This is a genomic window from Cupriavidus mimosae, assembly GCF_023952485.1.
Lineage (GTDB): Bacteria > Pseudomonadota > Gammaproteobacteria > Burkholderiales > Burkholderiaceae > Cupriavidus > Cupriavidus taiwanensis_C.
In genome coordinates, this window is record NZ_JALHRY010000009.1 from 1 (window position 1) to 54,667 (window position 54,667).

Consider the following 54,667-nt stretch of genomic DNA (forward strand, 5'->3'; position numbering starts at 1 on the left):
TTTTTTCAGGCCGTCATCGCGCGCGACGGCCAGCATCGCGTCGATGTCCTTGGTGCGGAACAAGCTCATTCAGACTCCTGCAACGGTAGCCGGGCCCGTGGCGGTAACGTGCGGGTCCGGAAAAAAGGGCGCTAGTGTACGCCGCTGGCCGGGCGCATGCATCACTTGCATCCGGCCAGCGCATTGCAGGAATGATAGGAAAGCCTTGCCTGCCTGGCACTGACGGCAGGCAAGGCGCGCGCTCAGGCGTGCGCGAGGATGTTGACCAGTTGCCCGAACGGGTCGCGCACGAAGAAGCGGCGCACGCCCCACGGCTCGTCGGCCGGGCCGTATTCCACGGCAAAGCCGGCGGCCACCATGCGGCGGTGGGCCTCGTCGACATCGTCGACCTCGATCGACAGCGCCGGCACGGGCGTGCCGTTGCCGCCTTCCACGGCAAAGCTGACCTGGGTCCGCGCCGCGGCATCGCTGCCGTAGGTGCGGATCCAGCCGTGGTCCATCAGCAGTTCCAGGCCCAGCACCTCCTGGTAGAAGGCGCGCGCCTGGCCGGGATCGGCGGTGCCGATGTTGGCGACGATGCGGTTGACCTTCATGCTCGCGCTCCGCTGGTTACTTCGCCACCGGCATGGTGAACTCGGCGCCCTTGGCGATCGAGTCCGGCCAGCGCTGCATCACGCTCTTGTAGCGCGTGTAGAAGCGCACGCCCTCTGCGCCATAGGCATGGTGGTCGCCGAACAGCGAGCGCTTCCAGCCGCCGAACGAATGCCACGCCATCGGCACCGGGATCGGCACGTTGATGCCGACCATGCCGACCTGGATCTGCCGCGCGAACGCGCGCGCGATGCCGCCGTCGCTGGTGTAGCAGGACACGCCGTTGCCGTATTCGTGCGCGTTGATCAGCGCCACCGCCTCGGCAAAGTCATGCACCCGCACCACCGACAGCACCGGGCCGAAGATCTCTTCCTTGTAGATCGTCATCTCCGGCGTGACATGGTCGAACAGCGTGCCGCCGACATAGAAGCCGTTCTCGTGCCCGTCGACCCGGTGGCCGCGGCCATCGGTCACCAGCGTCGCGCCTTCGGCCACGCCCGTGGCGATATAGCCTTCGACCTTGGCCTTGTGCGCGCCGGTCACCAGCGGCCCCATCTCGGCATCGGCCTCCATGCCGTTGCGGATCTTCAGCGCACGGGCGCGTTCGGCCAGGCGCGGCACCAGCTGGTCGGCCACCTCGCCGACCGCCACCGCCACCGAGATCGCCATGCAGCGCTCGCCGGCCGAGCCATAGGCCGCGCCGATCAGCGCATCCACGGCCTGGTCCAGGTCCGCATCGGGCATCACCACCAGGTGGTTCTTGGCCCCGCCCAGGGCCTGCACGCGCTTGCCGTGTTTCGTGCCTTCGGTGTAGATGTACTCGGCGATCGGGGTCGAGCCGACGAACGACAGCGCCTGCACGTCCGGATGCGCCAGCAGCGCGTCGACCGCCTCCTTGTCGCCCTGCACCACGTTGAACACGCCATCGGGCAGGCCGGCCTGGCGCAGCAGGTCGGCAATCAGCAGGCTGGGCGACGGGTCGCGCTCGGACGGCTTGAGCACGAAGGTATTGCCGCATGCCAGCGCCACCGGGAACATCCACATCGGCACCATCACCGGGAAGTTGAACGGCGTGATGCCGGCCACCACGCCCAGCGGCTGGCGCAGGTTCCAGTTGTCGATGCCGCCGCCGATGTTGTCGGTGAAATCGGTCTTGAGCAGGTTGGGGATGCCGCAGGCGAACTCCACCACCTCGATGCCGCGCGTGACCTCGCCCTTCGCATCCGAGAACACCTTGCCGTGCTCGCGCGTGATCAGCGCGGCGAGGTCGTCGTGGTGCTGGTCCAGCAGTTCCTTGAACTTGAACAGGATGCGCGCGCGGCGCAGCGGCGGAGTGTCGGCCCACGCCGGGAAGGCGGCCTTGGCGGCGGCGACGGCATCGGCCACGTCCTGCGCGGTGCCGAGCGCGACGCGCGCGGCAACTTCGCCGGTGGCGGGGTTGAATACATCCGCCTGGCGCTGGCCGCCGGCGCGGCGCACGGTGCCGCCGATGAAATGATGGACTTCGGCCAGTTGCCGGTTTTCTGCGATGCTCACTTGGGATTTCCTTCGAGGGCCGGGGCGCGCGCATGGCGTGCCCCGGCGTGCAATCAGGGAGGCCGGGCCCGCGGGCCCGGCGGCAATGGGAGGCGGCGCGGGCCGCTTGCTCGATGTCCCTTACTTGATGTCCTGCAGCGCCTTCTTCACGGTATCGAACATCTCGCCGATCTGCGCTTCGGAGATGATCAGCGGCGGCGAGAACGCCAGGATGTCGCCGGTGTAGCGCACCAGCACGCCCAGCTCCAGGCACTTGAGGAAGGCCTCGTAGGCGCGCGCGCCAGGCTGGCCCGGACGCGACTCCAGCTCGATGCCCGCCACCAGCCCGTAGTTGCGGATGTCCTTTACGTGCGGCGCGCCGCGTACGCCGTGCGCCGCGGCTTCGAATACCGGCGCCAGCTCGGCGGCGCGGCCGAACAGGTTCTCGCGCTGGTACAGGTCCAGCGTGGCGATGGTGGCCGCCGCGGCAACCGGGTGGCCCGAATAGGTATAGCCGTGCAGCAGCTCGATCGTGCCCGGCGCGGCCGAATTGACCACGGCGTCATGCACCTCGCGGCGCACCGCGACGGCGCCCATCGGCACCGCGGCGTTGTTGATCGCCTTGGCCATGGTGATCAGGTCCGGCGTCACCTTGAAGCGCTCGGCCGCGGTGGCCGCGCCGAGGCGGCCGAAGGCGGTGATGACTTCGTCGAAGATCAGCAGGATGCCGTGGCGGCTGGTGATTTCGCGCAGCTTTTCCAGGTAGCCGACCGGCGGCACCAGCACGCCGGCGGAGCCCGCCAGCGGTTCGACGATCACCGCGGCGACGTTGGCCGGGTCATGCAGGGCGAGGATGCGCTCGAGCTCGTCGGCCAGATGCGCGCCCCATTGCGGCTGGCCCTTGGAAAAGGCGGCCTCGGCCAGGTTGAACGTGGCCGGCAGGTGATCGGTGCCGGGCATCAGGTTGGCCGAGAAGGCCTTGCGGTTCGGCCCGATGCCGCCCACCGCCATGCCGCCGAAGCCGACGCCATGGTAGCCGCGCTCGCGGCCGATAAAGCGCGTGCGCTGGCCTTCGCCGCGCGCGCGGTGGTAGGCCAGCGCGATCTTCAGCGCGGTGTCGACCGACTCCGAACCCGAGTTGGTGAAGAAGATGCGGTCCAGCCCCTGCGGCATGATCGCCGCCACCTTGGTGGCGGCTTCGAACGACAGCGGATGGCCCATCTGGAACGGCGGCGCATAGTCCAGCGTGGCCGCCTGGCGTGCCACCGCCTCGGCGATTTCCTTGCGGCAATGGCCGGCCGCCACGCACCACAGGCCGGCGCAGCCGTCCAGGATCTGGCGGCCGTCGTGGGTGGTGTAGTACATGCCGCTGGCCGACGCCAGCAGGCGCGGCGCCGCCTTGTACTGGCGGTTGGCGGTGAAGGGCATCCACAGCGCATCGAGATCGGGAATCACGGTCTTGGCGGCGTCCATACGTCCTCCTAGGGGAAATCGGGTCGGTTGGGGGCGGCGCGCCGGCTGGCGGCGCGGCAATGAGGGCCACTCTACCGGCGGCGACTGGCCGACAAAATATACAGTCCGGACAACCACGCCTTACCGTACAGTTTGATCACGCCTGACCGTACAGGCAAGCGGCACACCGGCACCGCACCCCGGACGATCTCGCCGCGCGCCGCCCGTGCCGCGGCACGGCATTGCACGCTGCAGCGCGGCAATGTTCGCGTGACGTAATGCCTGGGTCCGCGCGTCGGCCGGCAGCCGCTAAACTGTACAGGTCCACGCCTGCCCGAGTGCCTGATGCTCACCCTGAACCTGACCCGCAGCCGCCGCGACGGCGACACCCTGACCGAGCAGATCGTCGCCGGCATCGCCGCGCTGGTGGAGCAGCGCGCGCTGCGTCCCGGCACGGCGCTGCCGTCGGTGCGGCGCTTTGCCCAGCACCACCACGTCAGCACCTTTACCGTGGCCGAGGCCTACGGACGGCTGACCGCGCTCGGTTACCTCGCCGCGCGCCCCGGCTCCGGCTACACCGTGGCGCACCGCCATGCGCCGGCCGGCCATGCGCGCGCGCCGCAATGGGAAGCGCCGGGGCTGAATGCCGCATGGCTGCTGTCGGACGTGTTTGCCGACCATTCGGTCCCGATCAAGGCCGGCGCGGGCTGGCTGCCAGGCGACTGGCTCAACGAGGAAGGCCTGCACCAGGCCATGCGCGCGTCGGCGCGCGTGCCGGCGGCGCAACTGTCGGGCTACGGTCATCCGTACGGCTTCGCGCCGCTGCGCGAGCACATTGCCGCGGGGCTGGGCCAGTACGGCATCCCCTTGCAGGCGCAGCAGGTGGTGCTGACCCAGGGCGCAACGCAGGCGCTGGACCTGGTGGTGCGCACGCTGCTGCGTGCCGGCGATACCGTGCTGGTGGAATCGCCCTGCTACTGCAACCTGCTGCAGATCCTGCGGCTGGCCGGGCTGCGCGTGGTCGGCGTGCCGCGCACGGCGGCGGGGCTGGACACCGACGCGCTCGAGGACGCGCTGCGCGCCCACGCCCCGCGCGCGCTGTTCATCAACACCGTGCTGCAGAACCCGACCGGCGCCAGCCTGACCAGCATGAACGCCTTCCGCGTGCTGCAACTGGCAGAGCAGCACCGGCTGCTGGTGGTGGAGGACGATATCTACCGCGAGCTGGCGCCGGCGGGCTCGCCGATGCTGGCGGCCATGGACGGGCTGTCGCAGGTGGTCTATGTCAACGGCTTTTCCAAGACCATCACACCGTCGCTGCGGGTCGGCTACCTGGCCGCCAGCCCGGACCTGGCCAAGGCCTTTGCGCGCACCAAGATGGCTGTCGGCCTGACCTCATCGGAGGTGACGGAGCGGCTGGTGTATTCGGTGCTGACCAGCGGCCACTATGGCCGCCATGTGGCGGCATTGTCCGAACGGCTGCGTGCGCAGCAGGACCGCGTCACGGAAAAGATGGAGGCCCACGGGCTGGAGGTGCTGCTGCGCCCGGAAGGCGGGATGTTCGCGTGGGCGCGCCTGAACGATGCGGTGCAGGCGCGGTGGCTGGCCAGTCGCCGCGGCGGTCCGCTGCTCGGCAACCGCCTTGCCACGCTGGCACTGGAGCATGGCATCTGGCTGGCGCCCGGATCGTATTTCGAGCCGGACGAAACCGACTCGCCGTGGATCCGCTTCAACGTGGCCACCGGCGACGCGCCGCAGTTGTGGCAGTTCTTTGACAGCCTGGCGCAGGCGCGGCAGGCGGCTTGAGGCCGAGGCAGGCGGCCTGGCCGGCGCTCAGCTCCAGAGACGCTCGACCAGCCAGCCGGCGGTGGCGCAAACGCCTACCCAGGCGGCAAGACAGGTGGCAATAAAGCGATAGCTCATCTCGATACGGTCAACAAAGATATGACGGGGACGTGAATTTTTCGCTGGATCATACATCCATTCATGAATGTATGTAAGCTTAGGAAAAGATTCTTTACGACTGGCGCGGGTATCCTGTTGCGCATAAGGCACACGCGCACCATACCGCCCCGCCGTTCCCTGATGCCACCCAAGCCCGCCCCCGACGGCGTCGGGGAATGCCGCGGCATGCGCGCGGGTCTCTGCTACCCTTGGGTCAGCCCGACCCGCCAGACGATTCACCAGCATTTCAAGCGCAACGCACGTATTCCCATGCATACCCAAGACCTGTCCGCCTGGACCCACAGCCACGCCTTCGACGCGGGCAACCGCGCCGCCGAACGCGGCACGCGCCTGGTGATGGTGATCACCGCCATCACCATGGTGGCGGAAATCGCCGCCGGGCTCTGGTTCAACTCGATGGCGCTGCTGGCCGATGGCTGGCATATGAGCTCGCACGCGCTGGCCATCGGCCTGTCAGCTTTTGCCTACGCGGCCGCGCGCCGCTACGCCGGCGACTGGCGCTTTGCCTTCGGCACCTGGAAGATAGAAGTGCTGGCGGGCTTCGCCAGCGCGGTGTTTTTGCTGGGCATTGCCGCGCTGATGGCGGCGGGCTCGGTCGAGCGCCTGTTCATGCCGCAGGCGATCCACTATCGCGAAGCGATGGCCGTGACCGCGCTCGGGCTGCTGGTCAACCTCGGCTGCGCGCTGATCCTCGGCGGCCATGCGCATGGGCATGACCACGGCCATGACCACGGTCACCATCACGGCCACGACCATCATCATCACCACCATGACCTCAACCTCCGCGCTGCCTATGTGCACGTGCTGGCCGATGCCGCGACTTCAGTGCTGGCGATCGTCGCGCTCGCCGGCGGCTGGTGGCTGGGCTGGAGCTGGCTCGATCCGGTGATGGGGCTGGTGGGCGCGGTACTGGTCGGTCGCTGGGCCATCGGCCTGATGCGCCAGAGCGGCACGGTGCTGCTGGACCGCGAGATGGACCACCCGGTGGTGGACGAGGTGCGCGAGGTGCTGGCCGGCCTCGATCACGGCGACGAAAGCACTCGCGTATCCGACCTGCATGTATGGCGCGTGGGCCGGCAGCACTTTGCCTGCATCGTCTGCCTGGTCACGCATGACGGCGCGCTGACGCCGCAGCGCGTGCGCGAGGCGCTGTCGGTGCACGAGGAACTGGTGCACGTAACGGTGGAGATCAGCCGCTGCGATGGCGATCACTGACGACCACTGAGACGATCACTGAGACGATCACTGAGGCGAGCGCAGCGGCTCGCCATCGGCTTGCGGAGGATCAGCTCAGCTCGCACCACATGCACAGCGGCGGCGTGTCCGCGGCGCGGTGGAATTCGCTCGATGCCATGACTTCGGACGGCAGCTTCGCGGCCGGCACCAGCGTAAAGCCGTAGCGCGCGAAATAGCTGGGACAGCTGGAAGCGAGCAGCACTGCGCGCCGTGCGCCGTTGGCGCGGGCCCGCATCAACGCGGCACGCACCACATGGGTGGCCACGCCCTGGTCACGGTGTTCGGGCAGCACGGCCACGGAACGGATCACCACGGTGTCGCCGCAGCGCTCACCGGCGGCGCAGCCGATGATCTGCGTGCCGAGGACGGCAACGTGGAAATGCTCGAGCAGCCGCGGCACGCCGTCCAGCGGCAGGCCACACCGTTCCAGCACCTCGCCCACGGCGGGAGCGTCGGTCGGCACGGCCGCGCGGATGCGCAGGTCTTTCATCATCTGGAGCCTCTGTTTTTCACACTGCCTCGCGAAGGGAAACGCCATGGAAGCCCGTACATGGCGGTGCCGCCAACTGGCGGCACGGATTGCACGCAGGCCGACGGGCCTGTCGGGCAACATTACCCGATTCGCTGTCGCTAATCCATTGGGGATAAACGGGTGTCCGGAACCGTTGCGGCATACCGGTCAGGGCGCGTGCGGCACAGCCCGCCGCCTTCATGGCGCAGGCCCATGACAGGCGCGTGAAAAAAGGAAAGCGGAGCGATCGCGCGCGACTGCGCAGGTGCGCCGGGCGCAATGCGCCCAGGCAGGAAGATGGAGGCGGGGATCCGGAATCGAACCGTCGTACACGGCTTTGCAGGCCGTTGCATAACCACTCTGCCACCCCGCCGCTGACCTCGCGCCGGAGCGGCGCGACGTGCTGCGGGCCGCAGTGTAGCGGGAAATGGAAATCTTTGCAGGAGCGCGCGCGGCGCGCCGCGCCGGCTCAGTCCTCTACCCCGCCCATGGCGGACTGGATGTAGTTCTGCAAGCCGACCTTGCGCACCAGCTCCAGCTGCGCCTCGAGCCAGTCGATATGTTCCTCGGTGTCCTCGAGGATATCGACCACCAGCTGGCGCGAGACATAATCGCCGACCGATTCGAAATACTTGATCGCATCCTTGCAGCTGGCCTGCGACACCAGCTCCAGCTTCAGGTCGCAGCCGAGCATTTCTTCGGTGTTCTCGCCGACCAGCAGCTTGTCGAGGTCCTGCAGGTTGGGCAAGCCATCGAGCAGCAGGATGCGCTCGATCAGCTTGTCGGCGTGCTTCATTTCCTCGATCGATTCGTCATACTCGTGCTTGCCCAGCGCGCGCAGCCCCCAGTGCCGATACATGCGGGCATGCAGGAAATACTGGTTGATGGCAGTCAGCTCATGCCGCAGCTGCGCGTTCAGCAACTGGATCACCTTCTTGTCAGTCTTCATGGCAGCCCCCAATGCCCCTGTGACAGGCACATGCGATGTCGCCATGGCACGACCACAGCAACGCCACGGCGAATGCGCCGCGTGACTTCATGGTAGTCCCGCATAAGCGGACATCAAGCAATCCCGGCCCGCGCCGCGGCGTTCTTGCCGCATGGATTCTCTATTTCCTGACTTGCTTGCGGATGCGAATGCCAATGGTTTCTATTCGGTTTTCGTAAGCGCCCCGCACGGCATCAATAAAATAAAAAAATAAAAAAGCGGGCGCCGGGCTCTTTGCCGCGGCGCCCGCCATGGGGGTTGCCATCGTTTCAGTTCAGTCCAGCTTCGCGCCCGAATCCGCCACCAGCGTCTTCAGCACCGGCCAGTCGCGCGCATAGAGCGCCTGCGCCTCGCCCGGTGTACTGCCCACGGTGCGCAGCCCGAGCGTGACCATGCGCTCCTGCATCTCCGGGGTCTGCAGGATGGCACGCACCTCGCTCTCGAGCCGGACCAGGATCGGTGCGGGCACGCCCACCGGCGCCACCAGCCCGATCCAGCCGACGGTCTTGAAGGCGCTGTCCTGCATGCCGGCCTCGGCGAAGGTGGGCATCTCGGGCAACGCGCTGCTGCGCTGCGTGCCGGTCACCGCCAGCGCCTTGAGCTTGCCGCTCTGGATGTAGGGCTTGGCGGTGAGGATGCTGGCGAAGCCAAACTGCACCTGGCCGCCGAGCAGGTCCTGCAGCATCGGCGCCTCGCCCTTGTAGGGCACGTGCGTGGCCTGGCCGCGCACCAGCTTGCTGTAGTAGGCGCCGCTCAAATGCGACAGCGAGCCCACGCCCCACGAGGCATAGCTAAGCTTGCCCGGCCGGCTGCGCGCATATTCGCCCAGCTCGCGCACCGTGCGCGCCGGCACCGACGGATGGGTCACCAGCACCAGCTGCGCGTCGGCCAGCACGCTGATCATGCTCAGGTCCTTGCGCGGGTCGTAGGGCAGCTTCTGGAACAGGAACTGGTTGGTCAGCACCGACTGCGTCAGCGTCATCAGCAGCGTGTAGCCATCCGGCGCGGCCTTGGCCACGGCATCGGTGCCGATGATGCCGGAGGCGCCGGCCTTGTTGTCGACCACCACCGGCTGGCCCAGCCGCTTGCTCAGCTTTTCGCCCATGGCGCGGGCGATGGTGTCGGTGCCGCCGCCGGCCACATAGGGCACGACGATGCGGATGGGTTTGGCGGGGTAGGCCTGGGCCGCGGCCGGCAGGGCCGCGCCGAGCGAGAGCCCGGCGACCAGGCCGCCTGTGGCCAGCGTCAGCCATGCGCGTCGGTTCATGTTGTCTCCAGATCGGTTTTGATTTTGGAGGACAACCTTAGTGGGCTTGAGAACTTACGTCCAATGCAATATTTTTCAGTTTTTGATGCGCAAATGATTAATTCATGGGCTTGAGGCAGTTGCATCACTTCGTCACGCTGGTCGAACAAGGCAGCTTTGCGCGCGCCGCGGCCGCGCTGCACTTGTCGCAGCCGGCGCTGACGCGCAGCATCCAGGCGCTGGAAGCCGAGCTGGGCACGTTGATCGACCGCAGCTACGGCAAGGTGCGGCCCACCGCCGCCGGCATGCTGGCGCTGGCGCGCGCGCGTCGCATGCTGCGCGAGCAGCGCGAGCTGCGGCGCGACCTGCAACTGCTGGAAGACGTGGAGATCGGCACGATCCGCGCCGGCTTCGGGCCGTTCGCGGCCTCGTTCCTGCTGGACCCGGTGCTGGAGGCGCTGGTGCGCCGCTATCCGCGGCTGCGCATCGACCTCGAGACCGCCGACACGGCTGCCATGCGGCGCTCGCTCGAAGCCGAGCAGCTCGACATCTTTGTCGGCGAAAGCCGCAGCCTGGCGGAACTGGCGCACCTGCAGATCGACCGGCTGCCGGCACTGGAAACGGCATTCTTCGTGCGCAGCGGCCATCCGCTGACACGGCAGCGCCAGGTCACCCTGGCCGACCTGCGCGCCTACCCGGTGGCGGGAACCCGGCTGCCGCCGCATATCGTGCGCTTCTTCCGCCAGGCCCTGCACGAGGCCAGCGGCGGCAGCGGCCCGCTGCCCCAGGACGAGCCCGGGCTGATGACCGTCACCTGCAACGACATGCATGCGCTGCGCGCGCTGCTGCTCGCGGTCGATGCCGTGGCCCTGGTGCCGGTGGCGATGATGGCCGAGGCGTGCGCACAGCGCCTGGCCGTGGTCTTGCCGATGCACCCAACCACCGCGCTGAAGGCGCAGTACGGCATCGTCACGCTGGCCGGGCGCACGCCGTCGCCGGCCATGCGCGTGTTCGCGGCACTGGTGCATGAAGCGGTGGCGCAGACCAGCGCCGGCTCCGGGCCGGTGCGATAGGCGTGGCGCGTTGCGAGGCGTTCAGCCCGCAGCCACCGCGGCTTGTCCGGCCTCGCCGCCCGTTGGCAGCCGCGCGGCCATGCGCTGGCGCGAGCGCTCGGGGTTGACCACGCACAGCCCGGCCAGCGCCGCCGCCACCATCAGGGCGCCGCACAGCGCCAGCCCCAGTTCAAAGCCACGTGCGCCGGGCGCGTTCTGCACCAGCACGCCCGTCACCAGCGGCGCCAGCACGCCGGCGACCGACGACACCGAGGCATCGATCGCCAGCACCGCGCCGCGCTGCCCGGCCGGCACCACCTCGGCCAGCATCGCCGGGCCAAGCGAATAGATCGCCGGCGCGCACACGCAGCCCAGCACCAGCAGCCCCACGCGCATGGCAGGCGTGGTGCCTGGCCACAGCAGCAACAGGAAGAAGCCGCCCGCCAGCAGCAGCATGCCCGCCGAGACCCGGCCGCGCGCCAGCCGCGACGACACCCCGCGTGCCAGCAGCCGTTCCGAGCACCACGCGATCGCGATCGTCAGCGGCAGGTTGGTGCCGACGATCAGCGCGAACAGCTTGCCGCTGACGGCATGGTCGAAGCCCAGGCCGCTTTGCAGGTAGGCCGGGATCCAGGTCAGGCACAGCGCCAGGCCCCAGTACGCCGCCAGCCGCAAGGCAAAGCAGCCCAGCACGGTGGGATCGCTCAGCAGCACGCGATAGGGCAGCCGCTGCGGCGCGCCGGGGCCCGCGGCGCCTGCGGCACCATGGCCGGCCGGGCGTTCGTCGAGCGCGCCTTCGCGCCCGAGCGCGATCCACGCCACCGCCCACACCACGCCCAGCACCGCCAGCAGGTAGAAGTTGGTGCGCCAGCCCCAGTGCGCGGCCACCGCCGGGATCAGCAGCCCGGCCAGCACGATGCCGATGCCGGCGCCCTGCGTCAGCACCGCCACCGGCAGGTTGCGCCGGTTGTTCGGAAACCACTTGTAGCAGGCGTGGATCGCCACTGGCGCGGCCGGCCCTTCCATGAAACCGAGCAGCACGCGCGACACGATCAGCACCGCCAGGCTCGACGACAGCGCGATCGGGATCTGGCACAGCGACCACGCCAGCGCCATCACGATCAGCAGCCGCGAGGTGGGCGTGCGGTTGGCCAGGAAGCCGCCCAGTACGCCGGACACCGCGAACAGCCAGAAGAAGCTGCTGCCGACCAGGCCGAACTGCGCCGGCGTCAGCCCCAGCTCCGCCATCATCGGCGCGGCCAGCAGGCCCACCACCATCTTGTCCATGGCGTTGACCACCAGGAAAAAGAACAACAGCACTGCGGTCAGCCACGCGCGGCGCGGCTGGTAGGTTGGATTCATGCGTGCCTCCCGGAAGTATGGGGATGCCCGCCGCTGCAGGCATCGGGGTTCATTCATTGACGCGCCGTGCCGACGCCGTTGCGTCCGTCGCCGCCGATATAGCCGAACAGGTTGGCGGTGACATTGCACATCCAGACCTTGTCCGACAGGCGTTTCTCCACCTCGCGCTTGGGCATCTGGTTCGTTTGCCAGGCGGTCTGGCTGGCGCCGCCCGACAGGCGGCGCAGGCCGGCCAGCAGGCTGGCTTCCGCGTCGGGGGGCGTGGATGTGCGCATCGGTCTCCGGGCAGTTCCCGCATGGTGGCGGCACCGCTGAATTAATAATCTTGATTATGTTTTTGGCGAGTATGGTGGCCTGATACAGTTCATGACATCAGTAAAAACACGGACAAACAGGGGCACGCGGAATCACTGCCGCAACCGATCGGGGTCGTCATGAAAAAAAAGCTGAGCGCGCTGGAAGGCCACGCCGGCTATGCCGCGCCGCGTTATGCGAGCGGGCTGCGCACCACCCACCGGCTGTTCGAGGCCGGCCGGCGGCTGCTGCGCGAGCGCACGCTGGAACAGGTGTCCATCCAGGAGATCTGTGCCCGCGCCGGCGTCACCACCGGCGCGTTCTACAGCCGCTTCGACGGCAAGGACAGCTACTTCAAGGCGCTGCAGGCGCTGGCGCTGGCCACGCTGCGCGAAGCCATGGCGGCGCGCCTGGCACAGCTGGACAATGCGCCGACGACGCTGGAAGACGCGGTGCGCACCATGGCGCGCGACAGCCGAATCTGGGCCTGCCGCAATGAAGGCGTGCTGCGCGCCTCGCTGGTGGTGCGCGCCATCACCGGCGAAGACCCGATCCGGCAGCTCAACCGCCAGTACATGGTCGACCTGGCATCGCGCCTGGCGCGCTTGCATCCGGCCGGCCCGTCGCCCGAGCTGGAACTGCGCATCCGCTTCGCCCACCAGGCGCTGGCCGGCACGCTGCTGTATGCGCTGATCAACCGCGAAAGCATCTACGCGCTGTCGGACCGCCGGCTGGACCAGGAAATGGCGCGGGCGTTCCTGCGGTCGGTGGCGTAGCGTCAGTCAAGTCCAGGCCACAATGGAAAAGAGGCCCCGCAGGGCCTCTTCGCAACTGGCAGATGGCAGCCGGCATCGCGCCGGCTTCGCCCGCCTTACTCCACCGTCACCGACTTCGCCAGGTTGCGCGGCTTGTCCACGTCGGTGCCGCGCGCGCACGCCGTGTGGTACGCCAGCAGCTGCAGCGGCACCACGTGCAGGATCGGCGAGAGGTCGCCGTAGTGCTCGGGCATGCGGATCACCTGGATGCCGTCGGACGACTGGATCTGCGTATCGCTGTCGGCGAACACGTACAGGCGGCCGCCGCGGGCGCGCACTTCCTGGATGTTGGACTTGAGCTTCTCCAGCAGCGCGTCGTTGGGCGCAACGGTGACCACCGGCATGGCTTCGGTGACCAGCGCCAGCGGGCCGTGCTTGAGTTCGCCGGCCGGGTAGGCCTCGGCGTGGATATACGAGATTTCCTTGAGCTTGAGCGCCCCCTCCATCGCGATCGGGTAATGCAGGCCGCGGCCGAGGAACAGTGCGTTCTCGCGGCGGGCGAAGTCTTCGGACCAGGCAATGATCTGCGGCTCCAGCGCCAGCACGCCGTGCAGCGCGGCCGGCAGGTGGCGCAGGTTGGTCAGGGCCTGGGCCTCGGCCTCTTCGGTGAGCAGGCCGCGGGTCTTGGCCAGCGACAGCGTCAACATGTAGAGCGCCGCCAGCTGCGTGGTGAAGGCCTTGGTCGAGGCCACGCCGATCTCGGTGCCGGCGCGGGTCAGGAAGCGCAGTTCGGTCTCGCGCACCATCGCGCTGGTGGCGACGTTGCAGACCGCCAGCGTATGGACGTGGCCGAGCGCGCGCGCATGGCGCAGTGCCGCCATGGTGTCGGCGGTTTCGCCCGATTGCGAGATCACCACCACCAGCGCGCGCGGGTTGGGCACGGTGTCGCGGTAGCGGTATTCGCTGGCGACCTCGACCTGGGTCAGGATCCTGGCGATGCTTTCGAGCCAGTATTTGGCGGTGCAGCCGGAATAGTAGCTGGTGCCGCAGGCCAGGATCAGCACGCTGTCGATGCCGGCGAAGACCTCTGCCGCGTTGTCGCCGAACAGGTCCGGCGACAGGCCTTCGACACCTTCGAGCGTGTCGCCCAGCGCGCGCGGCTGCTCGAAGATTTCCTTCTGCATGAAGTGGCGGTACGGGCCCAGGTCCACCGAGGCGGCATGGGCTTCGACCACGCGCGCTTCGCGCTCGACCGCGTGATCGTTGACGTCATGGATGGTCACGCCGTCCAGCGTGATCTCGACCACATCGCCCTCTTCCAGGTAGATGATGCGGTTGGCGGTGCCGGCCACGGCCAGCGCGTCGGACGCCAGGAAGGACTCGTTCTCGCCCAGCGCCACCACCAGCGGCGAGCCAGCGCGCGCGCCGACCACGCGCCCGGGCTGGTCCTTGGCGAACACCGCGATGGCGTAGGCGCCGTGCAGGCGCTTGGTGACCGCGCGCACCGAGGCAAACAGGTCGCCGCGGGTGGCGCTGCTGGGATAGCTGTAGGCCTGGTGGATCAGGTGGGCGACCACCTCGGTATCGGTCTGCGACTCGAAGCCGTAGCCGACCGCGCGCAGTTCTTCGCGCAGCGGCTCGTAGTTCTCGATGATGCCGTTGTGCACCAGCGCGATGGTCTCGCCCGACAGGTGCGGGTGGGCGTTGACGGTGTCGGGCTTGCCGTGCGTGGCCCAGCGCGTATGCGCCACGCCGGTGAAGCCGGACAGGCCGGACGCCTGCGTCTGCGCGTCGAGGTCGGCGACGCGCGACACGGTGCGCGCGCGCTCGACCGCATCGTCGCGCACGACGGCGACGCCGCACGAGTCATAGCCGCGATACTCGAGGCGGCGCAGCCCTTCGATCAGGACCGGAACGATGTTGCGCGTGGAAACCGCGCCGACGATGCCACACATGCTGAACCCCCGTTTGCTGGCGCCTGCCCTCTGGCCACTGGCGCCGGTATGAATCCTGTGGCGCCGCCTGGTGCCGGCGGCGCTGGTGCTTACTGCTTCGGCTGCTTGACCGGACGCTGCCAGGCGTCGATGGTCAGTTGCTTGGCCCGCGACAGCGTCAGCTTGTCGGCCGGGGCTTCCTTGGTGAGCGTGGTGCCGGCGCCCAGCGTGGCGCCTCGGCGCACCGTCACCGGCGCCACCAGCTGCGTGTCGGAGCCGATGAAGACATCGTCCTCGATCACGGTGCGGTGCTTGTTCACCCCGTCATAGTTGCAGGTGATGGTACCCGCGCCAATATTGACGCGCGACCCCACCGTGGCGTCGCCCACATAAGCCAGGTGGTTGGCCTTGCTGTGTGCCGCCACCTGTGCATTCTTGACCTCGACGAAGTTGCCGATATGCACGTCCTCGCCCAGCTCGGTGCCGGGGCGCAGGCGTGCGTACGGCCCGATGCGGCCGGCGGGCCCGATCCTGGCCTCGTCGATATGGCAGAACGGGTGCACCTGCGCGCCCGCGCCGACGGTGCTGTTGCGGACCACGCAATGGGCGCCGATGCGCACGCCGTCCTCCAAATGCACACGGCCCTCGAACACGCAGCCGACGTCGATGGTGACATCGCGCCCGCAGGTAAGCTCGCCGCGCACATCGATGCGGGCCGGGTCCAGCAGCGTCACGCCGGCCTCGAGCAGGCGCCGGGCCTGGTTGCTTTGGTGGATGCGCTCGACCTCGGCCAGCTGCAGCTTGCTGTTGACACCCAGCGTCTCCCACACCGCGGCGGGCTGGGACGAGACCGTCTCGACGCCGTCGGCGACGGCACGCTCGACGGTGTCGGTCAGGTAGTACTCGCCCTGGGCATTGTCGTTGCGCAGCGTCGACAACCACTTGCGCAGGTGGCCGGTCGGGCACACGATGATGCCGGTGTTGATTTCGCGGATGGCCTTCTCGGCTTCGCTTGCGTCCTTTTGCTCGACGATGCGGACGATGCTGCCCGCCGCGTCGCGCACGATGCGGCCATAGCCGGTCGGGTCGGGCATCTCCACGGTGAGCACGCCAAAGCGCTGGGCGCCGGCCTCGGCCACCAGTGCCTGCAGCGTCGCCGTGCTGGTGAGCGGCACGTCACCGTAGAGAACCAACGTAGGCTGGTTGTCGTCCAACAAGGGAAGTGCCTGCATCACCGCATGGCCCGTGCCCAGTTGCTGGGCCTGCTCGGCGAAGGCGACATCGTCAGCGGCAACTGCCTCGCGCACGCGCGCGGCGCCGTGGCCGACCACGACCACCAGCCGCGACGGCGACAGTGCACGAGCCGTATCCAGGACGTGCGCGAGCATGGGCCGCCCGGCTACCGGGTGCAGCACCTTGGGCAAATCGGAATACATCCGCTTGCCCATGCCCGCGGCGAGAATGACGATATTCACAAGGAGACCCCTAAGTGAGTGTGTCCGAAAATATTCTGGAAAACGCCGGCCGGATATTGGGTCCGGTGTTTGGCAAAGGGCGCCGCCGGGGCTGGCAAAAGCTTGCCGCCAGGCCTGCGCATCTTCCCGCAAACCCTTGCCAGGACTTGGCTGGCGGGCAGCGAGCGGGCCCGGTTCCAATGCGCGGCGATTTTAACATGGCGCTTTCTGCCCAACCGACCGAGGTTTCCGAATTTCACAATTGCTGGGCCCGGCGCATTTTGGTGATTGTGGGCGCCGCGGCCCTGTGCGCGTGCAGCGCCATGAAGCTCGGTTACCAGCAGGGCGACCGCCTGGCGTATTGGTGGGTCGACAATTATGTCGACGTGACCGCGGCCCAGGAGCCGCTTACGCGCGAGGCCATCGCACGCTTCTTTGCCTGGCACCGCAAGGCGCAGCTGCCGGAAATCGCCAGCCTGCTGGAAGAGGCCAAGGCCGACGTGCGCCAGCCGGTCACGCCGGCGAAGGTCGCGCACTTCCAGGACGCCTCGCAGGAACTGGCGCGCCGATCGTTCGAGCAGGCCATGCCCGACATGGCCGACCTGCTGCTGACGCTGACGCCCGACCAGATCGCGCGCATGGAAAAGAAGTTCGCCGAGGGCAACGCCAAGTACCGCAAGAAATTCCTCAACGCGGACCCGGCCGAGCGCGAGGAAGCGCGCTTCGACAAGGTGATGGAGTACGCCCGCCTGGTCTACGGCGGCTTCTCCCCCGAGCAGGAGAAGGCGATCCGCGTCAAGGTCGGCCCGGTGGTGCAGAACGCCGAGGCGCGCTATGCCGAGCGCGTCGCGCGCCAGCAGGAATGGATCAAGATGGTGCGCTTCGTGCAGGCCACGCAGCCGCCCAAGGCACAGGTGATCGACCTGCTGCGCCGCTTCCGCGAATACTGGCAGAACCCGCCGGCCCGGCACGCCGCCAGCCACGAAGCCAGCAACAGCGCCGGCATCGCGCTCACGGTGGCGATCGCCAACCTGACCACGCCGCAGCAGAAGGCGCACGCGCAGGATCGCTTCCAGAAGTGGATCGACGACACGCATGCCCTGATGCGCGAGAAGTCGCACCCGCCCGTGCAGTCGGCGGCGGCAAACTGAACCCGCATGCCGCCGCGATGAAAAACGCCCGCGCGAGCGGGCGTTCTGTCATCCGGCCGCCGCAACGGCTTACTGCGTGCCGGCCGGCTCCCCCGCCGGGGTGCGCTCGAAGCGCACGAACTCCATGCGGTTTTCGTCGAGGCTGCCGGCAAAGGTCAGCGGCTGCTGCTGGAACGTGGTCTCGCCGAACAGCGAGGCCTCGTCCACCTTGGCCAGGCCCGTCGCCAGCCCGGTGAACGGGAACAGTTCGGTATCCGCCAGGTGCGACGGCACCACGTTGCGCAGCGCCGAGAAGATATTGTCGATACGGCCCGGGTTCTGCCGCTCCCACTCCTGCAGCATCTCGCTGACCTTCTTGCGCTGCAGGTTTTCCTGCGAGCCGCACAGGTTGCACGGGATGATCGGGAATTCCATCGCGCGTGCGTACGACGCGATGTCCTTCTCCGAGCAGTACGCCAGCGGGCGGATCACGATATGCGCGCCGTCGTCGGTGGCCAGCTTGGGCGGCATCGCCTTCATCTTGCCGCCGAAGAACATGTTCAGGAAGAAGGTGTTGACGATGTCGTCGCGGTGATGGCCCAGCGCGATCTTGTTGGCACCCAGCTCCTTGGCGGTGCGGTAGATCACGCCGCGGCGCAGGCGCGAGCACAGCGAGCAGGTGGTCTTGCCCTCGGGCACCTTCTCCTTGACGATCGAGTAGGTGTCCGCCTCGACGATCACATATTCCACGCCGACCGACTTCAGGTACTCGGGCAGGATGTGTTCCGGGAAACCGGGCTGCTTCTGGTCCAGGTTCATCGCGATCAGCTTGAACTTGATGGGCGCGCGCTTCTGCAGCGCCATCAGGACCGACAGCATGGTGTACGAGTCCTTGCCGCCACTCATGCAGACCAGCACGGTGTCGCCGTCCTCGATCATGCCGAAGTCGCCGATGGCTTTGCCGGTGTGCGATTGCAGCCTCGTCTCGAGGCGATAGAAGTTGTTCGAGTGGCTCATGGAGCATCCTGTTGCGTGGCGCCCGCCGGATGGAATGGCCGGCGCGGCGCGAAGGGGCAACATTCTACTTTAGGCGCCCGCGCGCTGCAGCGGGCACCGGCAGCGCCGCTCAGGCCTGCTTGATATGGAACACCTCGACCCCGACCGAATCGCAATCCGGATACACGTCTGGCTTTTCGGTCGACACGCGCACCGCGCGCACCTTGGGATGCTTCAGCATGGCGCGCGCGACGTCGTCGCACAGCGTTTCCTGCAGGTGCACATGGCCCTGCGCCATGCGCGCCGCGACGGTGTTGCGCATGAAGTCGTAGTCGACCACTTCGACGAGCTTGTCGGCCTGCGGCGTGCATTCCTCCAGCGGCACGAACAGGTCGATATTGATCAGCACGCGCTGCTCGCCCTTCTTCTCGAATTCGTGCACGCCGATATTGATCTGCACTTCGTAGTTGCGCAGGAACATGCGTCGGCAGTCCTGCAGGCTGGGGTGGGAAAGGGCGGCGAGCATGGTCATGGGCGGGAAACGAAAAGGGGAAGTGTAAGGCGGGGGTGCCACGCCGGTCAGGCGCGGCCGATGATGCAGGTCATTCGGTCAGGAACATCACGTCGCGCGCCAGCGGCATCAGGTGCTGGCCGCCGTCGACGTACAGCGTGGTGCCGGTTACGGCGCGCGCCTGCGCCAGGTAGGCCACCGCCTGGGCGATGTCCTCGGGCGTGGACGACTGGCCCAGCGGCGTCACGCGATGCGCGCGGCGGAAGCTCTGTTCCGACTGCTCGCCCGACACCAGCGTGATGCCGGGGGCCACGCCCACCACGCGCAGGCGCGGCGCCAGCGCCTGCGCCAACTGCACCGTGGCAGTCTGCAGCGCAGCCTTGGACAGCGTGTACGAGAGGAAGTCCGGGTTCAGGTTGTCGAGCTTCTGGTCGAGCAGGTTGATCACCACGCCGCGCGGCTCGGCGGCCTTGCCGGCGCCCTCCGGGCCCGCGGCGGCGGCCAGCGCCTTGTGCAGTTCGCGCGCCAGCAGCAGCGGCGCGGCCACGTTGGTGCGCATATGCGTATCGAGCGACGCATACGAAAAACTCGTTGCCACGTCGTACTGGAACAGCGAGGCATTGTTGACCAGGCAGGTCGGCACGCCCAGCGCGGCGGTGCAGTCGGCCACCAGCCGGCTGGTGGCGGCCTCGTCGGCCAGGTCGGCGCGCAGCACCGCGGCGCGGCGGCCGAGCGCGCGGATCTGCGTGGCGAGGGCTTCGGCCTCGTCGACCGAGCGATGGCAGTGCACGGCCACGTCCCAGCCCTGGGCCGCCAGTTCCAGCGCGATGGCGCGGCCCAGGCGGCGCGCGCCGCCGGTCACGAGGGCCACGCCGCGGGCGGCGGGCTGGCCAGCCTTGTCGCCAGCGTGGCTGGCGGAAGTATCGGTTGCGGGCATTGCTACAATCGCAGGATGCAGAAAGCCGCTAGTTTACCCCTTCCCCCCGCCGACGCGCAGGCCGCTTCCGATACCCTTACGGCCCGTATTGGCGAATCGATCGACGCCGCCGGCGGCTGGATCGGCTTTGACCGCTACATGGCGCTGGCGCTGTACGCGCCCGGCCTGGGCTATTACAGCGGCGGCTCGGCCAAGTTCGGCCGCGATGCCCGCGACGGCAGCGACTTCATCACCGCCCCCGAGCTCAGCCCGTTCTTTGCCCGCACGCTGGCACGCCAGTTCGCGCCGTTGCTGGCCCAGGGGCTGCCGCGCCTGCTGGAGTTCGGCGCCGGCACCGGCCGGCTGGCGGCGGACCTGCTGCTGGGGCTGGAACAGGAAGGCCAATTGCCCGACACCTACGCCATCGTCGAACTGTCGGGCGAGCTGCGCGCGCGCCAGGAGGACACGCTGGCCCGGCGCGCGCCGCACCTGGCGGAGCGCGTCACCTGGCTCGATACGCTGCCGGCCGCCTTCGAAGGCGTGATCGTCGGCAATGAAGTGCTGGATGCGATGCCGGTGCAGCTGTTTGCGCGCCGCGACGGCGGCTGGCATGAGCGTGGCGTGGCGCGCGCCGCGCCGCAGGCCGTTGGCGAAGCGCCCGCGTTCCGCTTCGAGGACCGGCCGCTGGCCGATGCCGACGTGCCGGCGGCGCTGCGCGCCATGCCCGGCGCCCACGACGTGGTCACCGAGACCCATGCCGAGGCCGAGGGCTTCACGCGCGCAGTCGGCGCCATGCTGGCGCGCGGCGCGGCCTTCTTCATCGACTACGGCTTCCCCGGCGGCGAGTACTACCACCCGCAGCGCGCCGGCGGCACGCTGATGTGCCACTACCGCCATCATGCGCACCCCGATCCGTTCCTGTACCCCGGCTTGCAGGACATCACCGCGCACGTCAACTTCAGCGGCATCGCGCACGCGGCGGTAGAGTCAGGGCTCACCGTGGCGGGCTTTGCCTCGCAGGCGCGCTTCCTGATGAACGCCGGCATCACCGACCTGCTGATGGCGCTGGACCCGTCCGACGCGCGCGCCTTCCTGCCGCAGGCCAATGCGGTGCAGAAGCTGCTGTCCGAAGCCGAGATGGGCGAACTGTTCAAGGTGATCGCGCTCACGCGCGGGCTCGACCGCGGACTGGAAGGCAGCGAGCCGCTGGCCGGCTTTGCCCGCGGCGACCGCTGCCACGCCCTGTAACGGCACCGGAGCCGCGATGCTGCGCTGGACCCTGACCATCTTCCTGAGCGTGATCATCCTGTCCGCGGCGCTGCCCTGGCTGCAGAAGGTCGGGCTGGGCCGGCTGCCCGGCGACGTGCGCTTGCGCGTGTTCGGGCGCGAATTCGTGCTGCCGTTCGCGTCGACGATCCTGATTTCGTTGATTGCGCTGGTGATCGGCAAGCTGCTGTAGGGCCTGCGGCCGCCTGCGGGCCGGCTCAGGCGCCGTCCGGCTGCACCCCGAGCCGCTGCGCCACCGCCTCCACCCGCGCGGCATGGACCCGGTCCTTGATCTGCGCCACATTGTCGGCGCAGGCACGCGCGATGGCGCCCGCATCGATGGACGCCGCGGCCTCGCGCGCCGCCAGCAGGCGTGCCGCCTGCGGGTATTCACTGTGCTCGAAGCCCTTGCGCCCACGCTTGTCGGCCTCGCAGGCTTGCAGCGCCTGGGCGAAGCGCGCGGGCTTGCGCAGCGCATCGCAGCGCTCCAGCAGCCGCACCACGGCGGCGGCGCCGAACTCCAGCGAGCGGTGGATGTTGCCGTGCTCGCGCGCCACCACCAGTGCCAGGTCGCGGCATTCGTTGGGCACGCGCAGGCGCGTGCAGACCTGTTCCAGCAGCCTGACGCTGCGCAGCTCGTGGCCGATATGGCGTGGCAGCACGTCTTCGGGCGTGGTGCCCTTGCCCAGGTCATGCACCAGCGCGGCAAAGCGCACCGGCAGCGGCGCATCCAGCGCCGCGGCGCAGTCGATCACCATCATCACGTGCACGCCGGTATCGACCTCGGGGTGAAAGTCGGCGCGCTGCGGCACGCCCCACAGCCGCTCCAGCTCGGGCAGCAGCCGCGCCAGCGCGCCGCATTCGCGCAGCACCTCGAACATGCGCGACGGCCGTGCCTCCATCAGCCCGCGCGCCAGTTCCTGCCACACGCGCTCGGGCACCAGCGCATCGACCTCGCCCGCGGCGACCATCTCGCGCATCAGCCGCATGGTCTCGGCGGCGACGTTGAAGTCGTGGAAGCGCGCGGCGAAGCGCGCCAGCCGCAGGATGCGCACCGGATCTTCGGCAAAGGCATCGGAGACATGGCGGAACAGGCGCGCGGCCAGGTCGCGCTGGCCGCCATGCGGATCGATCACGGGCCCGGTCAGGTTGCCGTCGGCATCCACCGCGCGCGCCATCGCGTTGATGGTCAGGTCGCGCCGGACCAGGTCGTCTTCCAGCGTGACATCGGGCTCGCAGTAGAAGGCAAAGCCCTTGTAGCCCATCGCAGTCTTGCGCTCGGTGCGGGCCAGCGCGTACTCCTCCTGCGTGCGCGGATGCAGGAACACCGGAAAATCCTTGCCCACCGGGCGATAGCCGGCGGCTTCCATCTCGGCCGGGGTCGCGCCGACGACCACGTAGTCGCGGTCCTGGCTGGGCTTGCCCAGCAGTTCATCGCGGATCGCGCCGCCCACGGCATACACCTGCATGGTTGTGGCCTTTTCATGCGCCGGCACGGGTCAACCGGTAGCGGCCCGGCGCCGGCGCTATTGCTAGTGGCTGACGATTATCGCATCGGCACGGTCCGGGGCCAGCCGGTACGGCTCGTCGTCGGCCAGGAAATCGCGTTCCTCGCGCGCGCCGGCAATCCATTGCTGCATCGCCGGCAGTGCCAGCATGAAGTCCGCATAGGCCTTGGCGTCTGCGCGGTCGTCCGGCAGGTGGATGCCGTAGGTGGCGAAGCGGCTCACCACCGGCGCATAGAACGCGTCGGCGACGGTGAAGGTGCCGAACAGGAACGGCCCGCGCGCCGCATGCTGCTTGCGCAGCCCGTCCCAGATCGCGGCGATGCGCTCCACCTCGCGCTGCACCGCCACGTTCCAGCCGCGCCCGGGCAGCACCGCGGTCACGTTCATCGGCAACTGGTTGCGCACGTTGGTGAAGCCGGAATGCATCTCGGCGCAGATCGCGCGCGCGACCGCGCGCTCGGCCGGGTCGGCCGGCCACAACTGCTGGTCGGGGAAGCGCTCGGCCAGGTATTCGGAGATCGCCAGCGAATCCCACACGGTGACATCGCCGTCGACCAGCACCGGCACCTTGCCCGCGGGCGAGTAGCGGGCGATCTCGGCAGCGAAGCTGCCGGTGAACAGGCGCACCTGCACTTCCTCGAAATCAATGCCGGCCTGGCGCAGCAGCAGCCAGGGACGTAGCGACCAGGAGGAATAGTTCTTGTTGCCGATGACGAGCTTCATCGTGAGGTCCTTGGGGGAGGAAACGGAGGGGAGAGACGGCACGGACGCGGGCCGCAAGCCACGCCCCGCAGCCCGCGGGACGGCGTGGCAGCCGCGCGCCGGACCAGTCATTTTGCCAGCGCGGCCGCCCGCGTCAAAGTGAATTGCGCTCGCAACCGATATGAAATCCGGTCACATGGGCCGCGGCCTCAGCGGTGCACGCTGGCGCGCATGTGGGTCAGCGCGGCATCGCGGTTGCGCCCGGACAGCGCGTCGGTCATCACCGCCTCGAGATGCACGGGATTCAGGTTCAGCTCCGGCGCCAGCGGGCGCTGCAGCACATTGTCGAGCTGCATCGAATCCAGGTTGTCGCGCGACAGCAGCGGCTCGCCCGGCATATGCTCCATGACCGCGGCCTGCACCCGCGCCAGCGCATCGGGCAGCGCGATCACCGGGCGCGGATGGCCCGAGGCGCGCCCGGCAAAGCGCACCAGTTCCTCCAGCGTATAGACCTGCGGCCCGCCCAGCTCATAACCATGGCCGATGGTGGCCGGATTCACCATGGCGTTCAGGTAGGCCTGCACCACGTCCTGCACGAACACCGGCTGGAAGCGCGCATGGGCGCACGCCAGCGGCACGACCGGCGCCAGCTGCTGCATATGGGCGAACAGGTTGAGGAAATGGTCGTCAGGGCCGAACACCACCGAGGGCCGGAAAATGGTCCAGTCGAGCCCGCTGGCGCGCACGATGCGCTCGCCGTCGCCCTTGCTGCGCAGGTACATCGACGGTCCATTGCTGTCGGCGCCGAGCGCGCTCATATGCAACAGCCGGCGCACGCCGGTGGACAGGCAAGATGCCACGATCTGCCGCACCAGTTCCACATGCGCGCTGGCAAAGGCCTCGCCGTAGGGATCGGCGCGCTCGCCGTGCAGCACGCCCACCAGGTTGACGACGATGCCGTCGACGCCGAGCGAGCCGATCGCATCGTCGAGCGCGGCATTGTCAGCCAGGCCCAGCTCCACCACCTCGACGCGCGGCAGCAGCAGCAGGTGCTGCGCATGCTCGACATTGCGCGTGCCGACCACGATGCGGTCCGGGGCAATGGGGGAATCGGGATTGGCGCCGGGCTCCAGCGGCGCGCCCGAGGCCGAGGCGGCGCCGGCCAGGCGCGAGACGAGATGGCTGCCGATGAAGCCGGCGCCACCGATGACGAGGACGTTGCTGGTCTGCATGTTGCCTCCGTGCCAGGAAAGAAGCACGCCGCGGCACCCGCGCCAGCCCGGGCCTGCGGCGCTACGCCGGCAGGCCCGTCGTGCCCGCCCCGTGCCGGGGCAGGCGGACCAGAACAGACGACTTCACGGCAGGCTGGTGGTGGTCACCGCCGACGGCGTGACCGTGCCCAGGCGCGACTTCAGCGACTGCGGCCGGCCACTCATCAATGCAGCATAGTACGTAGCGTTGGAAAGCACATTCTTCACATAGCCGCGCGTTTCATTGAACGGGATGGTCTCTGCAAAGATCGCGCCTTCCACCGGCCGCACCAGCGTGCTGCGCCAGGCCTTGGGCCGGCCCGGGCCAGCGTTGTAGGCGGCCGAAGCCAGCGTCCACGAGCTGTCCAGATCGGTCAGCACCATGTTCAGGTAGTTGGTGCCAAGCTGGATGTTGATGGTGGGATCGCCCATCATCGACGGCGAAAAGTCGTTCATGCCGATCTTGCGCGCCACGTATTTTGCCGTGGCCGGCATCACCTGCATCAGGCCATGCGCCCCCGCCGACGAGCGCGCATTCATGATGAAGCGCGATTCCTGGCGGATCAGGCCGTACACCCATGCCATGTCCAGGCCAACCTCGTCGGTGGCGCGCTGCATGATGTCGCGGTACGGCATCAGGAAGCGTAGCGCGAAGTCATGCTCGTTGCGGGTGCGGTCGGCCGAGTTGACGGTGCGGTCGAGCAGCTCCAGGCGGCGCGCATATTCGGCGGCGGCCAGCAGCTCGCGATCGCTCATGTTGCGCAGCTCCCAGTTCCACTCGCGGTTGCCCTCGAAGCGCAGGTTCATGGCGTAGAACTTCTGCGCGCGCTGAAAACCGGGGCGCGCGCGCATCGCCATGGCTTCGGCGTCGCTGACGGTGGTGCGCGGCGGCAGCGTGATGCGGTTGCCCAGTTCTTCGCTGGCAAGCTGGCCGTAGAAGTTGAACTGCCCGGCAATCTGCTGGAAGTTCTGCTGGGCCTCGGTGTCGCGGCCGTCGGCCTTGAGCGCGCGGCCGTACCAGTAGATCCAGGCGGGATCCTTGGCGCGCAGTTCCGGGCGCATCAGCTCGACCGCCTGGCGCACCTGCTTCCAGTCGCCCTGGCGCAGCGCGGCGCGCACGCGCCATTCCTGGGTGTCATCGGACAGCCACTGGTTGCCGCCCAGATCCATCTGGCGGCGGTAATAGCCGGCCGCCTCGGGCAGCAGCTTCTTGGCCGCGAACTGGCCGATCACTCCCCACGCCGCACCCTGCTCGTCGCGCGACAGCGTGCCCTGGGCCGTGGCCAGGTAGGCCGCCGCCTGCGACGGGTCGGATCGCGCCATCTTGACGATGGTGGCAAGGGTATCGCCATCCAGGCGCGCGTCGGGGATCAGCGCGGCAATCTTGCCGGCCAGCGTGACGTAGTTCTGCTCCAGCGCCAGCCGCGCCTGGAAGGCCACGTCGCTGCGCTGGATCTGCTGGCTCTGGACCAGATAGCCGATCAGGTCGACGCAGCCTTCGCCGTAGTACCTGGGGTCGCTCAGCACGTTGCGCGCATCGGCGGCGACGTTCTGGCCCTTGAGCGCACGCGACAGCAGCGCATAGCACTCGACCTGGGTATCGTCCTTGAGCGCGAACTGCGGGTATTCGACATCGAAATTGGCCCAGTCGCGCTTCTTGCCCAGCACCAGCAGCCAGTCATTGCGCATGCGGTCGGCAATCGCGTCGCCCTTGTAGCGCTGCAGGAACACGCGCACCTGGTCGTCCGGCGCATCGATGCGGGCCAGGCCGCTGGCGTCGAACAGCTGCGGCTTGATGCGGAAGTACTCGACATAGGACGGCACCGGGTAGTCCACCAGCGTGGCCGAGATCGCGTAGGCGCGTTCGACGTCGTTCTTGCGCGCGGCTTCGCGCAGCGCGGTGAAGGCCTCGTCGGGATCGCTGGGGATCACCGTCGAGGGTGCGCGCGTGACCGCCTGCGGGCGCTTCTGCGCGTGGACGGGCGTGACAAGCAATGCACATGCAAGCGCGATCCAGGCGGCCCGCCCTGCACGCTGCAGATATACTCCCTTCAGCATTCTTCTTCCTTGTCGATGACGGCGGCGCCTCGTGCCTGCACCGTGTGCCGAAAACCGCGGCGCCGCCATCCGTGTTGGTTCGGACGAGGGCATTATCCCACGCCATGTCTTCCACTCCTGAGACTACATCCACCCCCGCAGCCGACCGCCGCGCGCTGCGCGCGCAACTGCTGGCGCAGCGCGCCGCCCTGCCCGCACGCGCCGCAGCCGATGCCCGCATCGCCGCCGCGCTGTCCGAACTGCTGGCGGGCCTGGCGGTGCGCTGCCTGGGCTTCTACTGGCCGATCCAGCAAGAGTTTGACGCGCGCGCCGCGGTGGCGCAGTGGCTCGCCGCCGTGCCCGGCCGCCATGCCGCGCTGCCCTCGGTCAGCCGCCCCGGCACGCCGCTGGATTTTCATCTGTGGACGCCGGATACGCCCATGGCCACCGGCCACTACGGCATCCCGGTGCCCGACGGCACCGAGGCCGCGACGCCGGATGCGATGATCATTCCCTGTGTCGGTTTCAGCCCGGACAAGTTCCGCCTGGGCTACGGCGGTGGTTTCTATGACCGCACCCTGGCGGCCATGGCGCAGCGGCCGGTCGCCATCGGCATCGGCTACGACGCCTGCCGCATTGCGCTGCAGGCGCAGCCGCACGACATCGCCATGGACTGGATCGTGACGGAGTCGGGCGCGTTCTAGCCCGGATCGGCCCCGGAGCCCTGCACCAGCTCGTCGACCAGCGCGCGCATGCAGCGCCAGTGCGAGCCTTCCCAGAACACCCGCAGGCAGCGGTCGCAGGTGACGAAGCTGCGATGTCGCGCCAGCACGCCGTCCGGGACGCGTCCGGCCGCGCCGGACGGTTCCAGCGCGCGCAGCGGCGCATTGCAGTCCAGGCACAGCGAAAACGGCCGGGCGCTGCGCGCCAGGTCCAGCCGCGCGAAGATCTCGCGCACCTGCTGGCGCGACTTGAGCGCGCGCACATAGCAGCCGTGCGTGATGCCGCGGCGCTTGAGCAGTTCGCGGTCGCGCGTCAGCACGATGCGGCCTTCGGCGACCGCGATGCGCTCGATCTCGCAATCTTCGAAATGGTTGTCGTAGAGCGTGTCGAAGCCGGTCATGCGCAGCAGATGCGCCAGCCCGCCCAGGTGGGCATCTGCAACGAAGCGCATCACCCGCAGCGGCTGCTCGCGTACCCGCAGCAGCGGCGACACGTCGATCCGTTCGAACTTGGGATAGACCGAGACCCGGTCGCCATCACGCAGCTGCCGCTCGAACCCGCTCGATTCGCCGTTGACCAGGATCAGCTCGACCTCGGTATGCGGCACGCCCAGCGCCTCGATCATGTGCTTGACCGTGGCGGCGCGCGCACACACGCACGACAGGTCGCGCCGGCGCTGGTCCGGCGCGAGGAAGTCGTTCAGTTCCTCGTAGAAGCGGAAGGTGGCGGTGACCATGGGGCGAGTATGGCACCGATCGGCCGTGTTAGTACGCTGGTGGCACCACGGACGCATGCAGTGAAGCTCCCCTCTCCCCGTGCGGGGAGAGGGAGAACACCTTGCTTGGGCTAGTTCGGGCTGCTTTGGAGCACCCCAAAACCGCTCACTTCTTCGCTGGCGTTCCTTACAGCTTCAGCCGCTGCCAGATCGCCTTGGTCGCGCCGGCTGCGTTGAGCGTATAGAAATGCAGCCCCGGCACGCCCGCGGCCAGCAGCCGCTCGCACAGCGCCGTGACCACGTCCAGGCCGAAGGCACGGATCGATTCGCGGTCGTCGCCGAAGCTCTCCAGCCGCCTGGCCACCCAGCGCGGCACTTCGGCGCCGCACATCTCGGAGAAGCGCATCAGCTGCGAGTAGTTGGTGATCGGCATGATGCCCGGCACGATCGGCACCTCGACACCCAGCGCGCGCACGTCGTCGACGAAGCGGAAGTAGGCGTCGGCGTTGTAGAAATACTGTGTGATCGCCGAGTCGGCACCGGCCCTGACCTTGCGCACGAAGTTGTCGAGGTCATGGCGCGGCGACTTCGCCTGCGGGTGGTACTCCGGGTACGCCGCGACTTCGATATTGAACCAGTCGCCGGTCTCGGCGCGGATGAACTCCACCAGTTCGTTGGCGTAGCGGAACTCGCCGATCTCGCCCATGCCCGACGGCATGTCGCCGCGCAGCGCGACGATATGGCGGATGCCGCCTTCGCGGTATTGCTGCAGGATCGCGCGGATGCTCTCGCGCGACGAGCCCACGCACGACAGGTGCGGCGCGGCCTCGATGCCTTCGCGCTGGATTTCCAGCACGGCGTCGAGCGTGCCCTGCTGCGTGGTGCCGCCGGCGCCGAACGTCACCGAGATGTATTTGGGCTTGAGCGGGGCCAGCTGCGCGCGCGTGTTGCGCAGCTTCTCCGTGCCCTCCGCCGTCTTGGGCGGGAAGAATTCAAAGCTGAAGTAGCGGTCTTGCATGATGGTGGCGCGCCGCGTTGGCGCGGCGCGCGAAATGAGGTCAGTCGTCGCGGTTGCCCAGCAGCAGGCTGGCCAGCAGCCACGAGATCACGCTGTACAGGATCGAGCCCAGCAAGGCCGCCCAGAAGCCGCCGACGGTAAAGCCGGACAGCAGGTTGCCGACGAACAGAAACAGCAGCGCGTTGATGACGAAGATAAACAGCCCCAGCGTCAGCAGCGTAACCGGCAGCGTCAGGATCACCAGGATCGGACGGATCAGCGTATTGACCAGACCCAGCACCAGCGCCGCCAGCATCGCCGAGCCGAAGCTCTTGATGTGGATCGACGGGATGATGTACGGCAAGACGAACAGCGCGACGGCGTTGATGATCCAGACGACCAGTAGTCTCATGACGGTTCCTTGGTTGGTGTTTTCTCCCCTCTCCCATTTATGGGAGAGGGGCGGGGGTGAGGGCGGGCGTGTCTCGACGTGATATGCCTGGCTTCGTGGCAACGCCTGCCCTCACCCCCGGCCCCTCTCCCGCAGGCGGGAGAGGGGAGCACGGCAAGCGCACAGGGCGAACCGCATCAATAACGGTAATGATCCGCCTTGTACGGGCCCTCCTTCTTCACGCCGATGTAAGCGGCCTGCTGCTCGGTCAGCTCGGTCAGTTGCGCGTTCAGCTTGCGCAGCTGCAGGCGCGCGACCTTCTCGTCCAGGTGCTTGGGCAGCGTGTAGACGCCGACCGGGTACTTGCCGCTGTCGCGCTCCTGCCAGAGCTCGATCTGGGCGATGGTCTGGTTGGCGAACGAGCTGCTCATCACGTACGACGGGTGGCCGGTGGCGCAACCCAGGTTCACCAGGCGGCCCTTGGCCAGGATGATCAGCTTCTTGCCGTCGGGGAACTTGACGTGGTCGACCTGCGGCTTGATCTCGTCCCACTCGTACTTCTCGATCGAGGCGATGTCGATCTCGTTGTCGAAGTGGCCGATATTGCAGACGATGGCCTGGTCCTTCATCTTGGCCATGTGCTCATGGGTGATGACGTGGTAGTTGCCGGTGCAGGTGACGAAGATGTCGCCATGCTCGGCAGCGTAGTCCATGGTCACCACGCGATAGCCTTCCATCGCGGCCTGCAGCGCGCAGATCGGGTCGATCTCGGTGACCCACACCTGCGCCGACAGCGCGCGCAGCGCCTGCGCGCTGCCCTTGCCCACGTCGCCATAGCCGGCGACCACGGCGATCTTGCCGGCGATCATCACGTCCGTGGCGCGCTTGATGCCATCCACCAGCGACTCGCGGCAGCCGTACAGGTTGTCGAACTTGCTCTTGGTGACCGAGTCGTTGACGTTGATCGCCGGGAAGCGCAGCTCGCCCTTTTGCGCCATCTGGTACAGGCGGTGCACGCCGGTGGTGGTTTCCTCGGTCACGCCGCGGATGGCTGCCAGGTTGCGGCTGTACCAGCTCGGGTCCCGGGCCAGCTTTTCCTTGATCGCGGCGAACAGGTAGGTTTCTTCCTCGCTGCCCGGGTTGGCGATGACCGCAGCGTCCTTCTCCGCGCGCGCGCCCAGGTGCAGCAGCAGCGTGGCGTCGCCGCCGTCGTCGAGGATCATGTTGGGGGTGCCGCCGTCAGACCAGTCGAAGATGCGGTGCGTGAAGTCCCAGTATTCCTTCAGCGATTCGCCCTTGAAGGCGAACACGGGCGTGCCGCCCGCGGCGATCGCGGCGGCGGCGTGGTCTTGGGTCGAGAAGATGTTGCACGAGGCCCAGCGCACGTCGGCGCCCAGCGCCTTGAGCGTCTCGATCAGCACGGCGGTCTGGATCGTCATGTGCAGCGAGCCGGCGATGCGCGCGCCCTTGAGCGGCTGCGCGGCGGCGAACTCGTCGCGGATCGCCATCAGGCCGGGCATCTCGGTCTCGGCAATGGCGATTTCCTTGCGGCCCCAGCCGGCCAGGTTGATGTCGGCGACGAGGTAGTCCTGCTTCAGGTCGGTCACAGCGTTCATGTTTCACTCCCGGTGAAGAGTGGCACGCAGTTGACGAGTACGGGGATCTGGCGGCCGCGCATGGCGCTCGGGCACATGCGAAGCACGCGGATAGGTCGACTCGCTTCCGTGCGGACCACGGATCAGCGAGCGCCGTTGAAGACAGTCCGAGCCTGGCGGATAGCTGGGGCGGCTGTGCCGCCGGCCGCGCGATGTGCTTCGCGGGCCTCCATCCGTTGCAACGCTCCTCGGAGTGGCGGTATTGTAGCGTGCCCGGAGGCCTTGCGCACCGGCCCTCCTTGATTTCCGCACAGATGATCCCAACGCCACCCCGTACCCTGACCATCGCCGGCTCCGACTCCGGCGGCGGCGCCGGCATCCAGGCCGACCTGAAGACATTTTCCGCGCTGGGGTGCTTCGGCATGAGCGCGATCACCGCGATCACCGCGCAGAACACGCTGGGCGTGACCGGCGTGCATGCGATCCCGGCCAACATGGTGGCCGCGCAGATCGACGCGGTGGCCGTCGATATCGGCGTGGACGCGGCCAAGACCGGCATGCTGGGCACCGCCGCCATCGTCGAGGCCGTGGCCGCGGCGGCGGACCGGCACGGCATCCGCAAGCTGGTGGTGGACCCGGTGATGATCTCGACCTCGGGCGCGACGCTGTCCGACGACGCCACCACGCAGGCCATGGTGCGGCTGCTGTTCCCGCGCGCGCTGCTGGTCACGCCCAACCTGCCCGAGGCCTCATACCTGCTGGGCCGCAGGATCGCGCGCCGCGCCGACATGGAACAGGCCGCCGCCGACCTGATCGCGCTGGGCTGCCCGGCCGTGCTGCTCAAGGGCGGCCACCTCGAAGACGATGGCGCGGCAGGCCTCGCCGGCGGGCTGGACGACATGCTGATGCTGAAGGACGGAACCGTGCGCGTGTTCACGCATGCGCGGGTCGAGACCGGCAACCTGCACGGCACCGGCTGCACGCTGGCGGCCGCGATCGCCTCGCAGCTGGCGCGCGGCGATGCGCTGGAAGCGGCGGTCGGGACCGCGCTGGACTATGTGGCGCAGGCCATCGCAGCCGGCGCAGGCTTGCGGTTGGGCGGCGGCAACGGCCCGCTGAACCACGCCTTCGCGCCGCGCGCGCTGGGCTGAGCGGCGCGCGCCTCTGGCACCACTCAGTTGCCGCCGCTGGACAACGGCACCAGCTTGAACGCGGCGCGCGCCACGCATACCACGTTGCCTTCGGCATCCTTCACTTCGCCCTCGCAGAACGCAATGCGCGCGCCGCGGCGCAGGCAGCGCGCTTCCAGCGTCAGCTCGCCGCGCGCGGCGGCGAGGAAATGGGTCGACATGTCGATGGTGATCACGCCGGTTTCCGTCGGCGCATGCGAGCGCGCGGCGCCGCTCAGGGTGAAATCCAGCGTCGCCATCAGCGTACCGCCGTGCACGTCGCCGCGGCTGTTCACCAGTTGCGGATGCGCCGGCAGGCGCGTGCGGCAGTAGCCCTCTTCGATCAGCTCCGGCTGCAGGCCGAAATACCGCATCAGCGGCACGTCGATGCCGAAATAGGGCTTTTCAGGCGTGCCGGGGGCGGCGGGGATGATGACGGGGAGCTGGGTCGACATGGTGGGCGCGGCCGGGTGGTTGGCGGGGAATGCTGCACGACATCATAGCGGCGGGTCTTGCATCGGTTCCCGGCGCTGGTCGAATGTCGCACAAATCTTTGGAAACGCGATGCCTGTCGCCAGCAACCGGCTCAGAGCGTCTGCCGCATGGCGATCCGCTGCCGCAGCCCCGCCGCGCGCTGCGCCGCCAGCGCTTGCGACAGCAACGGGCACAGCTCGCTGTCCTGCAACTGCCGGAAGCCCATCGACGCATAGAACGGCGCATTCCAGCGCAGGTGCGCGAACGTGGTCAGGCCCAGCGAGCGCAGTCCGCCGGCACGCGCCCAGTCCTGCACGGTGCCGACCAGCGCGCGCCCGATGCCGCGCCGGCCGTGGTCCGGATGCACGTCCATCTCGTCGAGATAGCCGCAGGCGCCGTGGCGGCTGGCCAGCGCGAAGCCGGCGACTTCCCCGCCATGCTCGGCCACCCACAGGCGCCCTTCGCGCTGCGCCGCCGCCAGGGCCGCCTCCGGCGTGCTGACCAGGCGCAGCAGCGCCGGCAGGTCGCCCTCCGGGAACAGGGCCGCGGCGGCCAGCTCGATATCGGGCAGCCGCGGCAGGTCATGCGCGGCCGCCAGGCGAATGCGCGGGGCGGCCACGGCGCGCTCAGCCGGCCGGGAACAGGCTGACGAGACGGGCCACCGCGGCCGGCACGTCGTCGGCCTCGGTGACGGCGCGCACCACGGCGGCGCTGCCGACGCCCACCGCCAGCACTTCGCGCATATTCGACGCATTGACGCCGCCGATGCCGACCAGCGACGGGATCACCGGCTGCATCAGCTTCGCATACGCACGGAAGCGGCCCATGCCTTGCGGCTGGGTCGGCATCACCTTGGTGGTGGTCGGGAAGATCGCGCCCAGCGCCAGGTAGCTGGGGCGGATCGCGGCGACGCGCAGCATCTCGGCGTAACCGTGCGTGGACACGCCCAGCCGCAACCCGGACGCGCGGATCGCGTCGAGGTCGGCGTCGTCCAGGTCTTCCTGGCCGAGGTGGATGCCGTAGATGCCGCTGTGCGCGCCGTTGGCGGCTTGGTAGTCGAGCGCCGCCTGCCAGTGGTCGTTGATGAACAGGCGCGACGACGACCCCTGCATGGCCCTGGCCGCGCGCGCGATCTCGGCGCGCACCGCGGCGGCGTCGCCGGACTTGAAGCGCAGCTGCAGCGTGGGCACGTTCAGCGGCGCCAGCCGCTCGATCCAGTCGGCGCTCGGCACCACCACGTACAAGCCCAGCGCGGGGCATGGCGCGAACGGCGCGACGGTATCCTCGGGCGCCACCAGCGCGGCGTGGCGCACGTGCGGAAAGCGCGCAAAGTCGGACGGCCAGTCGGCCGAGCCCGGCGCCCAGGCGCGCGCCAGGCACAGCGCATCGTGGGCCGGGAAATGCAGCGACAGGCAGGCCAGCAGCACCGCGACGAAGGCGGGCGAATGCGGCTGTCCGGTATCCGCGGCGACCGAGAACACCCAGGTGCCCATCGGCGAGCGCACGGTGTCGATCCACTGGCCGCCTTCGCGGTCGGTCTCGACCAGCGTGGCGCCCGCAGCGGCAACGCGCGCGATGGTGTCGGCATCGGCTTCGCCGTCTGACAGCAGCACGTCGTGGGGGCCGGGCTGCGCCGGCGCGTCTTGCAGGCGCCATGCCTGCCACGGCTTGTCGTCCACGCCGAAGGTGTCGCCATAGTGTTCCAGCACCGCCTGGCGCAGCGGGCCGTCGCTGGGGGCGTGCACGGGGCGGCGGGTCATGCGCGCTGCTCCGTGTCTGCGTGCCAGAACGGCATGCCGACCACCGGGGTGCTGGCCTGCGCGACTTCGCGCTCGGGCATCGGCCCGGCCAGGTAGGCGGTGCGGCCCGCGGCCACGGCCTGCGCGAAGGCGCGCGCCATGTCGACCGGGTAGGCGGCCTGCGCCACCGCGGTATTGAGCAGCACGCCGTCATAGCCCCACTCCAGCACCTGCGCCGCATGCGACGGCAGGCCCAGGCCGGCATCGACGATCAGCGGCGTATCCGGCAGGCGCTCGCGCAGCACCCGCATCGCGTGCGGGTTGACCGCGCCGCGGCCAGTGCCGATCGGCGCGGCCCACGGCATCAGCGCCTGGCAGCCGACGTCGAGCAGGCGGCGGCACAGCACCAGGTCCTCGGTGCAGTACGGCAGCACCTTGAAGCCCTCCTTGATCAGGGTATCCGCCACGGCCGGCAGGTTGAGCGTGTCGGGCTGCAGGGTGTAGTCGTCGCCGATCAGTTCGAGCTTGATCCACGGCGTCTCGAACACCTCGCGCGCCATCATCGCGGTAGTGATGACTTCCTGCGCGGTGAAGCAGCCGGCGGTGTTGGGCAGCACCGGCACGTTCAGCGCCTTGAGCATCTGCCAGAACGCCTGGCCGCCCTCGCCATCGCCCACCGCGCCCTGGCGGCGCAGCGCGACCGTGATCATGGCCGGGGTCGAGGCCTGCACGGCCGCTTCCAGCGTGGCCGGCGACGGATAGCGCGCGGTGCCGAGCAGCAGGCGCGAGCCGAACGACTCGCCATACAGCACGAACGGGTCGCGCAGGGTTGCGGAAGGTTCGAAGGTCATGGGTCAGCCTCCCGTCACGGGTTGCACGAGGTCGATGCGGTCGCCGGCCGCAAGAGGGGTGTTGGCGTGCGCGGCGCGCGGCACGAACTGGCCGTTGACCGCCGCGGCAAAGGGGGGCGCGATCTGCGCCGCGCTCACCGCGTCCGCCAGCGTGGCGGATTCGGCAAGGGCGAGCGGTCGGCCGTTGAGCAGGATATCCATGTCAGTCTTGCATTAATGCAGCGTGCCGGAGCGCGCGCCAACCACGGGCGCCGGCGCCTCCGTCACCGCCTCGATCATACCGGTCCAGCGCAGCGCGGCAGGCACGGCATGCGCGGCGGGATCGCCGTTGAGCAGCGCGCCCACCACCGCGCAAGCGGCCTCGGTCACCGCGGGGGCGATCAGGAAGCCGTGGCGGTACAGGCCATTGACCCGCACCACGCGCGCGCGCTGGTCGACGCGGATCGCGGGCAGGTGGTCCGGCCGCGTGGGCCGGCGCTGCACGTTCAGTTCCAGCACGCGCGCCTCGCCGAAGGCCGGGTGCAGCGAATGCGCGGCCGACAGCAGCTCCAGCGCGGAGCGCACGCTCATCGGCGAATCGTCCTCGCTTTCCAGTTCGGTGGCGCCGATCACATACAGGTCGTTGGGCTTGGGCGCGATATAGATCGGATAGCGCGGATGCAGCAGGCGCACCGGACGGTGCAGCTTGACGTCGGGCGCATGCACGCGCACCACTTCGCCGCGCAGCCCCCGCAGGCCGGGTTGGCTGCCGCCGGGCTGCGCCGGCCACGCGCTGCGTGCGCCCAGGCCACGGCAGTCCAGCACCACGTCGGCGTGGATGCCAAGCTGCGACAGCGAGCCGGCATCGACCTCGCCCGCCTCCCACACGCAATGCACGCCTTCGCTGACCGCGCACGACAGCAGCGCGCGCAGCACGCCGCGGTTGTCGAGCTGGCCTTCGCCGGCCAGCAGCAGACCCTGCGGGAAGCGGCCCGCCAGCGCCGGCTCGACCTCGCCCACGCCCTTGCCGTCAAGCGCGCGCAGCCGCTGCGCCACCAGCTCCGGCGGCGCCACCGCGCGCACGCGACTGGTGAACAGCGACATCTCGGCGCGGTCGCGCGCATGCCAGACCACCAGCGTGCCGTCTTCCTGGAAAAAGACCGGCTCGGGCAGCTCGGCCAGCCAGGCGCGCCACAGGTCGACGCTGGCGATGCCAAGGTCGACGATGCGGCGCTCGGCGATGGCCGACTCGGCCAGCGGCGCGAGCATGGCCGCGGCCACATAGGCGGCCGAGCCAGCGCCGTCCGGGCCGGCCCGCTCCACCAGCGCCACGCGGGCGCCGCCGCGGACCAGCAACCAGGCGGCCAGGCGGCCGGCAAGGCCGGCCCCGAGGATGGCGACATCAAACGACTGCACTGCTGTCATGAGGGTGTTGTGCCGGGCGCGCCATGCGGCCGCGTCCGGCCTCCTTGTTATCGGTGCCGCCGCGCGGGGCGCTGCGCGGCGGCGGATCTTGCGCGGGCATGGCGTGCGAGGCCATGCCCGTCCTGCCGTGACTTCGGCAGATTTTCAGCTACTGCCTTACGAGTAGATCTTGCTGCCCTTCTTCAGGAACTCGATCGACTTTTCTTCCATGCCCTGCTGCGCTTCCTTGGGCAACGAGGCGGCGTAGTCGCGCACTTCCTGCGTGATCTTCATCGAGCAGAACTTCGGCCCGCACATCGAGCAGAAGTGGGCGATCTTGGCACCTTCGGCCGGCAGGGTGGCATCGTGGTACGAGCGCGCGCGCTCCGGGTCGAGGCCCAGGTTGAACTGGTCTTCCCAGCGGAACTCGAAGCGCGCCTTCGACAGCGCGTTGTCGCGCAGCTGCGCGCCGGGCCAGCCCTTGGCAAGATCCGCGGCGTGGGCAGCGATCTTGTAGGTGATGATGCCTTCGCGGACGTCTTCCTTGTCCGGCAGGCCCAGGTGCTCCTTGGGCGTGACGTAGCACAGCATGGCCGTACCCATCCAGCCGATATTGGCCGCGCCGATGCCGCTGGTGATGTGGTCGTAGCCGGGGGCGATGTCGGTCACCAGCGGTCCCAGCGTATAGAACGGCGCCTCGTAGCAATGCTTGAGTTCTTCGTCCATGTTGGCCTGGATGCGCTGCAGCGGCACGTGGCCCGGGCCTTCGATCATCACCTGCACGTCGTGCTTCCACGCCTTGGCGGTCAGCTCGCCCAGCGTGCGCAGCTCGCCGAACTGGGCCTCGTCGTTGGAGTCGGCGATGCAGCCCGGACGCAGGCCGTCGCCGAGGCTGAACGACACGTCGTACGCCTTCATGATCTCGCAGATCTCGTCGAAGTGCGTGTACAGGAAGTTTTCCTTGTGGTGCGCCAGGCACCACTTGGCCATGATCGAACCGCCGCGCGAGACGATGCCCGTCACGCGGTCGGCGGTCAGCGGCACGTAGCGCAGCAGCACGCCGGCGTGGATGGTGAAGTAGTCCACGCCCTGCTCGGCCTGCTCGATCAGCGTGTCGCGGAACATCTCCCAGGTCAGGTCCTCGGCGATGCCGCCGGTCTTGTCCAGCGCCTGGTAGATCGGCACCGTGCCGATGGGCACCGGCGAGTTGCGCAGGATCCATTCACGGGTTTCATGGATGTGCTTGCCGGTCGACAAGTCCATGATGGTGTCGGCGCCCCAGCGGATCGACCACACCATCTTTTCCACTTCCTCGGCCAGCGACGAGGTCACCGCCGAGTTGCCGAGGTTGCCGTTGATCTTGACGCGGAAATTGCGTCCGATCGCCATCGGCTCCAGCTCGGTGTGGTTGATGTTGGCGGGAATGATGGCGCGGCCCGAGGCGATCTCCTGGCGCACGAATTCCGGCGTGATGTCTTCCGGACGCAGCGGCAGGCCGGCGCCCAGCGCGTTGCCCGGATGCTGGCGCAGCAGCGCCTTGTATTCGGGCTTGTCGTACAGCGCCTGCAGGTTCAGCGACTCTCGCAGCGCCACGTATTCCATTTCCGGCGTGATGATGCCCTTGCGCGCATAGTGCATCTGCGACACGTTGGCACCGGCCTTGGCGCGGCGCGGATTGGTCAGCTGGGCAAAGCGCAGGTGCGCGGTGGCCGGGTCGTTGGCACGGTCGCGGCCGTATTCCGACGACAGGCCGGGCAGCACTTCGGTGTCGCCGCGCTCGTCGATCCATTTGGCGCGCAGCGCCGGCAGGCCGGCCTTCAGGTCGATATGCACGTCCGGGTCGCTGTACGGGCCCGAGGTGTCGTAGACCGGAATCGGCGGATTGGGCATTTCGCCCTTCTCGGTGCGCGTGGAGGTCTGCAGGATCGTGCGCAGCGGCACGCGGATATCCGGACGGCTGCCGGTCAGGTAGGTCTTGCTCGAAGCCGGGTAGGCGAATTTCTGGTCGAGATCGCTTTCGAGCGATTCGAAGGATGCAGCGGGGGCAGTACGGGCCATGGGTGTCGTCCTCTCTCTTGCGGGGTGGACGAAACCAGGAGCCCTGTGAGCGCCGCCTGGCTTGTGGCTGAGGTGGCGAGTCCCGGAGGGACTAGAGGCTTGGTCTTGCTGAAACTTCCCACGCCGGTACTAACCGGATCGGGTTCGAAGGGACTCTCTCAGCCGCGCGGCCCATCCGCACGGCACCCCTGTTTCATCCAACGGGGTGAATTTAAGCACAGAGCACCGGTGGGCGCCAGTGCCAGTTGCCTCCCGTGGGTGGTGCCACAGCTGTGCAAAAAGGTATCGAATCGCGCATGGTGCATCGCAAAAATCGGCCCTAAGCGGACGACCAGGCACTCATGCACGCGCGGCGTGCTCTACCATGCAAGCAAACGGCAAGCCCCGCTCGAGGAGACATCATGACCGACGCTTCCACCCACCGCGTCTTCAACCAGGTGCCGGATCTCGCGCACTACAACCTGTTCGACAGCGATCCCCTGCTGCGGGCAGCGCTGGAGCGCCTGGGCGGCGGTTGGCATGCCGACGCGCTGCGGGAGTTCGGCGCGCGCCTGGGGGAGCCGGAAGTGCAGCAATGGGCCGCGGACGCCAACCGCCATGCGCCCGAGCTGCATACGCACAGCCGCACCGGCGAGCGCATCGATACGGTCGAGTTCCACCCCGGCTGGCACGCGCTGCTGGGGCTGCTGCGCGGCCAGCAGCTGCAGGCCCTGCCGTTCGCGCAACCGCGCGCGGGCGCCTGGGCGGCGCGCACCGCGGGGTACTTCCTGCAGGCTCAAGTGGAATCGGGCTCGCTGTGCCCGCCCACCATGACCTTTGCCAGCATCCCGGTGCTGCGCAAGGAAGCCGCGCTGTTTGCCGAGCTGGAACCGGGCCTCTATGCGGCCGAACATGATGCGCGCGACCTGCCCTGGCGCGACAAGACCGCGATCATGATCGGCATGGGCATGACCGAGAAGCAAGGCGGCTCCGACGTGCGCGCCAACACCACCGTGGCGCGCGCTGTGCGTGGCGAAGGCCGTGGCGCCGAATACGCGCTGACCGGGCACAAGTGGTTCTTCTCCGCGCCGATGTGCGACGCGCACCTGGTGGTCGCGCGCATGGGGGCAGAAGACGGTCCGCTGTCGTGCTTCTTCGTGCCGCGCTTTCGCGACGATGGCAGCCGCAACGCGGTGCAGATCCAGCGGCTCAAGGACAAGCTCGGCAACCGCTCCAACGCCAGCAGCGAAGTCGAGTTCCGCGACGCCACCGGCATCCTGATCGGCGAGGAAGGCCGCGGCATCCCGACCATCATCGAGATGGCGACCAATACGCGGCTCGACTGCGTGATCGGCAGCTCGGCTATCCTGCGCGCGGCCTTCGTGCAGGCGCTGCACCATACGCGCCACCGCAGCGCCTTCGGCCGCCTGCTGGCAGACCAGCCGCTGATGCGCAATGTGCTGGCGGACCTGGCGCTGGAATCCGAAGCGGCGTCGCTGCTGATGATGGAACTGGGCCACGCCTTCGAGCACGCCGAGGGCGACAACCCCGACCCGCTCGCCACTGCATGGAAACGCGTGGTCACGCCCGCGGCCAAGTTCTGGGTGTGCAAGCGCGCCATCGAGGCCACCGGCGAAGCGATGGAAGTCTGGGGCGGCAACGGCTATGTCGAGGAAGGCCCGATGGCGCGGCTGTACCGCGAGGCGCCGGTCAATTCGATTTGGGAAGGCTCGGGCAACATCATGTGCCTGGACGTGCTGCGCGCGCTCCAGCGCAATCCCGACGACGGCGCGCGCCTGCTGCAGGAACTGTCGCGCCGCGCCGGCGGCCATCCGGCGGTACGCGCGGAACTGGCCTCGCTGCAGGCCATGCTGCGCGAGCCCCCCGAGCAGCTCGAAGCCAATGCGCGCCGCTTTGCCCAGGGCCTGGTCCTGACCGCGCAGGCAGCGCTGATGCTGGCGCATGCCGACCCCGATAACGCGGAGCTGTTCGTCGCCAGCCGGCTCGGGCGCCAGCACGGGCGCGTGTTCGGCACGCTGGATGCGGATGCCGGCGCGCTCGGGCGGGTGGCGTCGCGCGGCTTCGAGGGCTAGGCCTCCATCGACTCCAGCACCCGCAGCATCACCCGCGGCGCATAGCGGATCAGGTCGTGCGCGCGCTCGCCGATCATGATTGCGGGCGCATTGGTGTTGCCGCCGATCAGCGTGGGCATCACCGAGGCATCGACCACGCGCAGGCCTTCGACGCCGCGCACGCGCAGCTGCGGATCCACCACCGCCATCGCATCCATGCCCATGCGGCAGGTGCCAACCGGGTGGTAGATGGTGTCGGCGCGCTCGCGGATCAGCTCGCGCACGGCGGCATCGTCGCTGCCATCGGCGCGCAGGCCGGCCGTATAAAGTTCGCGCCCGCCGAAGCAGGACAGTTGCGGCTGCGCCAGGATGCTGCGCACGATGCGCACGCCGGCCACCATGTCGTCGAGGTCGCGCGCGTCGCTGAGGTACTTCGGATCGATCAGCGGCGCGCGGCGGATATCGGCCGAGGCCAGCCGGACCTCGCCGCGGCTGCGCGGGCGCAGCAGGCAGACATGGCAGGAATAGCCATGGCCGCGATTCAGCTTGCGCATATGGTCGTCGGCCAGGCCCACCACGAAATGCAGCTGCAGGTCGGGCTCGGGCAGCGCCGGGTGGCTGCGCAGAAAGCCGCCGGCCTCGGCGAAGTTGCTCGACATCATGCCAGCGCGCTCGCGCCGGTAGCGCAGCATTTCGGACAGCAACCTGGCGAGGCCGCCGAACGATACGCCGAACAGCTCGGGCACGGCGGTGCGCTTGTGCAGCACCACGTCCAGATGGTCTTGCAAGTTGGCGCCCACGCCGGCCAGGTCATGGACCACGTCGATGCCGTGCTCGCGCAGGTGCGCGGCGGGCCCGACCCCCGAGACCATCAGCAGCTGCGGCGAGCCGAACGTGCCCGCGCACACGATCACGTCGCGACGCGCGCGCAGCAGCTGCTGGCGGCCGTCACGCTGTACCAGCACCCCGGCGGCGTGACGGCCTTCGAAGACGATGCGCAGGGCCTGCGTGTCGGTCAGCACGTGCAGCCGCGAACGGCCCCCATTGCAGGCGCGGTCGCGCGGGTTGCCGCCATGCAGGTACGCGCGCGCGGCATTCCAGCGCTCGCCCGCGTGCTGCGTGACCTGGTACCAGCCGATGCCCTCCTGCTCTTCGCCGTTGAAATCGTCATTGCGCGGGTAGCCGGCCTGCTGCGCGGCCTCGATGAAGCGCTCGGCGAACGGGTTGGGCGTGCGCAGGTCGCTGACATGCAGCGGGCCGTTGCCGCCGTGCAGCGGATCGTCGTCGCTGCCCGCCAGGCGCTCGTTGCATTCGGCGCGGCGGAAGTACGGCAGCACGTCGTCCCAGGACCAGCCATCGCAGCCGGCGTCGGCCCAGGCATCGTAGTCGGCGGGCCGGCCGCGCGTGTAGATCATCGCGTTGATCGACGAGCAGCCGCCCAGCCCGCGCCCGCGCGGCTGGTAGCCGCGGCGGCCGTTCAGGCCCGGCTGCGGCACGGTGTGGAAGCCGTAGTTGCGCGCCCCCGCGCGCGGCAGCAGCGCGGCCAGCCCGGCGGGTGTGCGCACCAGCACATGGTGGTCGTGGTGCCCCGCCTCGATCAGCGCGATGGTGTCGTCGCCGCTGTCGGCGAGGCGCCCCGCCAGCGCACAGCCCGCCGACCCCGCGCCGACGATGACGTAGTCATAGGTGGTTTCCATCTGTCTCCCCGCGAGTCCGCAGGCGGCGCGCATGCGTGAGCCGGGCCGCGCCGGCGCGCGCCCTGTCCGTCCAGCGGATGGCAAGCCGTGAGATTCAGTGTAGGCGCTGGCTGCGCTGGCTCAAGGCCGGAGCGGCGGCAACCAAAGGCAATCGGGCGCGACGGACGGGCGTTTGAATCGGCTTTCTGGTAGCAAGCTTCCATTGTCTTGGCCGGCGCGCTGCCTTATCTTGCGCGATGGTGCGCGGATATGCGCGCAAATCCAGGAGCGCAGCCATGCGAGAAGTCCCCGACCTGTCGTCCGTCTTCGGTGCGATGCATGCCGCCTCGCGGCGCGACCAGTTGCCCGCGTGGACCATGCGTGCCGATCGCCTGCAGCGCCTGCGGCGCCTGGTGACCGAAAACCAGGCCGAAATTGCCGCGGCAATCCACGCCGATTTCACCAATCGCCCACGCCAGGAAACCGCGCTGCTGGAGGTGTTTCCCAGCCTGGCCGGCATCGACGACGCGCTGCGCCACGGCAGGCGCTGGATGCGCGTGCGGCGTGCGCCCACCGGGTTCTGGTTCCGTCCCGGGCGTTCGCGCCTGGTGCCGCAGCCGCTCGGCGTGGTGGGCATCGTGGTGCCCTGGAACTATCCCCTGTACCTGACCGTCGGCCCGCTCGCCGGTGCACTGGCGGCAGGCAATCGCGCCATGGTCAAGCTGTCGGAATACACGCCGCGTTTCGCGGCGCTGTTCGCGCAGCTGGTGCCGCAGCACTTCGCCCCGGACGAGCTCGTGGTGATCAACGGCGATGCCGACGTGGCCAGCGCCTTCACCGCGCTGCCGTTCGACCACCTGCTGTTCACTGGCTCGACCGCGGTCGGCCACCATGTGATGCGCGCGGCGGCCGCCAACCTGACCCCGGTGACGCTGGAGCTGGGCGGCAAGTCGCCGGCCATCGTCGGCGCCGGCGCCGACCTGGAGCGCGCGGTGGAGCGCATCCTGGTGGGCAAGCTGATGAACGCGGGCCAGACCTGCATCGCGCCGGATTATGTGCTGGTGCCGGACGACTTGCGCGGTCAACTGGTGGACGCGGCGCGCCGCTGCGTCGGCCGGCTCTACCCTGACCTGGGGCGCAACCCCGACTACACCAGCATCATCAGCCCGCGGCATTTCGCCCGGCTGGCAGGGCTGGTCGACGAGGCCGCCGCGCAAGGTGCGACCGTGGTGCCGCTGTCGCAGGCGCAGCCGGATGCGCAGGCGCGGCGCCTGCCGCCGGTGCTGCTGCTGGACGTGCCCGCAGGCGCGACCGCGATGCGCGAGGAAATCTTCGGGCCGGTGCTGCCGGTGGTGACCTACCGCACCCTCGACGAGGCGGTGGATTACATCAACGCGCGCCCGCGCCCGCTGGCGCTGTACCTGTTCGAGCGCGACCGCGGCGCCATCGCCCATGTGATGCAGCAGACCGTCGCCGGCGGCGTTACCGTCAACGACACCCTGTTCCATATCGCCCAGGACGGCCTGCCGTTTGGCGGGGTCGGCGCCAGCGGCATGGGCGCGTATCACGGGCAAGCGGGCTTTGATACCTTTTCGAAGGTGAAGCCGGTGTTCCACCAGGCCAGCCTGAACGGCGCCGGCCTGCTCAAGCCGCCTTACGGCAAGACCTTCGACACCATGCTGCGCCTGCTGGTGCGCTAGGAGCCGGCCGGCGCAGGCCGCGCTTACGACACCAGCATCGGCCGCCCGAGCATGCGCGACAGCACGGCCTCGGGTGAATGGGTGTGGTCCGAAATTGCCTGCGGCGCCAGGTAGATGGTCTGCTCCATCATCGCGCGCCCGCGCATGGCGGCGTGCAGCAGCTGATCGCTGAAGACGATCCAGGTCGCACCCGGCGGGAAGTGGAATTCCTGCTGCGGCACGTTGGCCTGGTAGTCCAGGTCGGCCTTGGCCAGGTCATGCAGCTGCAGCATGCGGTGGTCGTATTCGGAGCGCCGGCGCTTGGTGATATGCAGCAGCTTCATCAGCGCCGCCTGCCCCGGCCACATGCCGTGGGTCCTGGGCACGAACTTCTGCGCAAAGTCGCCGAACGGCTCGCCCACGCGCCACACGCGCGGAGCGGCCGGGTCGATATTGTGGAACACGCGCAACAGGCGCTTGCCCAGCATCGGGTTGGACGGGAACGAATCGACGTGCAGGCGGGTGTCGTCCTTGCGCCAGCTGACCGGGCGCCCGGCGATCTCGCTGGGCCGCAGCGAGGTGCCGGCGCGGGTCATGTGGGGGATGTATTCCGGGAACAGCGTGCGGATCAGCGACTCGCTGCTGTCGGCGTAGCGGCGGATCAGCGTGTAAAGGTCGGCCAGGTCCTGCTCGGTGCCTTGGGCGCCGCGCACCGCGGTGTCGTCGGCGCGCAGGTTGATGTTCTTGGACTTGCCGTCGGAATAGCGGGCGTCGAGGAAGCGCTCTTCGCCCGGCTGGAACTGGAACTTCAGGTTGGGGAAGTAGAGTACCGCGCCTTGCTCCAGCTCGCGGCGCAGCGTGGCGCGCGCTTCGGCGCTGACCTCGGGCGCCCACTCCGTATAGGGCTGCGGACGGATCAGGTCGAGCTGGCCGGCGGCAGGAGGCCGGGCGAGGGACGACGGGGCAAGGACATGCGCTTCGGACATGGCATCCTCTGGGAACGGTTACCAGTGTTTGGGGTGGCCGCCGCAGCGGCGGCATGGCGTGCCGGAATTTTACTCCGAGCGCCGGCCGTGGCGCTGGCGTCACGCAGCAGCTGGTCCAGGATCAAACCCGCGTTAAAAAACCCCGCAGGCCCTTGCGGACCGGCGGGGCTTGCCGTCAGGACGACTGACGCGGGCGGCGGCGCTTACAGGCCGGCCGCGGCGCGCAGCGCAGCCGCCTTGTCGGTGGCTTCCCACGAGAACTCCGGCTCTTCACGCCCGAAGTGCCCATAGGCCGCAGTCTTCTCATAAATCGGCCGCAGCAGGTCCAGCATCTGCACGATGCCCTTCGGGCGCAGGTCGAAATGCTCCTGCACCAGTTCCGCGATCTTGGCGTCCGGAATCTTGCCGGTGCCTTCGGTATAGACCGTCACGTTGATCGGCCGCGCCACCCCGATCGCATAGCTGACCTGTACCTGGCACTGCCGCGCCAGGCCCGAGGCCACCACGTTCTTGGCCACGTAGCGCGCCGCGTAGGCCGCCGAGCGGTCGACCTTGGACGGGTCCTTGCCCGAGAACGCGCCGCCGCCGTGCGGCGAGGCGCCGCCGTAGGTGTCGACGATGATCTTGCGCCCGGTCAGGCCGCAGTCGCCCTGCGGCCCGCCGATCACGAAGCGCCCGGTCGGGTTCACCAGGTACTTGGTTTCCTTGAGCATCTCGGCCGGCAGCACCGGCTTGATGATCTCCTCGATCACGGCCTCGCGGATCTGCGCCTGGGTGATGTCGGGCGAATGCTGGGTCGACAGCACCACGGTGTCCACGCTGTGCGGCTTGCCGTCGACATAGCGCACCGTGACCTGCGACTTGGCGTCCGGGCGCAGCCAGGGCAGGCGGCCGTCGCGGCGCAGCAGCGACTGGCGCTCGACCAGGCGGTGGGCGTAGTAGATCGGGAACGGCATCAGTTCCGGGGTCTCGTCGCAAGCGTAGCCGAACATCAGGCCCTGGTCGCCGGCGCCCTGGTTCAGGTAGTCGTCGGAAGCACGGTCGACACCCTGGGCGATGTCGGGCGACTGCTTGTCATAGGCCACCAGTACCGCGCAGCCCTTGTAGTCGATGCCGTAATCGGTGTTGTCGTACCCGATGCGCTTGATGGTGTCGCGCGCGATCTGGATGTAGTCGACATTGGCGGTCGTGGTGATTTCCCCGGCGAGCACCACCAGACCGGTGTTGCAAAGCGTCTCAGCTGCCACACGCGCATACTTGTCCTGGGCCAGGATGGCGTCCAGGACGGCGTCGGAAATCTGGTCGGCGACCTTGTCGGGATGGCCTTCGGAGACGGATTCCGAAGTAAAAAGGAAGTCGTTTGCCACGAACTTATTCTCCAGGTTGGCTATTGCGTGCCAGCCTGTTCGGTTCATGGCGGCGACGCTTTAGCGGTATTTCAGGCAGCCCGGTTAGAGCCGCATCGCCCCGCAAGTTGTCAGTTAACTCGGCGATACACGCTATTATACGCGCCTGCAGGCGTCGTTGCAGCGCCACAGGCGTGCGGTACGACACCTTGCCGGCATGCCGGACCAACGCCTGCCTGCCCGTCTATCCCGGCACAGACCCGGCGGCGGACTTGCCTGGACCCTTCTTCCACGCCTGATGACTTTTTTATTCTGGCTGATCTCCCGTTTTCCGCTGCGGCTGCTGCAGGCCGCGGGCGGCGCGCTGGGCCTGCTGATCGCCCGTCTGCCGGGCCGCTATGGCCAGCGCCTGCGGGAAAACTTCAGGCTCGCCTTCCCCGACGCCACCGAGGCGATGATCGACGAGGCCGCCCGCTCGGCCGGGCGCATGATCATCGAGATGCCTTACTTCTGGAGCCGCAGCAGGATCGGCGCGAAGCTGTACGGCTTCGACGACTACCTGTGGCCTGAACTCGCCAGGCTGCAGGCACGCGGGAAGGGCATCATCATCCTGACCCCGCACCTGGGCTGCTTCGAGGTGCTGCCGCAATCCCACGCCCTGCACCGCCCGGTGACCGCGCTGTTCAAGCCGCCGCACCAGCCTTGGCTGCGCGACTGGATCGAGAAGATGCGCACCCGGCCCGACATGCATATGGCGCCGGCCACGCCGCGCGGCGTGCGCATGCTGGTGAAGGCGCTCAAGCGCGGCCAGGCGGTGGGCATCCTGCCCGACCAGGTGCCCAGCGGCGGCGAAGGCAACTGGGCACCGTTCTTCGGCAAGCCCGCCTATACGATGGCGCTGGTGCACCGGCTGCAGCAACTGACCGGCGCGCCGGTGGTGGCGGTCTTTGCCGAGCGGCTGCCGCGCGGCGCCGGCTACCGCGGCCATCTGCGCGTGATCAACGAGGGCGGCATGCTGCCGGACGATCCGGCCGACGCCGCCGCGGTCATCAACCGCACCATCGAAGAACTGGTGCGACTGTGCCCGACGCAATACCTGTGGGGCTACAACCGCTACAAGCAACCCGCCGGAGCAGGCACTCCCGGCACCCCGGACACGCCGGCTACCGAGGGCCCGGATTCCGAGCCGGCGACTGATCGATCGATTTCATGAGCCGTGTGTTCACGTGGCTCGGCATCGGCCTGCTGACCGTGCTGGGCAAACTGCCCTACCCATTCGTCGCGCGCTTCGGCGAGGCGCTGGGCAGCCTGCTGTACCGGATCCCCAGCGAGCGGCGCAAGGTGGTGCAGGCCAACCTGCGGCTGTGCTTCCCCGACCGCACCGAGGCCGAGATCGACGCGCTGTCGCGCCAGAGCTTCCGCCTGCTGTTCCGTAGCTTTGCCGAGCGCGGCATCTTCTGGACCGGCAGCGAGGCACAGATGCGCCGCTGGGTGCAGATCGACGACCAGGCGGGCCTGGTGGCGCTGGACGGCACCCCGCATATCCTGGTGACGCTGCACCTGTCGGGCGTGGAGGCCGGCGCGATCCGGCTCACCATCCACCTGCGCGAGCATGTCGGCCGCTCGGGCGCATCGCTCTATACCAGGCAGAAGAACGCCCTGTTCGACGGCTTCCTCAAGCAGGCGCGCGGGCGCTTCGGCGCCAACATGATCTCGCGCAACGACAGCGCGCGCGACATCCTGCGCTGCCTGAAGAAGGGCGAGGCGCTGCAGCTGATCGCCGACATGGACTTCGGCGAGCGCGATTCGGAGTTCGTGCCGTTCTTCGGCGTGCAGGCGCTGACGCTGACCTCGGTCTCGCGGCTGGCGCGCCTGACCGGCGCCAGGGTGGTGCCGATCTACACCGAGATGCTGCCCGACTACCAGGGCTATGTGCTGCGCGTGCTGCCGGCGTGGGAGCACTACCCGGGCGCCAGCGTGACCGACGACACGCGCCGCATGAATGCCTTCTTCGAGGACTGCATCCGCCCGCGCGTACCTGAGTACTATTGGGTCCACAAGCGCTTCAAGCACCGCCTGCCGGGCGAGCCCGAGATTTACTGAGCGCTACTGAGCGCGCCGGCACGTCCGGCGCCGCGCCGCTACAATTCCCACCATGAAACTCAAGTTCACCAAGATGCATGGCGCGGGCAACGACTTTGTCGTGCTCGACGGCATCCACCAGCAGATCGACCTGACCCCGGCCCAGTGGCGCGCGCTGGCCAGCCGGCATTTCGGCGTGGGCGCGGACCAGATCCTGATCGTCGAGAAGCCGACGCGCCCGGACGTCGATTTTCGCTACCGCATCGTCAATGCCGATGGCAGCGAGGTCGAGCACTGCGGCAATGGCGCGCGCTGCTTCGTGCGCTTCGTTACCGAGCAGGGCATGACCGACAAGCGTTCGGTGCGGGTCGAGGTGATGAACGGCGTGATCACGCTGACGCTGCAGGACGATGGCCAGGTCACGGTCGACATGGGCGCGCCCGAGCTGGAACCGACGCGCGTGCCGTTCCGCGCCCAGGGCCTGCCGACGCGTGCCGAGGGCGCCGACACGCTGTACGGCCTCGAGGTCAACGGCCGCACCGAATGGATCTCGGCGGTGTCGATGGGCAACCCGCATGCGGTGCAGGTAGTGGACGACGTGGAGAACTTCCCGGTGCTGCAGGACGGCCCGGTGATCGAGCACCACCCCGCCTTCCCCAACCGCGTCAATGCCGGCTTCATGCAGGTCGAGGACCGCCACGCCATCCGCCTGCGCGTGTTCGAGCGCGGCGCCGGCGAAACCCTGGCCTGCGGCACCGGCGCCTGCGCGGCGGTGGTGGCCGGCATCCGGCGCGGCCTGCTAGATTCGCCGGTGCGGGTCCAAACCCATGGCGGCGAGCTGACCATTGCCTGGGACGGCGACGCCGAACCGGTGCGCATGACCGGCCCGGCCACTACCGTGTTCGAAGGCAACATTGACCTGGCGGCCCTGCCGGCCTGACCATAGGGGCTGCGCGCCCCGTTTTCCCTCCCCTGCAGCGCAGTCCCCGGGGCGCCCGATTCCCTGATCCCGCAGATCATCGCGAATGGAGCGCCCATGCCGCTGGACGATTTCCGCATCACCTCGGGCAAGCGATTCCGCCTTGCCGACTTCGACCCGGGCAGCAAGCCGCTGTCATGCGGCAAGAAAGAGGAAGACCTGGCCCGCATCATCGAGTTGAGCAACGCGCTCGACGCGCAGCAGGACATCTTCTATGCCGAGCACCGCCGCAAGCTGCTGGTGGTGCTGCAAGGCATGGACACCAGCGGCAAGGACGGTACCGTGCGCGGCGTGTTCCGCAGCTTCGATCCGCTGGGGATCCGCGTGGTGGGCTTCAAGGCGCCGTCACCCGAGGAGCTGGCGCGCGATTTCCTGTGGCGCATCCACCTGCAGGTGCCGAAGTCGGGCGAGATCGTGGTGTTCAATCGCAGCCACTACGAAGACGTGCTGATCACGCGCGTGCACCAGTGGATCGACGCCGCCGAATGCGAACGGCGCTACCGCCAGATCCGCGAATTCGAGTCGATGCTGACCGAGACCGGCACCACCATCGTCAAGTGCTTCCTGCATATTTCGCGCGACGAGCAGAAGTCGCGGCTCGAGGCACGACTGGCGGACCCGGAGAAGCACTGGAAGTTCGATACCCAGGACCTGGCCGAGCGCAAGCACTGGAAGGCCTACATGGACGCCTACGAGGCCGCCATCATGGCCACCAGCACGCCCGAGTGCCCCTGGTACGTGGTGCCGGCCGATTCCAAGACGCACCGCAACCTGATGGTGGCCGAGATCATCACCAAGGTCTTCGAGGACCTGAAGCCGGCTTATCCGTCGGCGCGTCCGGAACTGGCCGGCATCAAGGTCGACTGAGCCATCACGGCAGGCGCGCCCGGCGCGTTCAGCCGGCGTTGTTCAGCCGCCGTTGCCGCGGTGCACGTCGTGCGTGACGAAGGGCTGCTCGCGGCTGGGCATGGCCAGCCAATGCGGATGGCGCAGGGTCTGGCGGATATCCTCGAGCCCGCTGGTCCAGTGCTCGTGCATGGTCAGCGGGCCGAACTGATAATCCTTGGCCAGGTTCTCGAACGACTTGTCGCGGTAGATCAGCTGGATCACGTTGCGGCGCGCATCGCACGACTGCTCCGCGGCACGGCGGTACCAGTCGTTGTCGCGCTTTGACTGCGGCACCAGCGCCATCACCTCGTTGAGCATGCGGCGCAGGTTCTGCTGCTCGCGCATATAGTCGGTGATGGCCCGGGTGCGGCTGGAATACTGGATGTCCTTCTGGCGCTCGGCCACGTCGATCAGGTCGTGCGGCAGCTTGCCGCGCGCGCTCCACAGGTCGACCTGGAAGATCAGCGCATCGCGCCGCGGCTGCGCGGTCAGCACCTCGGCCAGCGGCGTGTTCGAGACCAGCCCGCCGTCCCAGTAGTATTCGCCATCGATCTCCACCGCCGGGAACCCCGGCGGCAGCGCGCCCGAGGCCATGAAATGCTCGGCGCAGAGCTTGTCGCGGGTATTGTCGAAATAGGCGAAGTTGCCGGTGCGCACATTGACCGCGCCCACCGAGACCCGCATCAGGTCGGGGCGATGGTTGATCAGGTCGAAGTCGGTAAAGCGCTCCAGCGTGGCTTTCAGCGGCTTGGTGTCGTAGAAGCTGGCATGGGTCGGGTCCGAGTAGCGCGACATCAGCGCCGGCCAGCTGCGCGGCTGGAAGAAGCCGCGCTGGCCTTCCAGCATGGCCCGCGCCGCGTGCAGGCCGTCGAACCAGATCCGCATCGGCTCGGGCCAGCTTGCCGCTTCATCGGCAAACCAGGTGTACGACAGGCTGGGCAGCCACGGCTGCGCGCAGATGTGCTCCCAGAACGCCCGCAACTGCTCGACCCGGCGCTGCGGCGGATTGCCGGCTATGATGGCCGCGTTCAACGCACCGATCGAAATGCCGGCGACCCAGTTGGGGAAGATACCTCCATCGGCCAGCCCCTGGTACACGCCGGCCTGGTAAGCGCCGAGCGCGCCGCCGCCCTGCAGCACCAATGCGCGCACGGCGTAGGACTCGTGCGCGGGCCGGTCGGGCGCCTTGGCCGCCTTGCGCACCGGCTTGCGCGGCCGCACCTGGGCGCCGCGCTCTGCCAGCGACTCGCCGTTGCCGGCGGACTCCGCCGTCGGGGACGGCGTTGCCGCCTGCCGCACTGCCCGTTCCTGCCGCTCCTTTGCCGCCACGCCGCGCTCCCTCCCAGTGTGCAAGTCAGCCGTGTGCCTACCGGCCACGCCTTGGGCGCTGGCTGCCAGCGCCCGTCCTCTGCAACGGTTTCAGACGCCGTAGCGCTGACGATAGGCCGCCACGGCCTCGCGCGACGCGCCCAGCGCCGGATCCTGCGAGGCATCGAGATAGGCCAGCAGGTCCTTCAGGCTGGCGATGGCGATCACCGGGATGCCGAATTCGCGCTGCACGTCCTGCACCGCCGAATGGGTGCCGACCTGTTCGGCGGTGCCGCTCTTTTCCATGCGGTCCAGCGCGATCAGCACCGCGGCCGGCTCGGCGCCGGCCGCGCGGATCAGGTTGACCGACTCACGCACCGAGGTGCCGGCAGAGATCACGTCGTCGACGATCACCACCTTGCCATGCAGCTTGGCCCCGACCAGCGTGCCGCCTTCGCCGTGGTCCTTGGCTTCCTTGCGGTTGTACGCGAAGCCGACATCACGTCCCATGCCGGCCAGCGCCACCGCCGTCGCCGACGCCAGGGTGATGCCCTTGTACGCCGGCCCGAACAGCACGTCGAACTGCACGCCCGAAGCCAGCAGGGTTTTCGCATAGAATTGCGCCACCTGGCCCAGCATGCCGCCCTGGTTGAACAGGCCGGCATTGAAGAAGTAAGGCGACTTGCGGCCGGCCTTGGTGACGAACTCGCCGAACGACAGCACGCCCGCGTCGAGCGCAAAGCGGATAAAGGTCTGGCTGAGATCAGTACCGGCGGTCGCCGCGGGCGGATTCTGCTGCGTCATCATTTCTCTCTGAATTCAAAATTTCCCCGAATGTTACGGATTATCAGCGCCAACCTCAACGGCATCCGCTCCGCGTCGAAGAAGGGCTTTTTCGACTGGATGGGCAAGCAGGACGCAGACATGGTCTGTGTGCAGGAACTGAAGGCGCAGGCCGCCGACATGACGGAAGCGTTCCTGGCGCCACACGGTTACCACGGCTTTTTCCATTACGCCGAGAAGAAGGGCTATAGCGGCGTCGGCCTCTATACGCGCCACAAGCCCGAGCGGGTGATCACCGGCTTCGGCAACACGGAGTTCGACAGCGAGGGCCGCTATGTGGAAGTGCAGTATCCGCATCTGGCGGTGATTTCGGTGTACGTGCCGTCCGGCTCGAGCGGCGAGGAACGCCAGCTGGCCAAGTTCCGCTTTATGGAAGCGTTCCTGCCGCACCTGCTGCAACTAAAGGCCAGCGGCCGCGAAATCGTGCTGTGCGGGGACGTCAACATCGCGCACAAGGAAATCGACATCAAGAACTGGAAGGGCAACCTGAAGAATTCAGGGTTCCTGCCGGAGGAACGAGCCTGGATCGGCGAGCTGTTCGACGTGCACGGCTATGTCGACGTGTTCCGCAAGCTGGACCCGCGTCCGGACCAGTACACGTGGTGGAGCAACCGCGGCCAGGCCTATGCCAAGAACGTCGGCTGGCGCATCGACTACCACCTCGCCACGCCGAAGATCGCCGACACCGCGCAACTGTGCTCGATCTACAAGGACGAGAAGTTCAGCGACCACGCGCCGCTGTCGATCGACTATAACTTTCCGCTCTGACAGCGGGCTGGTCAGGCCGATTCAGGCCGCCCGGATTTCCTCCAGCAACTCCGGGTGGCGGTCCAGCAGCCGCAGCAGCTTCACCAGCGCCAGTGGCGGCTTGGTCCGCCCGGTTTCGTACCGTGAGAACGCATTGACGCCACCGCCGAAGATTTCAGCGGCCTCGCGCTGGTCCAGGCGGAGCTTCTTGCGGACTTCGGTGATATAGGACGGATCGACGAGGGCGGCATTGACTTGCCGGTTGAAGGCAAGCATCGCCTCGCTCACCCAGTCGCTGTCTCGGGGCAGCACGCCCTCGCCGCACTTGGGGCACCATTGCCCGGATACATTCGGGATCACCGTGGTTTCACCGCGGTACGTATAGGGCATGTCGCGCATTCCCGCCACCAGTTCCGCGCCACCGCACTCGGGACACTTCATCCTGCCTCCTCCGGCTGTTCGTCTGGGTGTTGTTACCTTGGCTTGAAGGAAACGACCAACACCTCGCTGGCAACGGTGAGCTTCACATACAAAGCGCCATGCGGCGTGACGGGCCGGTAGACGTCCTGCCAGATCCGATGGTCTTCGTACGTTGTCATGCTCTTGTAGAAATCCGCCGGCTCGAGGCGCGAGAGGATGTCGCGCACCCCGGTCCAACGCAGGCCCATCATCGCGGCGTGGGAATACGCCGCAAACGTCATCTCCATCTTGCCCGCCTGCAACAGGGCCTTCACATGCCGCAGTGTGTAATGCTCCGTCCCCTTCTCCATCTAAATTAACCTACTAGGTTAAATCCCGCAAGCCGCGAACTGTGCCAAAGTGCAGGACTCCAATCGGTACAAACCCCTGCGACAGGCCCCCATCCCCGCTACAATGCGGGTTCGCCCCTGCGCCCGGCAGGAGAGGTTTCGCATTCCCGCATTTCAAAGAGCGAGTCAGCCATGGTTTTCAAAGTGTTCGTCGATGGTCAGGAAGGCACCACCGGTCTCCGGCTGCTTGACTATCTTTCCGGTCGTGCCGACGTGGAACTGCTGCGCATTGCCGAAGACAAGCGCAAGGACCCGGCCGAACGAGCACGCTTCCTGAACGCCGCCGACGTCGCCTTCCTGTGCCTGCCCGACGTGGCCTCGCGCGAGGCGGTGTCCCTGGTGACCAACCCCAACACCTGCGTGATCGACGCCAGCACGGCGTTCCGCACCGCCGACAACTGGGCCTACGGCCTGCCCGAACTGGCACGCGGCCAGCGCGACAAGATCCGCGCCAGCAAGCGCATTGCGGTACCGGGCTGCCACGCCAGCGCCTTCGTGCTGGCGGTG

General features: G+C 68.4%; 54 protein-coding genes, 1 tRNA gene and 2 riboswitches (1 of these 57 cut by a window edge). Of the genes, 17 read left to right on the plus strand and 38 right to left on the minus strand.

The window, feature by feature from the left end:
* Nucleotides 1-242: 242 nt before the first annotated feature.
* The 3 genes from MKD50_RS17405 to aptA all read right to left on the minus strand — a co-directional run bounded on the left by MKD50_RS17405 (nucleotide 243) and on the right by aptA (nucleotide 3,579).
* On the minus strand, nucleotides 243-593 hold the full coding sequence (locus MKD50_RS17405) for a VOC family protein (protein WP_252667933.1): 351 nt from the start codon (nucleotides 591-593) through the stop codon (nucleotides 243-245).
* Between the two features lie 16 nt (nucleotides 594-609).
* The gene (locus tag MKD50_RS17410) at nucleotides 610-2,127 is read right to left on the minus strand and encodes a CoA-acylating methylmalonate-semialdehyde dehydrogenase (protein ID WP_371925364.1); all 1,518 of its coding nucleotides are present in this window, start codon (nucleotides 2,125-2,127) and stop codon (nucleotides 610-612) included.
* Nucleotides 2,128-2,247: 120 nt separating this feature from the next.
* A complete protein-coding gene (gene aptA, locus MKD50_RS17415; protein ID WP_115705577.1) occupies nucleotides 2,248-3,579 on the minus strand; it encodes an omega-aminotransferase AptA in 1,332 nt (443 codons plus the stop codon).
* A 324-nt stretch (nucleotides 3,580-3,903) separates the two neighbouring features.
* Here aptA and MKD50_RS17420 point away from each other — a divergent pair, with 324 nt between their 5' ends.
* Complete coding sequence (locus tag MKD50_RS17420; RefSeq protein ID WP_240073542.1) at nucleotides 3,904-5,364, plus strand: aminotransferase-like domain-containing protein; 1,461 nt, start codon at nucleotides 3,904-3,906, stop codon at nucleotides 5,362-5,364.
* A 27-nt stretch (nucleotides 5,365-5,391) separates the two neighbouring features.
* Here the strand turns inward: MKD50_RS17420 and MKD50_RS17425 are convergent, their stop codons facing one another.
* Entirely contained in the window at nucleotides 5,392-5,613 is a 222-nt protein-coding gene (locus tag MKD50_RS17425) for a hypothetical protein (protein WP_252667935.1), read from the minus strand.
* Nucleotides 5,614-5,772: 159 nt separating this feature from the next.
* Here MKD50_RS17425 and dmeF point away from each other — a divergent pair, with 159 nt between their 5' ends.
* The gene (gene dmeF, locus MKD50_RS17430) at nucleotides 5,773-6,738 is read left to right on the plus strand and encodes a CDF family Co(II)/Ni(II) efflux transporter DmeF (RefSeq protein ID WP_252667937.1); all 966 of its coding nucleotides are present in this window, start codon (nucleotides 5,773-5,775) and stop codon (nucleotides 6,736-6,738) included.
* 70 nt (nucleotides 6,739-6,808) lie between these two features.
* Here the strand turns inward: dmeF and MKD50_RS17435 are convergent, their stop codons facing one another.
* From MKD50_RS17435 to MKD50_RS17455, 5 genes are all read right to left on the minus strand, one after another.
* Nucleotides 6,809-7,252 carry a GNAT family N-acetyltransferase gene (locus MKD50_RS17435; RefSeq protein WP_115705573.1) on the minus strand — a complete coding sequence of 148 codons (444 nt, stop codon included), beginning with the start codon at nucleotides 7,250-7,252 and terminating at the stop codon, nucleotides 6,809-6,811.
* Nucleotides 7,253-7,568: 316 nt separating this feature from the next.
* Nucleotides 7,569-7,643 (minus strand) — tRNA-Cys (locus tag MKD50_RS17440).
* A 96-nt stretch (nucleotides 7,644-7,739) separates the two neighbouring features.
* Nucleotides 7,740-8,219, minus strand: a complete 480-nt coding sequence (gene bfr, locus MKD50_RS17445; RefSeq protein WP_012351549.1) for a bacterioferritin — start codon at nucleotides 8,217-8,219, stop codon at nucleotides 7,740-7,742.
* A gap of 160 nt (nucleotides 8,220-8,379) precedes the next feature.
* The gene (locus MKD50_RS17450) at nucleotides 8,380-8,523 is read right to left on the minus strand and encodes a hypothetical protein (protein WP_240073536.1); all 144 of its coding nucleotides are present in this window, start codon (nucleotides 8,521-8,523) and stop codon (nucleotides 8,380-8,382) included.
* Between the two features lie 9 nt (nucleotides 8,524-8,532).
* A complete protein-coding gene (locus MKD50_RS17455) occupies nucleotides 8,533-9,525 on the minus strand; it encodes a Bug family tripartite tricarboxylate transporter substrate binding protein (RefSeq protein ID WP_240073534.1) in 993 nt (330 codons plus the stop codon).
* A gap of 104 nt (nucleotides 9,526-9,629) precedes the next feature.
* On the opposite strand from MKD50_RS17455, the gene MKD50_RS17460 reads away from it, so the two are divergent.
* The gene (locus tag MKD50_RS17460) at nucleotides 9,630-10,577 is read left to right on the plus strand and encodes a LysR family transcriptional regulator (RefSeq protein WP_115705569.1); all 948 of its coding nucleotides are present in this window, start codon (nucleotides 9,630-9,632) and stop codon (nucleotides 10,575-10,577) included.
* 21 nt (nucleotides 10,578-10,598) lie between these two features.
* Here the strand turns inward: MKD50_RS17460 and MKD50_RS17465 are convergent, their stop codons facing one another.
* The gene (locus MKD50_RS17465; RefSeq protein WP_240073530.1) at nucleotides 10,599-11,918 is read right to left on the minus strand and encodes an MFS transporter; all 1,320 of its coding nucleotides are present in this window, start codon (nucleotides 11,916-11,918) and stop codon (nucleotides 10,599-10,601) included.
* Between the two features lie 53 nt (nucleotides 11,919-11,971).
* Complete coding sequence (locus MKD50_RS17470) at nucleotides 11,972-12,193, minus strand: hypothetical protein (RefSeq protein ID WP_240073528.1); 222 nt, start codon at nucleotides 12,191-12,193, stop codon at nucleotides 11,972-11,974.
* 159 nt (nucleotides 12,194-12,352) lie between these two features.
* Here MKD50_RS17470 and MKD50_RS17475 point away from each other — a divergent pair, with 159 nt between their 5' ends.
* On the plus strand, nucleotides 12,353-12,988 hold the full coding sequence (locus MKD50_RS17475; protein ID WP_240073526.1) for a TetR/AcrR family transcriptional regulator: 636 nt from the start codon (nucleotides 12,353-12,355) through the stop codon (nucleotides 12,986-12,988).
* Between the two features lie 95 nt (nucleotides 12,989-13,083).
* Here MKD50_RS17475 and glmS read toward each other — a convergent pair whose 3' ends face one another.
* Both glmS and glmU read right to left on the minus strand, forming a co-directional pair.
* Complete coding sequence (gene glmS, locus MKD50_RS17480; protein ID WP_252667939.1) at nucleotides 13,084-14,922, minus strand: glutamine--fructose-6-phosphate transaminase (isomerizing); 1,839 nt, start codon at nucleotides 14,920-14,922, stop codon at nucleotides 13,084-13,086.
* Nucleotides 14,923-15,011: 89 nt separating this feature from the next.
* Nucleotides 15,012-16,376: a bifunctional UDP-N-acetylglucosamine diphosphorylase/glucosamine-1-phosphate N-acetyltransferase GlmU gene (glmU, locus tag MKD50_RS17485; RefSeq protein WP_240073524.1), complete on the minus strand. Its 1,365-nt coding sequence runs from the start codon at nucleotides 16,374-16,376 to the stop codon at nucleotides 15,012-15,014.
* 302 nt (nucleotides 16,377-16,678) lie between these two features.
* On the opposite strand from glmU, the gene MKD50_RS17490 reads away from it, so the two are divergent.
* Nucleotides 16,679-17,506: a DUF6279 family lipoprotein gene (locus MKD50_RS17490; RefSeq protein WP_172582595.1), complete on the plus strand. Its 828-nt coding sequence runs from the start codon at nucleotides 16,679-16,681 to the stop codon at nucleotides 17,504-17,506.
* A 69-nt stretch (nucleotides 17,507-17,575) separates the two neighbouring features.
* Here the strand turns inward: MKD50_RS17490 and ttcA are convergent, their stop codons facing one another.
* The 3 genes from ttcA to MKD50_RS17505 all read right to left on the minus strand — a co-directional run bounded on the left by ttcA (nucleotide 17,576) and on the right by MKD50_RS17505 (nucleotide 19,929).
* Entirely contained in the window at nucleotides 17,576-18,502 is a 927-nt protein-coding gene (ttcA, locus tag MKD50_RS17495) for a tRNA 2-thiocytidine(32) synthetase TtcA (protein ID WP_252667941.1), read from the minus strand.
* A gap of 109 nt (nucleotides 18,503-18,611) precedes the next feature.
* Nucleotides 18,612-19,013 carry a dihydroneopterin aldolase gene (locus tag MKD50_RS17500; RefSeq protein WP_252667943.1) on the minus strand — a complete coding sequence of 134 codons (402 nt, stop codon included), beginning with the start codon at nucleotides 19,011-19,013 and terminating at the stop codon, nucleotides 18,612-18,614.
* Between the two features lie 70 nt (nucleotides 19,014-19,083).
* Nucleotides 19,084-19,929, minus strand: coding sequence for an SDR family oxidoreductase (locus tag MKD50_RS17505; protein ID WP_240073522.1), 846 nt, complete (start codon nucleotides 19,927-19,929; stop codon nucleotides 19,084-19,086).
* A 15-nt stretch (nucleotides 19,930-19,944) separates the two neighbouring features.
* Between MKD50_RS17505 and MKD50_RS17510 the strand changes: the two genes are divergently transcribed.
* Both MKD50_RS17510 and MKD50_RS17515 read left to right on the plus strand, forming a co-directional pair.
* A complete protein-coding gene (locus MKD50_RS17510; protein ID WP_252667944.1) occupies nucleotides 19,945-21,156 on the plus strand; it encodes a class I SAM-dependent methyltransferase in 1,212 nt (403 codons plus the stop codon).
* 16 nt (nucleotides 21,157-21,172) lie between these two features.
* Complete coding sequence (locus MKD50_RS17515) at nucleotides 21,173-21,367, plus strand: DUF2905 domain-containing protein (protein ID WP_240073518.1); 195 nt, start codon at nucleotides 21,173-21,175, stop codon at nucleotides 21,365-21,367.
* 25 nt (nucleotides 21,368-21,392) lie between these two features.
* Here MKD50_RS17515 and MKD50_RS17520 read toward each other — a convergent pair whose 3' ends face one another.
* The 4 genes from MKD50_RS17520 to MKD50_RS17535 all read right to left on the minus strand — a co-directional run bounded on the left by MKD50_RS17520 (nucleotide 21,393) and on the right by MKD50_RS17535 (nucleotide 26,692).
* Nucleotides 21,393-22,643, minus strand: coding sequence for a multifunctional CCA addition/repair protein (locus MKD50_RS17520; RefSeq protein ID WP_252667945.1), 1,251 nt, complete (start codon nucleotides 22,641-22,643; stop codon nucleotides 21,393-21,395).
* Nucleotides 22,644-22,706: 63 nt separating this feature from the next.
* Nucleotides 22,707-23,405, minus strand: coding sequence for a glutathione S-transferase family protein (locus MKD50_RS17525; protein WP_252667946.1), 699 nt, complete (start codon nucleotides 23,403-23,405; stop codon nucleotides 22,707-22,709).
* A gap of 188 nt (nucleotides 23,406-23,593) precedes the next feature.
* Nucleotides 23,594-24,616 (minus strand): complex I NDUFA9 subunit family protein, encoded by a 1,023-nt coding sequence (locus tag MKD50_RS17530; protein WP_115705546.1) that lies wholly within the window; start codon nucleotides 24,614-24,616, stop codon nucleotides 23,594-23,596.
* 123 nt (nucleotides 24,617-24,739) lie between these two features.
* The gene (locus MKD50_RS17535) at nucleotides 24,740-26,692 is read right to left on the minus strand and encodes a lytic transglycosylase domain-containing protein (RefSeq protein WP_115705544.1); all 1,953 of its coding nucleotides are present in this window, start codon (nucleotides 26,690-26,692) and stop codon (nucleotides 24,740-24,742) included.
* A gap of 104 nt (nucleotides 26,693-26,796) precedes the next feature.
* On the opposite strand from MKD50_RS17535, the gene MKD50_RS17540 reads away from it, so the two are divergent.
* Nucleotides 26,797-27,375, plus strand: a complete 579-nt coding sequence (locus MKD50_RS17540; protein WP_115705542.1) for a 5-formyltetrahydrofolate cyclo-ligase — start codon at nucleotides 26,797-26,799, stop codon at nucleotides 27,373-27,375.
* Here the strand turns inward: MKD50_RS17540 and MKD50_RS17545 are convergent.
* From MKD50_RS17545 to ahcY, 4 genes are all read right to left on the minus strand, one after another.
* The gene (locus tag MKD50_RS17545) at nucleotides 27,372-28,130 is read right to left on the minus strand and encodes a Mut7-C RNAse domain-containing protein (RefSeq protein WP_252667947.1); all 759 of its coding nucleotides are present in this window, start codon (nucleotides 28,128-28,130) and stop codon (nucleotides 27,372-27,374) included. The two genes, MKD50_RS17540 and MKD50_RS17545, sit on opposite strands and share 4 nt — an antisense overlap.
* A 166-nt stretch (nucleotides 28,131-28,296) precedes the next feature.
* Nucleotides 28,297-29,127, minus strand: coding sequence for a methylenetetrahydrofolate reductase [NAD(P)H] (metF, locus tag MKD50_RS17550; protein ID WP_240073509.1), 831 nt, complete (start codon nucleotides 29,125-29,127; stop codon nucleotides 28,297-28,299).
* A gap of 40 nt (nucleotides 29,128-29,167) precedes the next feature.
* The gene (locus MKD50_RS17555; protein ID WP_012351530.1) at nucleotides 29,168-29,518 is read right to left on the minus strand and encodes a phage holin family protein; all 351 of its coding nucleotides are present in this window, start codon (nucleotides 29,516-29,518) and stop codon (nucleotides 29,168-29,170) included.
* A gap of 176 nt (nucleotides 29,519-29,694) precedes the next feature.
* The gene (gene ahcY, locus MKD50_RS17560) at nucleotides 29,695-31,113 is read right to left on the minus strand and encodes an adenosylhomocysteinase (protein ID WP_252667948.1); all 1,419 of its coding nucleotides are present in this window, start codon (nucleotides 31,111-31,113) and stop codon (nucleotides 29,695-29,697) included.
* A gap of 120 nt (nucleotides 31,114-31,233) precedes the next feature.
* Nucleotides 31,234-31,348, minus strand: a riboswitch (S-adenosyl-L-homocysteine riboswitch).
* Between the two features lie 58 nt (nucleotides 31,349-31,406).
* Between ahcY and thiD the strand changes: the two genes are divergently transcribed.
* Complete coding sequence (gene thiD, locus MKD50_RS17565; protein ID WP_252667949.1) at nucleotides 31,407-32,243, plus strand: bifunctional hydroxymethylpyrimidine kinase/phosphomethylpyrimidine kinase; 837 nt, start codon at nucleotides 31,407-31,409, stop codon at nucleotides 32,241-32,243.
* A 23-nt stretch (nucleotides 32,244-32,266) separates the two neighbouring features.
* Here the strand turns inward: thiD and MKD50_RS17570 are convergent, their stop codons facing one another.
* The 7 genes from MKD50_RS17570 to thiC all read right to left on the minus strand — a co-directional run bounded on the left by MKD50_RS17570 (nucleotide 32,267) and on the right by thiC (nucleotide 38,766).
* Nucleotides 32,267-32,716, minus strand: a complete 450-nt coding sequence (locus tag MKD50_RS17570) for a PaaI family thioesterase (protein WP_115705534.1) — start codon at nucleotides 32,714-32,716, stop codon at nucleotides 32,267-32,269.
* 131 nt (nucleotides 32,717-32,847) lie between these two features.
* Nucleotides 32,848-33,354 (minus strand): GNAT family N-acetyltransferase, encoded by a 507-nt coding sequence (locus MKD50_RS17575; protein ID WP_115705532.1) that lies wholly within the window; start codon nucleotides 33,352-33,354, stop codon nucleotides 32,848-32,850.
* Nucleotides 33,355-33,361: 7 nt separating this feature from the next.
* Nucleotides 33,362-34,495: a thiamine phosphate synthase gene (locus MKD50_RS17580; protein ID WP_252667950.1), complete on the minus strand. Its 1,134-nt coding sequence runs from the start codon at nucleotides 34,493-34,495 to the stop codon at nucleotides 33,362-33,364.
* Nucleotides 34,492-35,325: a thiazole synthase gene (locus MKD50_RS17585; protein ID WP_115679184.1), complete on the minus strand. Its 834-nt coding sequence runs from the start codon at nucleotides 35,323-35,325 to the stop codon at nucleotides 34,492-34,494. Before MKD50_RS17585 ends, MKD50_RS17580 begins: the two co-directional genes overlap by 4 nt.
* 3 nt (nucleotides 35,326-35,328) lie before the next feature.
* Complete coding sequence (gene thiS, locus MKD50_RS17590) at nucleotides 35,329-35,526, minus strand: sulfur carrier protein ThiS (protein WP_012351522.1); 198 nt, start codon at nucleotides 35,524-35,526, stop codon at nucleotides 35,329-35,331.
* Between the two features lie 12 nt (nucleotides 35,527-35,538).
* On the minus strand, nucleotides 35,539-36,729 hold the full coding sequence (locus MKD50_RS17595) for an FAD-dependent oxidoreductase (protein ID WP_240073494.1): 1,191 nt from the start codon (nucleotides 36,727-36,729) through the stop codon (nucleotides 35,539-35,541).
* Between the two features lie 156 nt (nucleotides 36,730-36,885).
* Nucleotides 36,886-38,766, minus strand: coding sequence for a phosphomethylpyrimidine synthase ThiC (thiC, locus tag MKD50_RS17600; RefSeq protein ID WP_115679182.1), 1,881 nt, complete (start codon nucleotides 38,764-38,766; stop codon nucleotides 36,886-36,888).
* A gap of 98 nt (nucleotides 38,767-38,864) precedes the next feature.
* Nucleotides 38,865-38,966, minus strand: a riboswitch (TPP riboswitch).
* Nucleotides 38,967-39,167: 201 nt separating this feature from the next.
* On the opposite strand from thiC, the gene MKD50_RS17605 reads away from it, so the two are divergent.
* On the plus strand, nucleotides 39,168-40,838 hold the full coding sequence (locus MKD50_RS17605; RefSeq protein ID WP_252667951.1) for an acyl-CoA dehydrogenase family protein: 1,671 nt from the start codon (nucleotides 39,168-39,170) through the stop codon (nucleotides 40,836-40,838).
* On the opposite strand, the gene MKD50_RS17610 is transcribed toward MKD50_RS17605, so the two are convergent.
* Nucleotides 40,835-42,514: a GMC family oxidoreductase gene (locus MKD50_RS17610; RefSeq protein WP_252667953.1), complete on the minus strand. Its 1,680-nt coding sequence runs from the start codon at nucleotides 42,512-42,514 to the stop codon at nucleotides 40,835-40,837. The genes MKD50_RS17605 and MKD50_RS17610 overlap by 4 nt on opposite strands.
* Before the next feature lie 275 nt (nucleotides 42,515-42,789).
* On the opposite strand from MKD50_RS17610, the gene MKD50_RS17615 reads away from it, so the two are divergent.
* Nucleotides 42,790-44,193 (plus strand): coniferyl aldehyde dehydrogenase, encoded by a 1,404-nt coding sequence (locus MKD50_RS17615; RefSeq protein WP_252667955.1) that lies wholly within the window; start codon nucleotides 42,790-42,792, stop codon nucleotides 44,191-44,193.
* 23 nt (nucleotides 44,194-44,216) lie between these two features.
* Here MKD50_RS17615 and kdoO read toward each other — a convergent pair whose 3' ends face one another.
* On the minus strand, nucleotides 44,217-45,158 hold the full coding sequence (gene kdoO, locus MKD50_RS17620; RefSeq protein ID WP_252667957.1) for a Kdo hydroxylase KdoO: 942 nt from the start codon (nucleotides 45,156-45,158) through the stop codon (nucleotides 44,217-44,219).
* A gap of 203 nt (nucleotides 45,159-45,361) precedes the next feature.
* Nucleotides 45,362-46,525, minus strand: a complete 1,164-nt coding sequence (metK, locus tag MKD50_RS17625) for a methionine adenosyltransferase (protein ID WP_010813318.1) — start codon at nucleotides 46,523-46,525, stop codon at nucleotides 45,362-45,364.
* Nucleotides 46,526-46,802: 277 nt separating this feature from the next.
* On the opposite strand from metK, the gene MKD50_RS17630 reads away from it, so the two are divergent.
* The 4 genes from MKD50_RS17630 (at nucleotide 46,803) to MKD50_RS17645 (ending at nucleotide 50,432) form a co-directional block, all read left to right on the plus strand.
* A complete protein-coding gene (locus MKD50_RS17630) occupies nucleotides 46,803-47,717 on the plus strand; it encodes a lysophospholipid acyltransferase family protein (RefSeq protein WP_115705518.1) in 915 nt (304 codons plus the stop codon).
* Nucleotides 47,714-48,607 (plus strand): lipid A biosynthesis lauroyl acyltransferase, encoded by an 894-nt coding sequence (locus MKD50_RS17635; protein ID WP_115705516.1) that lies wholly within the window; start codon nucleotides 47,714-47,716, stop codon nucleotides 48,605-48,607. Before MKD50_RS17630 ends, MKD50_RS17635 begins: the two co-directional genes overlap by 4 nt.
* Before the next feature lie 52 nt (nucleotides 48,608-48,659).
* Nucleotides 48,660-49,526: a diaminopimelate epimerase gene (gene dapF / locus MKD50_RS17640; RefSeq protein WP_240073487.1), complete on the plus strand. Its 867-nt coding sequence runs from the start codon at nucleotides 48,660-48,662 to the stop codon at nucleotides 49,524-49,526.
* Nucleotides 49,527-49,622: 96 nt separating this feature from the next.
* Nucleotides 49,623-50,432, plus strand: a complete 810-nt coding sequence (locus tag MKD50_RS17645; RefSeq protein WP_240073485.1) for a polyphosphate kinase 2 family protein — start codon at nucleotides 49,623-49,625, stop codon at nucleotides 50,430-50,432.
* 42 nt (nucleotides 50,433-50,474) lie between these two features.
* On the opposite strand, the gene MKD50_RS17650 is transcribed toward MKD50_RS17645, so the two are convergent.
* Both MKD50_RS17650 and pyrE read right to left on the minus strand, forming a co-directional pair.
* Nucleotides 50,475-51,782, minus strand: a complete 1,308-nt coding sequence (locus tag MKD50_RS17650; protein ID WP_240073483.1) for a patatin-like phospholipase family protein — start codon at nucleotides 51,780-51,782, stop codon at nucleotides 50,475-50,477.
* A 90-nt stretch (nucleotides 51,783-51,872) separates the two neighbouring features.
* Nucleotides 51,873-52,568 carry an orotate phosphoribosyltransferase gene (gene pyrE, locus MKD50_RS17655; protein ID WP_240073482.1) on the minus strand — a complete coding sequence of 232 codons (696 nt, stop codon included), beginning with the start codon at nucleotides 52,566-52,568 and terminating at the stop codon, nucleotides 51,873-51,875.
* Nucleotides 52,569-52,595: 27 nt separating this feature from the next.
* Between pyrE and MKD50_RS17660 the strand changes: the two genes are divergently transcribed.
* On the plus strand, nucleotides 52,596-53,372 hold the full coding sequence (locus MKD50_RS17660; protein ID WP_025586397.1) for an exodeoxyribonuclease III: 777 nt from the start codon (nucleotides 52,596-52,598) through the stop codon (nucleotides 53,370-53,372).
* A 21-nt stretch (nucleotides 53,373-53,393) separates the two neighbouring features.
* On the opposite strand, the gene MKD50_RS17665 is transcribed toward MKD50_RS17660, so the two are convergent.
* The gene (locus MKD50_RS17665) at nucleotides 53,394-53,792 is read right to left on the minus strand and encodes a type II TA system antitoxin MqsA family protein (RefSeq protein ID WP_240073480.1); all 399 of its coding nucleotides are present in this window, start codon (nucleotides 53,790-53,792) and stop codon (nucleotides 53,394-53,396) included.
* 32 nt (nucleotides 53,793-53,824) lie between these two features.
* Nucleotides 53,825-54,121 carry a type II toxin-antitoxin system MqsR family toxin gene (locus MKD50_RS17670; RefSeq protein WP_252667959.1) on the minus strand — a complete coding sequence of 99 codons (297 nt, stop codon included), beginning with the start codon at nucleotides 54,119-54,121 and terminating at the stop codon, nucleotides 53,825-53,827.
* A gap of 171 nt (nucleotides 54,122-54,292) precedes the next feature.
* On the opposite strand from MKD50_RS17670, the gene argC reads away from it, so the two are divergent.
* Nucleotides 54,293-54,667: the beginning of an N-acetyl-gamma-glutamyl-phosphate reductase gene (gene argC, locus MKD50_RS17675; protein WP_115679169.1), read on the plus strand. It continues 573 nt past the right edge of the window; the window shows 375 of its 948 coding nt (coding positions 1-375); it begins with the start codon at nucleotides 54,293-54,295; the stop codon falls past the right edge of the window.

Coding starts and splice junctions, on each gene's coding strand:
- MKD50_RS17505 (WP_240073522.1), bottom strand. CDS start 19,929: ATGCCCGCAACCGATACTTCCGCCAGCCACGCTGGCGACAAGGCTGGC.
- aptA (WP_115705577.1), bottom strand. CDS start 3,579: ATGGACGCCGCCAAGACCGTGATTCCCGATCTCGATGCGCTGTGGATG.
- MKD50_RS17605 (WP_252667951.1), top strand. CDS start 39,168: ATGACCGACGCTTCCACCCACCGCGTCTTCAACCAGGTGCCGGATCTC.
- glmS (WP_252667939.1), bottom strand. CDS start 14,922: ATGTGTGGCATCGTCGGCGCGGTTTCCACGCGCAACATCGTTCCGGTC.
- MKD50_RS17510 (WP_252667944.1), top strand. CDS start 19,945: ATGCAGAAAGCCGCTAGTTTACCCCTTCCCCCCGCCGACGCGCAGGCC.
- MKD50_RS17555 (WP_012351530.1), bottom strand. CDS start 29,518: ATGAGACTACTGGTCGTCTGGATCATCAACGCCGTCGCGCTGTTCGTC.
- MKD50_RS17610 (WP_252667953.1), bottom strand. CDS start 42,514: ATGGAAACCACCTATGACTACGTCATCGTCGGCGCGGGGTCGGCGGGC.
- MKD50_RS17530 (WP_115705546.1), bottom strand. CDS start 24,616: ATGCAGACCAGCAACGTCCTCGTCATCGGTGGCGCCGGCTTCATCGGC.
- MKD50_RS17490 (WP_172582595.1), top strand. CDS start 16,679: ATGAAGCTCGGTTACCAGCAGGGCGACCGCCTGGCGTATTGGTGGGTC.
- pyrE (WP_240073482.1), bottom strand. CDS start 52,568: ATGATGACGCAGCAGAATCCGCCCGCGGCGACCGCCGGTACTGATCTC.
- metF (WP_240073509.1), bottom strand. CDS start 29,127: ATGCAAGACCGCTACTTCAGCTTTGAATTCTTCCCGCCCAAGACGGCG.
- MKD50_RS17540 (WP_115705542.1), top strand. CDS start 26,797: ATGTCTTCCACTCCTGAGACTACATCCACCCCCGCAGCCGACCGCCGC.
- MKD50_RS17455 (WP_240073534.1), bottom strand. CDS start 9,525: ATGAACCGACGCGCATGGCTGACGCTGGCCACAGGCGGCCTGGTCGCC.
- MKD50_RS17470 (WP_240073528.1), bottom strand. CDS start 12,193: ATGCGCACATCCACGCCCCCCGACGCGGAAGCCAGCCTGCTGGCCGGC.
- MKD50_RS17595 (WP_240073494.1), bottom strand. CDS start 36,729: ATGACAGCAGTGCAGTCGTTTGATGTCGCCATCCTCGGGGCCGGCCTT.
- MKD50_RS17570 (WP_115705534.1), bottom strand. CDS start 32,716: ATGTCGACCCAGCTCCCCGTCATCATCCCCGCCGCCCCCGGCACGCCT.
- dapF (WP_240073487.1), top strand. CDS start 48,660: ATGAAACTCAAGTTCACCAAGATGCATGGCGCGGGCAACGACTTTGTC.
- thiS (WP_012351522.1), bottom strand. CDS start 35,526: ATGGATATCCTGCTCAACGGCCGACCGCTCGCCCTTGCCGAATCCGCC.
- MKD50_RS17520 (WP_252667945.1), bottom strand. CDS start 22,643: ATGCAGGTGTATGCCGTGGGCGGCGCGATCCGCGATGAACTGCTGGGC.
- MKD50_RS17525 (WP_252667946.1), bottom strand. CDS start 23,405: ATGAAGCTCGTCATCGGCAACAAGAACTATTCCTCCTGGTCGCTACGT.
- dmeF (WP_252667937.1), top strand. CDS start 5,773: ATGCATACCCAAGACCTGTCCGCCTGGACCCACAGCCACGCCTTCGAC.
- thiD (WP_252667949.1), top strand. CDS start 31,407: ATGATCCCAACGCCACCCCGTACCCTGACCATCGCCGGCTCCGACTCC.
- kdoO (WP_252667957.1), bottom strand. CDS start 45,158: ATGTCCGAAGCGCATGTCCTTGCCCCGTCGTCCCTCGCCCGGCCTCCT.
- MKD50_RS17420 (WP_240073542.1), top strand. CDS start 3,904: ATGCTCACCCTGAACCTGACCCGCAGCCGCCGCGACGGCGACACCCTG.
- MKD50_RS17460 (WP_115705569.1), top strand. CDS start 9,630: ATGGGCTTGAGGCAGTTGCATCACTTCGTCACGCTGGTCGAACAAGGC.
- MKD50_RS17645 (WP_240073485.1), top strand. CDS start 49,623: ATGCCGCTGGACGATTTCCGCATCACCTCGGGCAAGCGATTCCGCCTT.
- MKD50_RS17615 (WP_252667955.1), top strand. CDS start 42,790: ATGCGAGAAGTCCCCGACCTGTCGTCCGTCTTCGGTGCGATGCATGCC.
- MKD50_RS17450 (WP_240073536.1), bottom strand. CDS start 8,523: ATGGCAACCCCCATGGCGGGCGCCGCGGCAAAGAGCCCGGCGCCCGCT.
- MKD50_RS17500 (WP_252667943.1), bottom strand. CDS start 19,013: ATGACCATGCTCGCCGCCCTTTCCCACCCCAGCCTGCAGGACTGCCGA.
- MKD50_RS17660 (WP_025586397.1), top strand. CDS start 52,596: ATGTTACGGATTATCAGCGCCAACCTCAACGGCATCCGCTCCGCGTCG.
- MKD50_RS17405 (WP_252667933.1), bottom strand. CDS start 593: ATGAAGGTCAACCGCATCGTCGCCAACATCGGCACCGCCGATCCCGGC.
- MKD50_RS17585 (WP_115679184.1), bottom strand. CDS start 35,325: ATGACCTTCGAACCTTCCGCAACCCTGCGCGACCCGTTCGTGCTGTAT.
- ttcA (WP_252667941.1), bottom strand. CDS start 18,502: ATGAGCCACTCGAACAACTTCTATCGCCTCGAGACGAGGCTGCAATCG.
- MKD50_RS17670 (WP_252667959.1), bottom strand. CDS start 54,121: ATGGAGAAGGGGACGGAGCATTACACACTGCGGCATGTGAAGGCCCTG.
- MKD50_RS17630 (WP_115705518.1), top strand. CDS start 46,803: ATGACTTTTTTATTCTGGCTGATCTCCCGTTTTCCGCTGCGGCTGCTG.
- MKD50_RS17545 (WP_252667947.1), bottom strand. CDS start 28,130: ATGGTCACCGCCACCTTCCGCTTCTACGAGGAACTGAACGACTTCCTC.
- MKD50_RS17535 (WP_115705544.1), bottom strand. CDS start 26,692: ATGCTGAAGGGAGTATATCTGCAGCGTGCAGGGCGGGCCGCCTGGATC.
- MKD50_RS17435 (WP_115705573.1), bottom strand. CDS start 7,252: ATGATGAAAGACCTGCGCATCCGCGCGGCCGTGCCGACCGACGCTCCC.
- MKD50_RS17465 (WP_240073530.1), bottom strand. CDS start 11,918: ATGAATCCAACCTACCAGCCGCGCCGCGCGTGGCTGACCGCAGTGCTG.
- thiC (WP_115679182.1), bottom strand. CDS start 38,766: ATGGCCCGTACTGCCCCCGCTGCATCCTTCGAATCGCTCGAAAGCGAT.
- ahcY (WP_252667948.1), bottom strand. CDS start 31,113: ATGAACGCTGTGACCGACCTGAAGCAGGACTACCTCGTCGCCGACATC.
- MKD50_RS17665 (WP_240073480.1), bottom strand. CDS start 53,792: ATGAAGTGTCCCGAGTGCGGTGGCGCGGAACTGGTGGCGGGAATGCGC.
- MKD50_RS17515 (WP_240073518.1), top strand. CDS start 21,173: ATGCTGCGCTGGACCCTGACCATCTTCCTGAGCGTGATCATCCTGTCC.
- MKD50_RS17635 (WP_115705516.1), top strand. CDS start 47,714: ATGAGCCGTGTGTTCACGTGGCTCGGCATCGGCCTGCTGACCGTGCTG.
- MKD50_RS17475 (WP_240073526.1), top strand. CDS start 12,353: ATGAAAAAAAAGCTGAGCGCGCTGGAAGGCCACGCCGGCTATGCCGCG.
- bfr (WP_012351549.1), bottom strand. CDS start 8,219: ATGAAGACTGACAAGAAGGTGATCCAGTTGCTGAACGCGCAGCTGCGG.
- MKD50_RS17580 (WP_252667950.1), bottom strand. CDS start 34,495: ATGACCCGCCGCCCCGTGCACGCCCCCAGCGACGGCCCGCTGCGCCAG.